This is a genomic window from Methylobacterium sp. CM6247 (genome assembly GCF_054817925.1).
The window spans coordinates 1-45,667 of sequence record NZ_JBTXKX010000006.1 but is presented as its reverse complement, the minus strand read 5'-3'; the positions used below and the strand labels follow the sequence as shown (position 1 = coordinate 45,667).

The following is a 45,667-nucleotide window of genomic DNA, read 5'->3' as shown; positions in this document are numbered from 1 at the left end:
TCGACCCTGACCGTCTGTTTGCCATCGCTACGGTATCGTTTCAACGCCTCAATCTGAGTCGTGAAGGTTCGGGCCAGTTTATTGAACGCTCGCTCGGCACCCTCCTGTTGAGGAAAGTTATCTACGTGTGCCAAGCGCCGCGCGAATGTCATGGTCGCCAGGTGCACCGCGGCCATCTGCACGGCGAGCATAGCCTCGACTTCATCCCGCGGTTCGATCCCATCGACGACCGAAAGCACGAAATTGATCCCCGCCTCATCGGGCTCCCGCCCCTGGCTCGCAACATTGGTGATTTGGCTCAGCAAGCCATTCATGAACGGAAGGCTGGCCGTGCCGAGCGCGTTCAGAAGGTTGACCGTTCCCGTGCCGAGATCGGGATGGTCCGGACCAGTGGAGATGCCAGCCTTCCCTTTGGCGACGCGGATGCGAGCAGGTGGCCTTTGAGCGCCGCGAGCAACGTATCGAGTAAGAGCGGCTTTTTCAGCGGGAGTCGGTTTGTACGGCTCTGTCACTGCAGGTGGTCGAGAGGAGGCGAGAGCAACCTTCCTTCGAGGTGACGGCATGAGATGATCTCCTATCCGTATCTGTAAATTGGCGTCCCTGATGTGATGGTGGGCTGGGTGGGAGGCATAGCTTCGCCTGCGATCGACGAAACTTGTAACCTGACGTGCCGGAGCCTGCCGTACTGGTTACATAGATCGATGGACGAAACCCTGTCGGGGAGGCCGGGGTCAGGCGGTCGGCCTTTACTCGCCGCTTCACCTCCTGCGAGGTCTGACGCGGAGCGAACCAGTCAGCACATCGACCTGCTGACCGGTTGTCTGTGGGTTCATTCCCACTCCTGCGGCTTCACTCAGCCGCTTGTTGCCGGTGCCGTCCGGCGTATCGCGGGGACCCGGAACTGACCTGGCTAGTCACCCGGCCCACGGCTCCATAAGGGAGCGGGCTATGGTATCGATTTAGGAATATCAAGAAGGCTGATGGTTCATACAAGCCTAAAAACCGATATCAGGTACGATTTCAGGAGGATAAGTTTTTTAGCCTAGTCGAGCCATCGGAATGGTTGGAGCAGCTGCCGTTCCCGAATTGGAAATGAGAGAACGTCTCCCTCAGGGGACATGCCAACTCTGAGGCAATGTGCCGACGGGGCGATGGCTTCCGGAGAAATGGTCGATCGTTCGCCTCGAACGTTCCGCGGCGCGTTAAGCGAAGGCCGCGGTGAAGAGATCGAGCTGCTTTGACTCCATCGCACGCCGAGCCCGACGGCTTCCACCTTTAAGCTTACGCACTGTCAGGTCGGGAAGCGGGACATTCGCTCTGCCATGAAGGATGGCGCCAACGATCTGGCATCCATCCCCATGGTGAAACACGTACAGGGTATGAGGTCCTGAGCGCAGAATTTCCTGTACCAGCGGCGTGTCTGAGGGAAGGGATTTCAGGGCACGGAGAAGATCGGGCAACCCCGCGACCTCGATCTCCATAGCCCGAAACTCCATACCCCGCGCACCCCAAACCTGTCGCACGACAGCCACGCTGGTGTTCGCAAACGGTGCATCCAGAAACTTGGCTGCTTCCTCCAGAACGAAGCCAGCCATCGTGTCCCGGGCTTCGATATGCGAGGCGCTGAGGAGTGACGCTGCAAGCTGACGCTTCGTAACCGGCATTGCAGACTCAACCGCTCTCAGGCCCCAACATAACGTCAAGCTCGCACAAGCTAGCCCTGTAAGCGAGCCGGGGTTCCAGCAGGGGGCTTTGGCGTCTTAGCAGTAGGTCCCGCGAAACAAGTCACCCATGGCCTTCCTGCGGAACAGAGTCTGCCAGCGTTTCCGCTGATGCTCGAACCGATTAGAGATCATGTGGCAGTTCTGGCAGAATGCTGCTGGCCTCCCGACCGCGCGCAAGCCACGATGGGATGTTCGTCCTAGAAAGCAGTGATCCTGGAGATCGATCTCTATACGGGTGGTCACGCAGGCGAGAGCGTTTACGACCCCTTCGTAGAGGTGGGAGCAACTATGATCGGGGACGAGGAGACTGGCGGCGTCTGCGACGCGATCGAGCTCAAATCCGTCTTCATGGCGATCAGACGTTGAGAGCAGGCGACGGGTCGGAAGGCAGAGCACGTTCCACGTGGCATAGCGCGGTCCAGTAGCGCGCCAAGCTCATAACCTGGAGGTTCTCGGATCGAAAAAGCATTAATGTCATGGGTGAGAGCCGAGCGCCCCGCCTCACACCCGATGAACGTCGTAGGCCCTCTGAGTTGGCGGTTGCTTCAGTTGCTGAGCGAGAACAGCTGTGTTGGCAGCAACACCGTTTGCCTCCAGATCAGCCCTGACCCGCTCAATCAACTCATTGTCCTTAGCTCCATGGATCACCGAAGACATCAACTCGTCAGCGTAAGCGACTGCGCTTTGGTGATCGACGCCGAGCGCTTGAGCCGCATAGTTCGCAAGGGATTGAACTCCCTGAGCATGAACTCGGAACCGCGCTTCTTCACTGCGAACAAAAAGCATTTCAGCTGCGCGTTCACGTTCCTCGAAGAACCGTGTCATCTGCCACTTCCTTCCTCATCGAATATCGCCTCGCCTTGCGAATGCTAGTTCTTAGACAACGTTACGCCTCAGAGACCTCCTTGGCGTTCACTAATATCAAGTTCTCCCGCTACGGCCGGCCATCGGCGGGGACCCTGGCATCCCAACGCCTATACGGGTGGTCGGGGGTCGCAATGTTCCTAGCGCCAGGGTTCAAAAACCCGGTAACAGGGTAACAGGTAACAGCCGGGATGAGCGACGCGAGCGGACCAAAGTTCCTCATCCAAGCCGACTTCGCCCGGCGGCGCGGGGTGTCCAAAAAATCCGTAAATGGATGGAAACAGAAGGGCTTACTGGTAGTTTCTGATGTAGGTTTGATCGACGTCGAGGCGTCGGAATGGAACCCGGGTCAGCGCCCGGCGAGCTATCGGAGAGGTGTTACCCACCGTCCTATCCGAGCCGTTACCGGTAACACCCCGGTGCATGAGCCCACGGCGCCAGCCACGCCCAAACTGGTCACCTGGCAGAAGCACGGCTCGGCGATGCCGAGGCCCGCGGCCCTGCCGGAGGGTGACAATGATGGTGAGGATGTCGGCCCGCTCGACCCAATCATTTCTAACGTGCAATGCGCTGTTCGTGAGACTGCCGGCTTCCGACACGGAGAGCCACAGCAACCCTATGATGTTGCAAAGTAGCCTGGTGGCGCGTGGGACCGGTGGAACCGCACTTCCAGTCGAACATAGACACCCAGCTCGTTCCGCGCCGATATACACGACAGGGCGCACGAGACGTCTGTGGGAGGATGTCGATGCGGACGCTAGCGCTGCTTGGGGCTTGCGCACTGTTTGGGCTCGCAGTGACGGCGCTTGCCGAGCCTGCTCCCGTCATTCCTGATGTGCCTGCCGCCTTCAAACCGGCCCAGCGCGAGGGCTACTTCTTCGTCGGCGGTCGCTATGAGACCGTCGACGGGAAAGAGCTCGCCACTGGGCAGATGTTTGTCCAGTTCCACGCCCCGGCCAAGGTCGCTCAGCCCTATCCTGTTCTACTGGTGCATGGCACAGCCCAAACCGGGGTTAATTTCCTCGGTACTCCCGATGGCCGGCGCGGATGGGTGGATCACTTCGTCGAGCGCGGCTTTGCCGTTTACGTCGTCGATCAGGTCGGCCGGGGCCGTTCGGGCGACAACCCGGAGGTTTACGGTCCCTACGCTCGACTCGCGCCGAGCGACTTGGAAAGCATCTTCACCGGTCAGGAGCGGTTCGAACTCTTCCCGCAGGCCAAGCTCCATACCCAATGGCCCGGCGGCCCCGGCGTGAAGGGTAATGCCGCCTTTGACCAGTTCTACCTCTCACAGGTGCCGTACATCGCGAATGGGCGGAAGAGCGAGGAACTAGTCAACCCGGCTCTCATCACGCTGTTGGAGAAGATCGGTCCCTCGGTCGTTCTAACTCACTCGCAGGCGGGAGTGTTCGGCTGGGCCGTTTCTGACCAACGGCCGGATCTTGTTAAGGCGCACGTCGCCGTTGAGCCGAATGGGCCGACCTTTTTCGACATCAAGTTCAAGGGCGGCTCTGATTGGTACGAACGGGTTGGCGAGACTCGCGCTCGGCCCTACGGCATCACTCGTGTGCCACTTCACTTCGAGCCGCCCGCGAACTCCCCGGCCGACTTGACAGTCGTGCAAGCTGATCAGCCAGTTCGACCCGACCAGATCCGCTGCTGGCTTCAAGCCGAGCCGGCGCGGCAACTCCCGAACCTAGCGAAGGTGCCAGCTGTCATCGTTACCGGGGAAGCATCGTTCCGGGCGACAATGGACGACTGCACGAGTGCCTTTCTGGCCCAAGCCGGCGCGAAGCCCGATCGTCTCGCACTCGCCGAACATGGCATTCATGGCAACGGGCATATGATGATGCTGGAGGCAAACAACGGGGCGGTCGCCGACGCGATCATCGACTGGATCGTGGCTAAGACGCGCTGATGCCCCCGCGAGGCGTGGTATGGAGTGCGCATGAACCCTTTAAACCCGCTCCGCGAACGCTAACACGTTCGTGCACCATGCCGAGACGATCCTAGCAGCTACCGATTAGGGACAGCGACACGGGGAAGTCAGCACCCAAGCCACTACCGCAACAGGGCCGACTTGCGGTTGATATGATCAACCCCATCGGGGCTGGAATGCCCCGCCCTCTTACAGCTCAAAGCTTCCTTGCGCTGCTATCGAAGCGGGTGTGACATCCTCTAACCGGCCAAGGCCTGCATCTCGGCTACGCCATCGCGCAGCACGTAGCCGCGTCCCCAGACGGTCTCGATGTAGTTCTTGCCGGACGAGGCGTTCGCGAGCTTCTTGCGCAGCTTGCAGATGAAGACGTCGATGATCTTGAGCTCGGGCTCGTCCATGCCACCGTAGAGGTGGTTGAGGAACATCTCTTTGGTGAGGGTCGTGCCCTTCCGCAGCGAGAGGAGCTCCAGGATCTGGTACTCCTTGCCGGTGAGGTTCACTCGGTTGCCAGCAATGGCCACCATCTTCTCGTCGAGGTTCACGGTCAGGTCGCCGGTGGTGATGACCGACTGGGCATGGCCCTTCGAGCGGCGGACGATCGCATGGATGCGGGCGACCAGCTCGTCCTTGTGGAAGGGCTTGGTGAGGTAATCGTCGGCTCCGAAGCCGAGGCCCTTCACCTTGTCCTCGATGCTGGCCATGCCGGAGAGGATCAGGATCGGCGTCTTGACCTTCGCCACACGCAGATGGCGGAGCACCTCGTAGCCCGACATGTCGGGGAGGGTGAGGTCGAGAAGGATGATGTCGTAGTCGTAGAGCTTGCCGAGGTCGATACCTTCCTCGCCGAGATCCGTCGTGTAGGTGTTGAAGCTCTCCGACTTGAGCATCAGTTCGATGCTCGCTGCGATCGAAGCGTCGTCCTCAATCAGCAGCACACGCATGGGAAAGCCCTCAAAAGATTGAGACTTCCTAACCGGACGTCGGCAACAAACCGTTAAGGTGCGGGAGAAAGACTCGCTTCTCTATGCAGGCACGGCTCGGCTGCGCACCAGGCTGCGCACGGCTCGGAACGGAAGCGTCACAACCGTGAGGCAGGCGCCCAGCGCCAGGACCACGATGACCGACAGGATCGCCGTCAGGATTTTGATCATAGACGTGCTCACTCCGGCGTGCGACGACATGGGCCCCGCACCGCAGCCACGATCCTCCTGAAGTTCGGCGAGAGTGTGTGCGAGCCAACCCAAGCCATCGCGATGCGCGCGTCCGCCCTACTGGCCAGCCACATCCACTCATCGGCATGACCAGGATTGATGCCCATACGAAAACGCCCCAGGAGAGGCTCCTAGGGCGTCTGTTGGCCGAGCGGCCGGCTGGATCGGACTGGGGATGCTCAGTCAGAGGATATAAGGCGAAGCGCCTTAGTAAGATCCGAACTTGTAGTTCAGGCCGGCGCGGACGACGGCGAACTCGCTCTCGCGAGCCGTGACCGAACGGCTGAGCGTAAGAACGTTGGTGGCTGGGTTGAACACCGAGCGATTGCCGGCCCGGCCTTCGTTCTCGAGGTTCACGTACAGGCCTTCGACCTTCAGCGTCACAGCCGACGACCTGAAGAAGTTGAAGAACGAGTCGGTGGGCATCGCGTACTCGATACCACCACCAGCGGTGTAGCCGGTGCGGAAGTCGTCGCCACCCGTGCCACCGTCGCCGTAGGCAAAGCCGCCGGTGCCGTAGAACAGGACACGATCGAACGCGTAGCCGAGACGACCGCGGACGGTACCGAAGAAGTTCATCTCGTTGCCCGGGACGCGGACACCGACGGGGCTGTTGAGAGCGCCGGCGACGGGGCTGATGGTGCCGGTCACGGTGCGGCTCTTGTTGCCGAAGTCGGTGTACTGGGCGTCCGCCTCAAGACCGACGACCACGCCCGAACCCGGGGTGAACTGGTAGTTGTAGCCGACCTGACCACCGCCGACGAAGCCTTCGAGGTCGTTGCCGCCATTGGTGGACACGACCACCGGGGTACGGGTGAAGGAGTTCAGCACCGAACCACCCGGCAGGGCGTAGCGGTCGCTGTTGCTGCCGGCGTCGAAGCCGTAGCCGGCGTTGATACCGAAATAGGCGCCCGTCCAGGTGAACACCGGCACGGGAACGAAGATCGGGGGAGCGGCGCGACGCGGAAGGTCGGCGGCCGAAGCGGCGCCAGCCAGGAGAGCGGTGGCCGCGGTGGCGAGGAGAAGCTTCTTGAACATGGGAGTCGTTGGCCCGTGCGATGAATTTGAACGACACAGAGCCTCGAAAGCGTCAGCAGCGATAGTGCGATCTTGCAACACTGCGGATTTACAGCGTATCAGCCGAGTGCCGATTCGCTATGTTGCGAAGATAAATACGCATTGGCTCTCATTTAGAATGTTATCATACTTAATCATTACTTAATATAGCGGGTAGCCACTGTGACTGTAAAATCCGCGACAGACGTTGATCGTACCGTCGGCCTACGCATCGCAACGCTGCGAAAGGAGAAGGGATTGTCGCAGACTGAGCTAGGCCAGCACGTCGGCGTCACGTTTCAGCAGATCCAGAAGTACGAAAAAGGAGCGAACCGCATCAGCAGCGGCCGGCTGCAGCAGATTGCTCAGTTCCTCGAAGTGCCGATGTCTACCCTGTTCGGCGATCATGAAGCCGAGGAGCACAGCGATGCCTTCGGCTTCCTCCGCGAGGCCGGCGCTGTCGATCTGCTTCGTGCCTATGCCGCGATCGAGAGCGATCAACTGCGCCGCGACGTGCTGCAGCTCGTTCGTACAGTGGTGGGCTTAAGGGCGGGGCAAACCCAAGGCGCGGAAGAAACTATCCAGATTAATTTGACAGGTGATGGGCTAAACTCTCACTCCTGATCGCCCTTGGCTTTCTCCTGCCCAATCTCTCTGTCGGGCATTTCCCAGCCCCGTTTCCAGGTGGCATGCTCCTCGGTGTCTGGGGGGTAAGGATTGGCGCTGCTTGGGTCGCCACGATCACGGGCGTGACGCCCTTCCTGGCTAACGGCTGAAGGCGATCGCTGAGGAAAAGACACGGTTGACGTCCTCGTCCGCCCCTACAGAACATCGTCCTGATTGGGCACTGGCTTATCAGGCTGTGCTTCGGTTTCGGCGGCTTTCGGATGCTCGTCCGGCTTTGGCGGCTTGAGTGCTGTGGATCCAGCTTCGGGCGTCGCATCGACCTGAGACCGTTTCTGCTTATCGCCTGCCATTGTCCCTCTCCCGAGCTGGGTGTGCCCGCCTGACTGTTCGGCCAGCAGGAAATAAACCGGCGCTGAACGAGGTTTGATCCCGCCCTCCGGCAGCCAGCCGAAAGCTGATTCACATAAGGGGATGAGCCGAATGGCATCGTCCGTCTTGTCGAACGCCCGCATGCCGTCACCGCATGGCCTTCGCCACCCGCGACGGCCCTCGTGAGCCGCTGGCGTGAAGGCGACCCTGCCGTTCCGGCAGCTTTCTTAGGGTGGTGCTGGCCTCAGTTTTTCCCGAAATTAGAACCCCTGTATCCGTGGGGTGAATCGCTTTGCACCCTATCCCCTCTGCCTTCGCTCTTCCGGCGCGACGCATCCAGGCTTGCCACTCGCGGCTGATGACGCGGACGAGGTTCGGGCTGTTCTTCCTGCCCTCGTGGCGGCGCTCTTCGATCGTCAGCAACCCGTCGCCCTCGGCGAGACGGATGGCGCCTTGGGCGAGGCGACGGCAGACTCCGGCCCTGGCGGCGATGGCGTCGATGCAGAGACCGCACACGCCCTTGGCGGCTACCTCGTCGGCGACGATGCGTAGGACCGCGAGCTGGCCGGTGGTGAACCGCGAGGCCAAGGCAGGCGGCATGGGGCCGGAGCAGGCCAGCAGGCGGCGCCTATCCCTCGACATGGCCTTATCGGGGCTGGTGACGCTCCTGCGGGGTGGGAATAGGCTCACGCGGCCGGCAGGGATGCCGACAGGCACGATGCCCTCCCGGATGGCGCTACGCCGCCCGTGGAGCCGTTCGGCGAGCGCCTGGGCCTCCTCGTCGGCCAAAGCCCCTACCCCGTGTCCCTGCCAGACCTGGCGCGATAGCTCATCCATCTGCGCAAGCGTCCGCGCGCCGTCGATCGCGGCAGCCATGGTGGCGTGAAACATCGTCCCCAACCCTCTCGGGCCGCGGCAGGCACAAGGCACGACTTCTCGATGCGGGAATTGGCGTTCCCGCTTGACTCCCAAGGGGGTCTTATGGCTTGTGAGGGATTGGAAGCGGCCTCACAGGCCCATCGATTTCGCGGCCCTCCTGTTTGGCGACAGGGGGGCCGTAGTCGTTTCAGGGTCTATCTCGCGGCGGTGATCTCTCCTGATGCCGGCTCACGACTCGCGCGAGCGATACGCGGCCGGACATGGCATGTCGGCCGGGCGGGGCAGTTAAGTCAACGCTAACCCTCATCGGCGACGCCCACGGTCTGTTCGATCCAGGGAAGGCCAGCCGTTTCCAACACCCTGCTCCTGCTCGCCCTGGCGACCGAGAATGCCGAGCTGCGCGCCCAACTCGCGGAGGTCCAGGACCAGTGCGTCGAGTTGGCGGTAGATGCTGGCGAGCTTCACGCTGAGGTGGAGGCGCTGCGGCGGGAATTGGCTGAGATGCGGGCTGGAAGGGATGCGTGGAGGTTCTAGAGCATCGCTACGAGGGCAACACCGCCGATCATCAGCAAGCCGCCGAAGATCCGCCAGATCGTTGCCGGGTGACGCTCGAAGCCTATCCAGCCGAAATGATCGAGCAGGATCGAGGTGACGACACCCGCTGTCACGAGCATTCCCAGGAATGGAGCTGCACCAATCTGCCTAGCCACGATGAACTGTGCCAGGATGATGCCGCCGCCCAGAACGCCGCCGAACCAAGCCCACCACGGTACGACCAGCACTTGTGCGATGGTTGGCCATATCAGCTTTCCCGAGAGTAGGCCCACGACGAGGATGCAGGTTGCTGTGCCCGCCACCACGACAAGGCCAGCGGTCAAGGATCCCTCAAACCCTTTCGATAAGGCCCCATTCTGACCCGCTTGAATGGCGTTAGCGACGCCCGCCAACAGGACAATGCCGTACAGATACCACATGGTGTTCTCAGTCCTGCCTCTGGACTGACCATCTAGGCCGACGCCGGTGGGCTACGGTGTGGCATAAAGGGGTCGACTACGACCGGACTCGGATCAGCAAGAAGAACAGCGAGCCTATGTTCAGCTCAGAGAACGAGGCGAAGGCGGCGAGGTGGCGGGCACCTCGCAACTAACTGGGACTCCTGATGTCATTGACGTGAATTTCACGCCGGGGTCGAGGCGCTGCGGCGGGAGTTGGCGGAACGACATGCTCGATCAGGCTGAAGGATGCATTCCGTCGAGGGTGACTTCGAAGATGCTGCCGCGGGGCTCAGACGGCCGGTACACGATGCGGCCGCTAATTCGCTCCGTCAGCGTGCTGACGATGAACAGCTCGACGATGCCGACGACCTCGTGGACCTCTTCAACGCCATGGAGCGCGCCTCGCCGGGGTCGTCCGTGACCGGGGCCGATGGATCGCGTTAGGCCTCACCAAGGCTGCGGCCGCGTCTCCATCTGATCCACCCGCTTGCGTCGGCCATCGGTCCGCTCGATCCAAATTTCAGCGGCGTCGAGGGCGAGCTCTGGACCGTGGGCATAATCCCATCGCCAGTTCGGATCTGCGGTTGGGCCCCATCTAAGATCGACGCCCTCCCGAAGGATCAGGCGCAGGCGAAATTCCCCCTCATTCTGGCGGGCCAATAAGAGCCTGAGAACCTCAGAGGAGGCGATCCACGCTTCCGATGACCCGAGGTCTGTAAAGATGCAGGGCGCATAGTCGTCGGTAGTGATCTCGCGCCAGGGCGGGAGTTCGTCATTCATGTAAGGTCTATCGATTCACGGCCCGGATCGGCAGGACTCGCTTCGAAGACACCATATTCGGTCAATCTATTTTTTATCCGTTACTAAGTCTATTGAGGGCGTGCCAAAAACTGCTCTATAGGGCACTCACCGAGCCTCAGAGAAAGACGTTATGACCGATCAGACCACTGAATTGCCGACCAGCCATATCGAGCTTACGGCTGACATCGTCGCTGCCTACGTCTCCAACAACTCGGTTCCAGTAGGATCACTGGCCGACTTGCTGAGCAGCGTGCACGCCGCCATCAGCGGCCTTACCAGCGGTGGATCTAGCGCGCCGGAGGTGGACAAGATCGAGAAGGCGACGCCGGCTCAGATCAAAAAGTCGATCACGCCAGACCACCTCATCAGCTTCGAAGACGGCAAACCCTACAAGACGCTGCGCAGGCATCTGACGCTCCGCGGGCTGAGCCCTGAGGCTTACCGTGCGAAGCATGGCCTACACGTCGACTATCCCATGACTTCAGCCAGCTACTCGGCGCAGCGCTCGGAGCTTGCTCGGTCCCTTGGCCTCGGACAGGTGCGCAAGGATACGGGAAAGGCGAAGCCCGCCGCACCGGAAAAGACAGTCGTTGAAGAGGCCGCTGCGGCTCCTAAGAAGCCCAACAAGGCTGGTCGGCCGCGCAAGGCTGCTGCGGCCTGAGCGCCGAGATTAGCGATGTAGGTCGGCGATCTACATCGCTTTAACGAACATGCCTTCACCAAGGCAATGATTGGTCCTCAGAAGCTGCCCCTCAGCGGCTCTGGTGCATCGCTTCCCGCTTCGGGAACCGTCCGGTTGGGCCGGAGCATGTCGTCTACCATGATCAGGAGGTTCGACAATTCGAGCTTCCCCTCCTCCAGCACTCTGCCCTCGCTTAACCTGCGCTGGATCGTACTTTTGATGCTCGACAAAGCCTCACGGTAGCCCTCGGCGCGTTCGGTGCTCATGGTCGGGTTCCTGGCGGCGACCGCGAGGAAATAGGGCAGGCCCTTGGGGCGCCTACCGCTTCGCCGCCCAGATCGGCACTGCACCCTTCGGACGTCCCGGCACGTTTCGAAAGTACCGCGTCCGCTCGAACCGAATGAAATCCGCGTGGGCTTCAGACACGAGGTCACCGCTCAGAACCATGGCTCCGCAGAAGTCGGAACGGATCACGCCGAGATCGGGATGCACGCCAAAAAGCTGCAGCGTCGTCCAGCCCAGCCGGCCAGCTTCGTCGGCGTGCTTGTCGAGGAAGTCCAGGGACGCAGCGTGAACGGCTTGCCAGCTCTGCGCGGTCAGGCCGGGGCATGGGACGACGCTCGGCTTCATGGCCAGGAAGGATTCGCGCCAAGCCTGGGGGCTGCCGGGTTCGATCTTGAAGGCTGGGGATGCTGACATGAGGCCCGGCGACTGTGATGGGCCGGACGGGATAGGTGACAGGGACCGGCCGCGCCAGGACATGTGGGTCACACGCGGCACTGAGGCTCGGGCCAAGCACCTGCCTCACAGTCCGACTTTGTTAAGGTTCGATTGAGCCACAAATTCTTAACAATCAAATCCAAGAACAATTTCAGGACTCGTTAGTGTTTCATCGAGCAGAACGTTCACGACGCGATGCCAAGCGGATAGAATCTATGCGTATAATGCATAGTGATTACTTTCTATAATGAGCATCATAAAGGGGAGTATTTTATTGTGGTACATCAGCTCGTCTATTATAGCCGCAACATTGTAGAAGGTGGCGACCGTGCTATGCTCACAAACTTACGCGAAATTGTTTCTACGTCTCAACGGAACAATAGCAGGGACGGTATCACAGGATTCCTGATATTTGATAAGACTTGGTTCGTACAGATATTAGAGGGCGAAAAGCTCAAGGTAACGGACACCTACAATCGGATTGCGCGAGATAGTCGACACAGCTCCGCAACGATTATGAATGTGCGCGACGTTGAAGCGCGACTTTTCCCGAATTGGACGATGGGTGGGGCGATGCGTACGCCTGAGGCGCAAGAGGTCTATCTGCAGCACGGGATTGGCGGCGCTATTGAGCCCACTCGCCTCAAGAGCACGCAGGTCATTGATCTTGCTCTCGATCTGCAGGCCTTCGAACTGAGCAAACGTCAGGGACAGCGCCTCACCGCTTGATAGCAGCTGCCCCGCCGCTCCGATCTGATCACGGAGCCGGCGGGGAAAATCGTCCATTTCACTGAGCCGGTACACAACTTGGCTCGACGGGGAGAATGGCCTGGGCCCGTTAGCGAAAAAAGAGCGTGCCGGGCGGCATGCAGCCCGCAATGGGACGATGCTCGATCAGAGCGGGTTTCTATTTGGGCGGCAAAAAATCTAACTACCGCCAATCCCGGTTATAACTTTCCCAGTTCCGTTACAGTCAGGACATGGGTCTGAGCCAGTTTTTCCGGCGCCGCTGCACCTTTGGCATAAATTTTCGCCCGTTCCAGGCGTGCCGGGTGAAGCTTCGTCCCCGGGTTTAGTCTGGTTACTGTCGACCATAGCGCTCTCCATGGAGTGCAGAAAAACAGGTTCTGGTGACGTGATCCGTGAGATAGCCTCATGGCACTCAAACTATGAAACTGATTGCAAGACCATGAAGGCGCTCTGCCCTTACCCTGCGCCGTAACCACCCTTCTTGTTGGTTGGGTGGTTGCTCGGGGAATGGTCATCATATCCCCCTGTCGAAGGCCCCCTGTCCGCGGAAGGCTCTACCGAGAGTGGCCCCGTTGGACCAGCGTCGGCAAGACCGGCCGGCTCCTTGGCCTTGTCAATAGGACGAGCCGGTGGCGGGGTTCTGGGGTCGCTTGGTGCAACGTCGTCATGTGAGGCCAAGGCATTTCTCCTTCAGTTCGAAGCTTGCAGGGTTCAAGACGTCGACCACTCCCACTTGACCTCCTCCGCAGGGCGGTCGAGGCGAACCGTGTTGCCCTCGACAGCTCGGACGAAATCCATGGGAATGAAGTGGTGGAGCCCTTCAGCCGCCGGGTCCTTCTTCGTCAGCTTGATCTCACCGTGGTCGACATGATCGACGGTACCCACATGGACGCCATCCGATCCGACCACGTCAGCGTGTTCCTTGATCTGAGACACATCGACCATCGGTTTCACTCCCTGTTCCGACCTCAACGGGAGGGGGGTCGAGGCGTTCCTCTGTAACCGGCGCTAGGCCGCTACGGCCGGCAGCGGCTCGATGCGATCCAGTTCCGGGCCGATCTCTGAAAGCAGGGTCTCGCTCTCGAAATCGGCCTGAAGGTTGAGCCAGAACTGGTGCGATGTACCGAAGTACCGAGCCAGCCGGAGGGCGGTGTCGGTGCTGATGCCGATCTCCTCCTTGGCGATGCGCTCGATGCGAGAGCGAGGAAGGCCGAGTGCCTTAGCGACTGCGCCTGCGCTCAGCCTGAGTGGCACCATGAACTCCTCCCGTAGGACTTCCCCAGGATGGAGCGGCGGAAGGCGCTCGACATCCCCTCCGGCCTCGAAGGCCTGACGAAGGGTCGTGATGCTGATCATGTCGGACATGGCAGAGCCCCCCTTGGCTAGTGGTAGTCACAGAACTCGACCCGTTCCGGTCCTGCGTCAGTCCAAACGAAGACGATGCGGAACTGGTCGTTGACGGCGATTGCGTGCTGCCCGGCGCGATCTCCGATCAGGGCGTGGAGCTTGTTCGCGGGCGGTGACTTCAGGTCCTTCAGGTCGACGGCGTTGTGCAAAGCGCGGAGCTTGCGTCGGGCAACCTTGAAGAGGTCGGCCGGGAAGCCTTTCGGGCAGCGGCCCTGAAACACCGCCTCCGTCATCCGGTCATGGAAGCTGCGGATCATCGCACCGCCCGTGTTGCACCCGTTGATACATGTATCGCCCACTGCAACATCTAGGTCAAGCGGGATGTACCATTCAGTGCAACAGCTCTAGGACGTGCCTTACGGCGGGGCGGGGCAATGAGCCCGCCTAATCGCCCCATGTCATTCTCGCACGGAACCGGATGCAAGCCCCTCCCCGGTTCTCGAAAATGGGCTTTTAGAGCGCACGAGTCTGAGCGCGTTTCCCTTCGGCCGCCCCCATTCCCATTAAAAAACTCGGTCCCTTTTATAGGGCGCACAAGTTCAGGTCGGCAGAGTGACGATCGCCTGGGTGAACTCGTTGCCTGTCACGGCATTCAGCAGGAACAGCGTGCTGACACCGGCAAAGGCGTTGCGCAGCGCTTCGATGTCGAGGAGGTCGCCCTTTGCAACCTTGACACCTTCCGGCTTGACACCTTCCGAGAAGCTGGCCTTGGCGGGATCGCGGGTCAGAATACGGACGCTGGCGCCGCGCCGGGTGAGCTGTTCGACAGCGAGAGCAAGGACCCACTCAGAAACATGCCGTAGGTGATCGCGATGGCGGCGATCTCCCGGTGTTCGTGCAGGAGGGTATCGCCGTCGATCGCCGAGGCCCGGCCGGTGATCGGCTCGGCCGCAGAGGCCGGAGCCAAAGCCAGGATGAAGGCGAGACCGTAGACGGGGCAGCGTATCGTCTTCTCCGGTTTTTGTGGCACTAATCGGCGATGTTGCAGCTTCCATGGCGCCGCGTGTAACAGCGACGGCTCGGAGCCTTTCGAACGATTCCGGCCATGACAGAGATTTCCCCCGCGACGTACCCATACAGCTTGGAGGTCCAACCTGCACCAGGATCCGAAGGGCAGCACCTCTGGATCATCCGGCGCAACGGGAAGGTCTACCAGCGGGCAGACCGGCGCTATCCATCTGAGGAGAAAGCCACCAAGGATGGGCTTGCTGTGATTGAGCGGCTCCTGGGCCCTGGCGGTGATAGGTTCTAATCGCAGCGCAATCCGAATAGCGGCAATCGATCTGCCGTGATCAATCGTCAGCCCGCGCGGCGGTGCTCAGCCTGCGCCCGCCACCTGTTGCGGTCGCGCTCGACTACGGCGAGCCGGGCACGTAGCCGGTCTATCTCGACCTGAAGCTCGCCGGCATCCACGGCCAGCTCAATGCACTGATCCTGTGCCTCTGCGAGCTGGGCCCGCAGCTCGACGTTTTCGATAGCGATACCGAGAGCATCGGCGGTTTGCTCGTCGCTCACTTAGGAGCGCTCGCGCTTTGCACGCGCGGGATCGAACACGTCCATCACGGGAAGTGGCTCCGAACGAACGAGGGTCAATCTGGCCTGGCGCTCCGGTAGGTCCCGGGCGACAGATTGGGACCCTGGCTTGAGGTGCAGAAAGCTCGGGTTTCCGGTTGCAGCCTCAGCCACATGGTCGATTGCGTCTAAGAGTTCGGCGAGGCTTCGTACCGCCGTTGGCTTGAGGCAGACGCGCCGTGACGCCGTCTGCCCGGCGATGAGCTGGGCTTCGGTCAGCGCATCGAAGTCACGGTGTCCCCGGCGTCTCTGGCTCATGGTTGACTCGGATCGCTGAGTGCTCCGGCTACCGCAGCCATTGCTGCCGCAGTTAGCACTCCGATGAAAGTTGCCGTGATCATACGTGAGGCCCTTTCCCTGTTTCGGTTATCGCAGGCGCCTTCCGTCCTCTGGAACGGCCGAAAGGTCGACGCTGTAGCCTTTGGCCGCCAACGCTTCGAGGACGAGGTACTTGACCGTCACGCGACGGTTCAGCGCTTCCTGGCGCAATGCGGTCCACACCTCATCCGGCACCTCAAATTTGAGGGCCGCTCCCTTAGAAGGGGCAATGGGGGATTTGGGTGCTTGGGCAATTGCTGGTACTGGCGCGAGAGAAGAAGCTGGCAGAGCCGGCAGATCTTCTGGAGCGTTCGAAGCCCGGGTGAAACCCAAGTCGCTTGTTGCAGCGGCGAGCTGTTGCGCGTCCTCAGGGCTAGTGCGCGGGCGCGGCCGAGGCGAAGGCATGAAAGCAGGTTTGTTCATCACGCGGCCCGCTGCTGGTCAGCCAGAGTAGTGAGCAACTCGTCCAGGACGCACCGCACCTCGTTCAATGCCTTCTGGTCGCCATCGGGGCCAGCAGGAGTTGCTCCAGTGAAATGGATGGACTGGTAGGCTGCGCGTTGGATGATCTCAGTGCATAGCACCGGAATGCTCGCACCCTGAATTTCCTGCCGGGCATGTTGAGCCACACGGCTTTGAAGCGGGGACATCTGCGTGAGGACCACACGAGCCGGGATCGGCCGGCGAAGCATGCGCTCCGCGCGCTGGACGACCTCATAGGTTCGGAAGACCTCTTGAAGGTCCATGCCAGAGACCTTGGTTGGGATCAGCACAAGGTCGCTCTCGGCAATAGCGTAGGTCACCGCCTGCGAGGCTGCGCCTTCAAGGTCGACCAGCACGACGGAGTAGTGTGAGGCCGCCTCTGAAATGCGATCAAGGATCGCCTTCTCGGTCACACCAGAGATCACATCAACGGTGCAATCCTCTGCGGCCCTTTCACGCCAGGACGCTACATGTCCGTTCGGGTCGGCATCAATGATCGCCACAGAGCCGCCCTGCCGCGCAAACGCATCAGCAAGGCAGATGACGAGCGTCGTCTTCCCGACGCCCCCCTTGGTGGAGCAAACGCTCACAACAGCCATTGCCCTAGTCCCCATCAACGCGAGTGCCCGTGCACCCGATTGAGCTAGAGCCCGAATAGTCAAGAAATCGTAAACCCGACTGCGTTCTTGGGCAAAAACCCCTTTGCACTGTTGGGCTAACGCTCAGAAGGGTGTTCGGGAGGTATCTACGTGAGGTCCCAGCCCATGCCGACGCGATCCCGCACGGTTGGCCGAGAGCGGGAGGCCTCCCACGCGTCCCGCTGCGGTGAGCGCGGCCGGTGATGGCTTGCGAGCTTTCTTCAGGGGCTTCGGAGGGATCGGGAGTAAAGCTGGCAAGCCGGACGCCTCGAAGATGTCGCCGGTCATTAGGGCACCTCCATACGAAGCCGAGGCCAGGCGCAAAGCACCACCCTGAGGCTTACCGTGCGAAGCATGGTCTGCCTTCCGACGACCCGATGACCTCCGCTAGCTACTCGGCGCAGCCCTCGGAGCTTGCCCGGTCCCTTGGCCTTGGGCAGGTGCGCAAGGATACGGGAAAGGCGAAGCCCGCCGCGCCGGAAAAGACAGTCGTTGAAGAGGCCGCTGCGGCTCCTGAGAAGCCCAAGAAGGCCGGTCGGCCTCGGTAAGACTCCCGCAGCAGCTTAATGGGCTTCCATGGACGGCCGCTAGGCCATCCTGAGCCCAACCAGGGCAAATAAGGGGAGACGACCTCAGCCCCGCCGCCCTCATGCGCAAGCGACATTCATGGTTGTGGTAGGGGAACGTGCAAACACGCCACATTGTTGGTCACCTGGACAACGATCCAGGAGGAAACATGACGCTAATTCGTTCGCTTACCGCTGCCACGGCCATACTGACGCTCACGGCCGCCACCACGATCGCAGCTCCCTGCGCCGTCGGGACGACATCCAACAGCCAGGACAAGCAAGCTGCCGCTGAAAAGAGCTCGAAGGTTGACGGCGGCTCCGATGCCAAAGTGACCCCTGGCGCGAAGGCTGAGTCGCCCGGCACGGTCGGCGCCATGAACAATGTCGGCTCGAATACCCAGCCGGCTGCCGGGGAGAAGAAGCCGGCCGAGGGCCAGGTGGTGAAGCCCGGCAGCGACAACTGCTGATAGTTGGTCCGGTCCAGCCCCTTGCCGGAGGAAGCCCCGCGACGCCAATAGCCGCGGGGCTATTTGCGAGACAAGGTTGAAGAGCAGGTGCTATTTCGCGCCAAAACCACCGTTCTTATTGGTAGGGTGGCTGCTTGGGGAATGATCGTCATGTCTTCCGGTCGAAGGCCCCTTATCCGAGATAGGCTCCACGGCCTTTTCGACGGGGCGAGCTAGTGGCGGGGTGTTCGGTTCAATCTTGAGGGCTGGGGACTGTGGCTTGTCACTGAGCGCTATCCACCCCTTAAGGTCAGATACGTTGGCTGCTCGATATCCGTGATCCAGCCAGGTTCACGCCTCTCTGCGTAGCACGGTGTACGTTGCCGTAGCTTCCGTCGCGGTACCCTTGACGGGACTGCCTATGGATCGCCTTTCCAAGCTCGCCAGCAACATGGTGTAACGTAGCCTGATGGCAGGTTGCTGCGATCCGTATCCCAAGTTCCCGGGTATGGGTTCGAGCGTAGAGGAAGGCAGCCAATCGAGCCCGTGTATGTTCGGGGATTCCCGCCACCAAGTCAGGGATGGCGTCGGCGTGAGCGCGGTAGATCCTCCCAAGCTTGTCCTCGGAAATGGGGCAACCGTGGTCGAAATCCTTAATACCGATGGAACGAGCCTGGAACACGATGACACCTGCCGATTGAGCAAAAGGCATCAATGGAAGGCCATGGTTAACGATTGGTGATCGGCCTTAACACCATGTAAGGAGTCATTAACAAACGCTCGGCCTGCACACCTCCACAGGTCGCGGATCCACCGATCCCGTTGTTTCTGGGTCACGGCTTAGCGAGGCATGGTCAGCCGGCTGTGGGGCGGTCTTCGGGATCTTCATAAGCTGAACTGCGCAGATGCAGCATAGAGCTAGTGATGCCAGCCAGAGAACGCCTCTCGCGGCTCTTACAGTGCGCTTTGACATGGTTCTCAGGATGAACCTGGATCGTTAGCGGATCCCTAACGCCATAGCTGCCCCGCCGCCCCGATCTGCTCACGAGGTGGCGGGGTGGATCGTCCATTCTCACGCTGAGCCGGTACGCAACTTGGCTAGACCGGAGGATGGGCGGAGGCGGTTAACTAACCGTAGCTTAAGTTTTTAATTCGCATCAACGGACTACGCCGCTAGACTTGCTCGGATCATCGGCCGGATTAGTGTAGTTCAATCCAAACGGTCCCGTTCCGCTTACTTGAATCACAACTGGTTCTTCGGTTGACCATAATGAATGAGCCATATCCGCCGGCAAGGACACGACCCCCCCTGTTCCCAACATCTTTCCACGTCCCTTATCTATTGTGCTTCCCATATCGTGGACGAGAGATCCCGATAAGATTGTCACCGTTTCTGCGGTTGAGTGGGTATGCGGAGCAATAGTCGTATTAGCCGGGATCTTCAGCCGCAACAAGAACGGTCCCGACTTAGCTGGATCACCGTCGAGTAAACTAATTTCGATACCCTTTGGCAGGTCATTGGGAGCCGGCTGCCACTTGATATCTGCAGCGTTTGAGATCGCTATCATGCCGTGCGTATCGGGCGCGATAGACGTGGAAACTTCGGACTGAGGAAGATTGTTTTTTACAAGGTACTTGATGCCTCGATCAAACGAAACATCGTTGTCTCCTCGAATATCCACGCTGTATGCCTGTTCAGGCTTGTCGCTTTTGAGGTCTTTTACATAAACGTTGATATTCAGTATGAGGTTTGAGACCTTCTGAATCTCACCAGTGATAGCAACATCGGCTCCAAGTTTCTTAGCATATTCTTCAGCGCACCCGTTACAGTGCCGTAAGTCCGACCCCTTGGTGACTTCTTCCTTCACAGGATCGGTTGATACGATGATGTAACGGCCGCTGTCTTTTAGAAGAGTGCGCAATAGATCACTTAAGGGTCGAAGACGTGCCCTATCGGCTTCGGTTGGACCTTGGATGCCGAGATTGGCAAGCTGGAAATCGAAAACTGCTGCCTTTGGAGGCTCAGCGTACGCGGCTGTCGCACTCAGTAGCGCTCCTGCCAGGGATGATAGTGTCTGGAAGCCAGCCTTCATAGTCGTTCCATCCTAAGTTTGTTGGAGGTGGAACGTGTCACGTCAGGAATGGTCCCGCGATCATGACAGCCGGAGAAAATTTCAAACTCGATATGCAGAGACGCCTGCCTCTCTCGAACTATGAGGTGTATCTCGACTTCCTGCCGATGATGCCGCCGTACTCCCAGTTCGCCCCTCTCCTGCGTGCCCTCATGTCGGGCGTCGAAGTGGCTGCGGCCCAGGTCATCGTCTTTGGCGGAATGGCCCTCGTCGGTCTCGCCACCCTCGCCTGAACCGAAATCCTTTTTTCCGCTTTCACTGCAAGCCTGCAAGCCGTAGTTCATGCAATGCGCAATCCCCTCGCCCGCTTCGTCCACCGCGTTCCTGCCAAGCCTACCCTGCGCGAGCGCCCGACCGCCTCAAAGGCGAAGGCCCGGCTGGTCCTCGGTGTGAGCCGAGTCCGGATGAAGCCTGTCCCTTGGTCGCGCCGACATCGCCCGGTTCCTCGGCCGGGCTCGCCGCTGGCGCTGCAACCTCCTGAAGCGGGCTGGCCATTAGGCGGGCCGGGGCAACGTTATCACTGCCGCTGTGCTAGTTGCGGTCTACGTGGTGGCGCTGTGATGGTTGCCGCTCGCCGCTCCGAGGCCCTGCCCTCGATCCCGGCCATCCTTCTTGCGCTTCAACCTCTGGCGGCTGCGCCGGGTGACAGCCGGTCTCAGATGGGCTCGGGTTCGCGGGGACGTAGAGGCCGCCCCCACCTGGCTGACGCGAGGGCTCAAAGCCTGCGCGGATCTGGAAGCATCACAGGCCGTGTGCAAGGCACGTCGCCGCGTTCGCTGAAGCCCTGCATCGCTGCAATCTGCAAGCCCGACCCTCCTGCTCTTAAGGGTGCCGGGCTTCCGCGTTGCAGTGACCGAGGGATGTTCCAGCCCGGAACGTCGCTCACTTTTTGATCGGCTGCCGGCGCTCAGCTACGGGCGGCTTGCTGTGCTTCACGAGTATGTCGTTGAATGCCTCGACCATCAGTGTCTCAAGCGGCTTGTCAAGATCCTGGGCGAGGCGGGTCATCTCCAGCCAGCCGGCGCGGTTGACGCGAACCTGCATCGTCTTGAGGTCGTTCGGGATCGTAGGTGCCGGAGCCACGTCACGCGAGGCGGCAGCCGGTACCTCAGCCTGGGGTTCGGCTGGACGGGACTTCTGCTCGACTATGGATGAGAGGGCGGGACGCTTCGGAGGTGCCATGGATCGCGGCTTTCAGGGTTAGCGGTGTGAAGGGATGCGGGATTGCCGGAGGACTTACCAACTTGGCGACTGCCCTACGTCCGGTGCGGGAACTCGCGGGCGAGGGAGGAGACGGCAGACCACATGGTGCCAATCTCGGCGGCGGCTCGGCTCTCCGGATCGTACTCGTTGACGCTCTGGCCGCTAATGAGGGCGTGAGACAGGCTGGCGCGCTGGGACACCTGGCCGGGCAGGACCGGGGCGCCCATTCCGATAAGGATGGCGCGAGCCTCGGCGACGATCGTGGTCTCCGTCTCTCCCCGGGTAATCGGCGGGGCGGCGTTGATAATGCAGGCGATGGGGGCTTTGAGGCTCCGTGCCATCGCCAGCGTCGCGGCGACTGCATCGAGGTCGAAGGGACCTGGCCGGACGGGAACGACGGTCACGGTGGCGCGGGACATCATCGAGGCGGTGAGCGCGGCGTTGTGGGGTGGGCTGTCGATCACGGCCCACTCGATCCCGTCTGCCTCAGCTGCGTCCAGGGTGGCGGCGATGGTGTTGCCGTCTGCCTTCGCCAGCAAGGGGGTCTCGGCTTCGCGGCGCTTGTACCAGAACGACAGGGAGCCCTGCGGGTCCGCGTCGATGAGGAGCGTGGGGCCGGCGAACTGTGCGAGCGCGCCGAAGTGAGCGGCGAGGGTGGACTTGCCCGAACCGCCCTTCTGCGTCGCCACGAGGATCACATGCATTCCGGGGTTCCTACGTCGAGGCTTCGCGGCATCCTTCATTGCCGTAGTTAAGGCAACACTGACGAACGGAAAAGCGCGTTTCCGTCGATACGAAAATCCGGGATGCAGGTTTGCAGGCAAACCGTATTTCCGGCTTGCACAGGACTTTGGTTCGACTAACTTCCGATAACGGTTCTTCTCGGAAGTTTTGAGCGAAGCATAATGCATAGACTTTGGGGGATAGCGCTCACCGGTCTCCTGCTTGGCTTTGCCCCTGCACAGGCCAAGGTCGAGTTCCGCTGGTTCACAGCGAGCGGGATGCAGGGCACCGTCGTCGCGGGGGCGCAGAACGAAGGCGGATCTTACTTCAGGATCATGTGCGTCACGGGCACTGACCCACAGAAGCCAGTGCTTCAGTACGACCCTAAGCGTGGTGGATTGGCTAGACCTGAAGCCATCCAGGTCATCGTTGGCGAGGAGGCATTCCATTTCCAAGTTGATGCGCAGGGTCTCGCCGAACTCGATGCCCGCGGCAATCGTACCGAGTTTGCGCGGCTTACGAATAAGTTGGCGGGCAGTCGAGAGGCAGCCTTCCTGGTTGAGGTGCCGCGCACCAATGTTTCCGAGCGGTTCTCTCTGAAGGACGGATGGAAAGCGCCCGGTTCTCCTGGCAAAACTTTGATTGCGGGCTGCGATTTATGACCCTGCCTCGGGTTATTCCTCAAACAAGCATTCCTGGGACCGAGTTGCCGGTCATCGTGTCGCCGATCGTCCAGGCGTACCAGCGCGCCTCGAAGGCCGACGCCACCGTGCGGGCCTATCGCGGTGACGCCGCTGCGTTCGGGGCGTGGTGCTCGCAGTAGGGTTTTCAGTCGATGCCGGCATCGGCCCACGCCATTGCCGAGTTCCTGGTGCATGAGGCCGAGGCGGGGAGGGCGGTGTCGACCATTGGCCGGCGCCTTGCCGCGATTAGATAAGCCCCTAAGCTCGCCGGGCTCGCGGACCTGACAAACGACGAGGGCATCCACGCGGCAGTGAAAGGAATACGGCGTCGGGTCGGAGTGAGGCCGACGCAGAAGTCTCCGGCTACGGCCGAGGTCATCACCGCTATAATGCAGCACGTCCCGCCTGGGCTGGCCGGCAAGCGGGATAAGGCGCTGCTGGCTCTGGGCTTCGCTGGCGCGTTTCGCCGGTCGGAGCTCGCCGCACTCGATGTCGCCGATCTGCGCGAGGATGCAGAGGGCCTACGGGTCATGGTGCGTCGGTCGAAGACGGATCAGGAAGGTAAGGGAGTCGAGAAGGCGATTCCGCACGGGCGGTTCATCCGGCCGGTTGCCCTGGTACGCGACTGGCTCGATGCGGCCGGGATCATGGAAGGTCCAGTATTCCGGCCAGTCTCACGGTCGGGGAGGGTGCGGGGGGCCCTACGCCTCACGGATCAGAGCATCGGGGATCCGGTGGAGCACTACGCCGAGCTGGCCAGCTTCGACCCGGCGTTGTTCGGCGGGCACTCACTACATGCTGGCTTCATCACGACGGCAGCCGACCGCGGCGCCGACATGACCCGCATCATGGATGTGTCTGGCCACCGCGACCCAAGAACGGTGGTTGGCTACATTCGCCGGGCGAGCGCCTTCAAGGGGCATGCGGGGAGGGGGTTCTTGTAAGCTCAAACGAAAACGGCCGGGGTTTCCCCCGGCCGCTCATTGTCGTGACGGCTGATCCGCTTAGCGGAGAAGCTGCAGGATGCCCTGCTGCGCCGTGTTGGCGAGCGAGAGGGCCGAGATGCCGATCGACTGGCGGGTCGACAGAGCCTGGGAGTTGGCGGCTTCCTCGTTAAGGTCCGCGTTCGTCAGGTTGGCCGAGCCAGTGTCGAGGATGTTGATCAGGTTCTTCGAGAAATCCTGACGGTTCTGTACAACCGTTAAGTTAGAGCCGAACGTCGACGCCTGCGTTCTAAGTGTCGCTGAAGCGTTGGTAAGCTGCGTCAAAGCCGCCTTGATGTCGTCATCACTGGAGAAACCACCAGTAACATCCGTTATACCCAGCCCCTTGGCATCAAACTTCACACCCTTGATGTCAAGAGAACTTGTGTCCTTCTCGTTGAAGGACAAATGAAGTGTATTTTCTTTCTCATCCGATCCAGAGCGATAAAGCAGGTTGACACCGTTATAGCTGGAGTCCTGGGCTTGCTGGCTAATCTGCGTCAGAAGTTCATTAAACTGCTTAGCAAGAGCACCTCGAGCATTGGTGCCATTAGCTGAAGTCGAGCTCGTACCTGTAGCGGAAACGCCAGTGCTTGGCACACCATTGGAAGCTGTTCCGAAACCGATGTCTACTGAACCTGTAGACTTTACGGTAACCTTCTGATCGGCACCACTAGCGGTCGTACGAATTGAAATCTGACCGGTAGTATCGTTAAAGCTTGCCACCAACTTTCCCTTCAAACCAACGTCGGCCTGAATCTGCTCGTTGATTTGATCGACGAAGTCATCTCCCTTGACGCCGGTTGCTCCAGTGAAGCTCAAGGCTTTCACCGCACCATCACCAAGCTGAACCGTCAGACCGGCGCTAGTACCGACCACGCCCGCATTGGCATCGCTAAGGGCAGAAACCGCCGTACCCGTCGCCTTCGCTTTTGCCGATCCATCGGTAGCATCAATACCATAGGAAGTTGCGGCCGTGATATAAGTTGATGACGATGCCTTGAAGCCAATGTCAGTGTCGCCATCAGTTCCCTCGATGGTCAACTTGGCATCGGCCCCGGTAGCGGTTGACGTGAAAGACAGTTTTCCGTCTTCCGTAAGCGCTGCCTTCGCTTGTGCACCGCCGCCACTCGCAGCCGTAAGCTGGGAGTTGATCTGCGTCAGAATATCGCCAGCGGAAACCTTCTTTAGATCGTCAACACTGCTGCCAAAAGCTGCTGCATCAAGGGTAACAGTTGTCGTCTGGTCGTTTCCGTCAGTGATCGTGAAGACGGAGCTGTGAGTTCCGGAAAAATCATGAGTCCCGTCTTCTGCTGCGCCAGTACCACCTTCGCCGATGCCCAGAGACGAGGTAAGAGATACGGCGGTGGTGAACGTAGCTGCAGCAGCACTACCACCAACGGCTGTCGATTTGGTTGCGAGCGCCTGATTGGCGGTCGATTTAGCCGAGTCGACCAGCTTCTGGATCGAGGTAATGCCCTGGTTGGCAGCCTGGATCGTCTGGACGCCGTTCGAGATGCCGTCAAGCAGGCCGCCAAGATCGGATGAACGGTTGCTGAGCGCCTGCGAGGTGAAGAAATTCACGGGGCTGTCGAGGGCCGAGTTGACCTTCTTACCCGTGGAAAGGCGGTTCTGCGTGCTGGAGAGAAGATCAGCGGTACCTTGCAGCGAGAGCAGGTTCTGACGGGTCGCAGCGGTAAGGGTGATGCCGGAAGACATTGATTTTGATCCTTTGGATCTGAGAACCCTCTAATTTCGAAGGCACGTCACCAGAGGACTGGACTTCCTAACCTGGGATTAAACCAATGCGCCAAGTTTTACGGCGGGCTCGCTTTCCGATGGTATGGTTAATTAATAATTAACTCAAATAATATAGATAACTATTGCGACCGCTTGACGAAAGAACCTTCATCGAAGGGCTCAAAAGGAGTCGGACAATGGCATTAAAGCTGACGATCAGACCCGGTGAAACTGTGTATATTAACGGAGCCGAGATCTGCAATTCAGGCTCTGCCACAAGCTTAGTCATAAAAAACCATTGTCGTATTCTTCGTGAAAGCGAAATGATAACCGAGGGAGACGTCAACTCTTCATGCTCCAGGCTTACTTTCGTTTTACAACAGGTCGTTCTCAAAGAAAACCCGTTCGATGAGCTTAACGAGCTGTCGAAGCTCGCCGTTCAGATCTTGCAGAAGATGCCCTCGTTCGCTCCTCAGATCTTGGAAATTCAAAGTTTATTGAGCGAGAAGAAAGCCCATATGGCTTTCAAGAAGGGCAAAGCCCTAATGATTCTTGAAGCCTCTGAGTTTGGAACAGCTGCGTCCCATGGGCTTACGGTAGCGCAGCGTTAGCACTACTTTGGCAGACTGATTTCAGGGAGGCCGGTGGAGTACGGCATCACAGTGCGGGCATCGCCGCGGTGGTGGCTGGCTGAGGTGATCCAGGATGGCTTGGCGGATCGCCGGCATCGAGGGCTGGGGCGGTGGGCAGGCGATTTTTTTTCCGCCCCGCCGCGGCGAGGCGTCGGGACTGAAGGAAGGCGTAGGCGATCATCGTCATCAGCGCGTGTCGGTGCAGCCCGGTCCACGAGCGGCCCTCGAAGTGGTCCAGGCCGAGCTCCTCCTTCATCTGCTGATGCGCCTGCTCGCAGATCCAGCGTGCCTTGATCGTGGCGGCGAGCTGCTTGAGGGTCGCATCGGCCGGCAGGTTCGAGAGATAGAACTTGCGCTCGCCCGAGCCACGCTCTTCACGCGCCAGCCAGACAGCTTCCCCGGGCAGGTGCTGGTTGCCTTGTGTGCCGATCCGCTGCGTCGGCCCATCGGCCATCCGGACGCGCAGCCCACAGAAGCGAGCTCGCAGCCGCCCTTTGGTGCCGTGTCGCCACGTCACGGATCGGCCGGTCATATCTGCCAGGATCGTCTCGGCCGAGACCGAGACCTGATCCGGCACGTGATGCTGGCGGGGTCGCCCCCGCCCCGCGACGGGGAAGATCATCGCCACGTCGGCCGGGTAGACCTTGCTGCGTCCCGAGATCCCGACGGCCCATCTCAAGCCGCGCTCGCTCAGGGCCTGCCGGAACGGGGCGGAGCAGCCGTAACCCGCATCCGCCAGCACGCAGCCGAAGCGCACGCCACCCGCTCGGACCCGGTCGATCTCCGCAACCGCGATCTCCAGCTTGGTGCGAGCCGCGCGCCGGTCCTCGGGCACGCCGGCCCGGGCCATCCGGTCCGGGTCCCCCGTCCAGATCTCGGGCAGGAACAGTCGCAGTCCCACAGCCACGGGCACCTCGCCACGCGCCAGCGTAAGCGAGACCAGCGTCTGGCAGTTGGCGGTCTTGCCCAGCGTCGTGGCGTATTGCGGCGCGACCCCGACAGAGCGATTCCCCTTCTTCGGCAAGGCGGTGTCGTCGACGACGAGGATCGCATCCGAACCGCCGACCAGGCGATCGGCCTCGCGCAGAAGCGCCTGCTGCAGCGGCGCTTCATCCCAGATCCCGGCCGCGATAAAGTGGTGCAACCGATCGTAGGGGACCCCATCAGCCCGCGCCGCCATCGGCTGGACGCTCTTGCGGTCGCCCAAGCCGATCAGCCCCGCCACGTAGAGAGGGCACATCGCCCGACGCGCCGGATGCGACAGGCCCGCCAGGAACGGCTGCAGCCACTTCTCCAGATCGTCACGCCACCTGCCAGCACCTAACATCGCGATCACCCACGAACATCGCCGTGGCATGCGAATCCGCAAGAATCCTACATCGTTCCCTCAGTCTGCCAAAGTAGTGTTAGGAACCACATACAAAAACCTCAGGATCGGTTCCTCATTCGCACGCACAGTGCCCGGCAGCATTCATTTCCATCAAGCTGGCGGCGCATTAGATCGCCTGGATGATGGGTCGGCATGTACTGCTGTTTCTACCGCCGAAACCGACCCAGCCGTGGCAGAAGTGCCGACAAAGCAATCACTCCGCCTGTCGCGGCCAGCAGAAAGGCGTCCCGCTGTCGGCTGGTGAAGAACTCGGTTCGCGTCGAAACGACCCGGTCCGTCGCGCGTCCATCGATTGCGGCGGGCCCCGGCACTGGCGCATCAAGATTGCCGATCCTTTCGGGGATCGGTTCGCCGAGTTGGGCGTCGCGCATTTCGCTCGCTTTCTTATCCGCGTAGCTCGGGGCCACGGCCTGGGCGAAGGTCATCATTAGCGTGCTGCGCCCAACCCAGACCTCGCGGGACGGGTGCTCGATCGCGTGGATGATTGCGTCGGCGCAAAGGCGAGGATCGAAGACGGGGTCCGGGGCGACCTGCTGACGCCTGGTGTGGTTCCGTGACCAGCCGAATTGCGGGGTGTTCACTGCGGGCAGATAAACGACGGACAGAGAGACTGCGACGCGATCGGCGATCAGCTCGGAACGCAAGGCGTCGGTGAAGCCGCTAACAGCGAATTTGGCGCCGCAATAGGCGGCTTGGAGCGGGGCCGCACGGATGGCGAGGCCAGAAGAGACCTGGATGATCGCACCCCGGCCACGCGGTTTCATGTGGCGCAACGCGGCGAGGGTACCGTGGACCTGACTGAGATAGGTCGTGGCGGTGACGCGGGTGTACTCAGCGGCGGTAATCTGGTCGGCCGGGGCCACCACGGTCGACATGGCATTGTTGACCCATGCTGCGATGGGCCCAAGATCCCGCTCAACCTGATCAGCAGCAGCATCGACCGCGGCCGCGTCCGCGACATCAGCACGAATCGTCAGTACCCTGCCGCCGTAGCGTTGCAGAAGGTCGGCGGCTCCCTCTAATCGTTCGGGGTCGCGGGCCACGATCGCAACCGACCACCCCTTGCGGGCTAGAGCTTCCGCGGTGGCCAGACCGATGCCGGCACTGCCTCCTGTCACGACTGCTACCCGCGCCATGCCCGTCTCTCCCATATCACTGTCCACGGGGGAACGCGCTGGAGCGAGCTTGCCGGATGTGCCGTAAGGTAGCAGGACGGAGCTGTACGATAGGCGCGAAGCCTTGTGCCATCGACGAGTTAATAGGATGCCGATCCGGCGCGAGCATCGCTTCTTCTACCCCATCGACTGGCCCCAGCTCTCGGCGGTGATCCGCTTCCGTACCTTTGACGCAGCTGGGATGAACGACGCGGAGGCGAAGGCCAACATTGGGGGCGTCTACGAACAGGGATTGGCGGGGATCGCGAAGCACTTTCGTTAAACTAAGAGCTACGACACTCCATCCGTCGTCTTCCGTGCGGCCCGCGCCATGCGGATCAACTCACGAGCCGTCAGTCCTCGCGGTGGCAGGGGCGGGGGCTCTTTGGGGCTTATTACGAGGTTAGGGCGACCTCTGGCGAGGCCACTCTGATGGAGAGCGGAGCCATAGCTTCGCCAAAAGCGCTGTTGTCGGATCGCCTTCGTGGCATTGTTCTGAGCTTCAATCGCTGTCGTCATTCCGGTCTGTTCACCGCCTCGCATCTCATGGGGATAACGAAGCGTAGCCGTTCGCGACATTCTTGAAATGTGTGATCGCCGCGCTAGCGAACCTCGGCTTACAGAAAATATGTCGGGATACTGATTCAATCACGTTTATCTGGCAATAGAAAATCAGTCATATTTTCCCGACAGAAACGGGGCTGTTTCTACGTGCATCCCAGACGCATCCATAGCTCGTCGGGAAAACGGTCGGATAGCTGACACTGTTAAGCTATGCTCTGGGCGCACGTACAACCTTGGGGAGGCACGTCGGTGGAGACCCTGACCCGCCAAACTGGTCCACGCTGAGCGCGATTTTTCGGGCATCCTGAACCCTGAAGGAGGGTGGATGCCAGCCCTCGCAAATGCTTCACGAATGAACAGATCGCCTTCGCCCTGCGGCAGGCGGAGAATGGTGCAACGGTGGACGAGGTCTACGCATGCGGCTCAAGGGGCTGGCCGCCGCGCGGGTTCGCTACGGCTACCGGCGGCTGCATATCCTGCTTCGGGGAGAGGGCGGGGAGGTGAACCACAAGCGCACCTACCGGATCTACTGTGACGAAGGGCTGTCGATCCGGTCCAAGCTGCCAAAGCGTAAGCGCGCTTGGCGCTATCGCCAGGGGCGACCGGCAATCGGCGGACCCAACGAAGTTTGGGCGATGGACTTCATGTCCGATCGCCTCTTCGACGGACGTCTGTTCCGGATCTTGGCCGTCGTTGATTGCCACACGCGAGAGGCTCTCCACTCATGCCGAGAGCCAACTTCCGCGCTTTCCAAGTGACCGAAGCGCTGGATGCCTTGGTCAGGCTTCGAGGTCGACCGAAAAGCCTACGGGTGGACAACGGACCTGATTTCGCTGGCTGCATGCTCGATCAGTGCGTCTACCTGAACGGAGTCGAGATCGACTTCTCACGACTAGGAAGACCGACCGACAATGGCAACAATCGAGTCGTTCAACGACCGCCTGCGGACGGAATGCCTGAACGTCTCGTGGTTCCTGTCGCTGGCTGATGCCCGCGAGCGCATCGAGGAATGGAGGTGCCACTACAACTGAACCAGCCTAACTCCCGGTCGAACTGGCCAAATCTATCCTCATCCGCCCGGCTCACGCCGAGGCGGGTTTTTCGTTTGTGAGCCAATCACCCTCGGAGCGCAAACCCATAAACGGCGAGCAGCACCAGGGCAGCAAGAAGCCAGGGGATCTCGTAGATGACCCCTACAAGCAGCAAGCCGATGTAACCGAACGCGGTCGAGATCATGATCGCTGCGACATACGGGTTCGCGGCTCGGCGCCTTTCTAAGGTTTCCCGCATCTTATTATTATAGCCCGGCCTGGTTGGTCCCTAACCAGACAGTTCGTCAAAACTCGCAAGATAATACCAATGCAACCTTGCATCGGCACGAAACCGCCCATACAAACCGAAGCGGGATAACGATCTGGGGAATTTAATGCTATCCATAATGCAGAGAGCAATAGATCGTCTAATGAATACTGCATCAGATATTATTTTTGCTGGATGGCCGGGGCGAAAACTGCGTAAAATAGATGGAGATATTGCGAGGCTGGAGCGCATGATCGATAAAGAGACAATGATGAGCAGCCCTAAGCAGACTTTCATTGAAGAACTTACGATAAAACTCAATAAGCGTAGGTCGGATCGTACAAAATTGATAGATAAAAAATAGCGGCCTTATGGAGCAAATTCACCAAACCGCTACCCGTAGAACAAGAGGCGCTTAATCAAGTGGGGCTTGGTCCGCTTTGTCAACAATTGGCTCATCATCCGCGCCGGCCTCGGCACTCGCCACCATCGGCCTCGCTCTTGAAGGGCGCGCCTTAGCTGTAGCTACGCTACCAGTGCAGCCCAAGCAGATCGAGCCAATGGCCCGCTTACTGCTACGAGCGATGCGCCGATCAAATGCGTCTTGTTGAGCCTGCGCGCCGGCTCGCGATGTTTCCAAGCCGCCGTCAGGGCTCTTCAATCCTTCGACTTCGATGGGATCCAGTGTCGTGGACATTGTCGGCTGAGGATGGGCAGCACGCGGGGATGCGTGAGTAGCAACCCCTCCAACTGCTACGATTACGACTGCCAACAGCACGCTGCGCACTTTTTATCCATCTCCTGATCGCGCGCCTACATCACAGATGATCGCAGCCAAACGAGGGCAGTGGGCTTCGGACAGTAATTCGAACGCAGGCAGCCAATTTTGTATGGCGTTAGCTAATCCGCGCCTCGCCCTAGGGCTTGGTGAATTTGCTCCATAAGGTCACTCAGAAGCTGCCACTCAGCGGCTCCGGCGCATCGTTGTCGTGTTCCTCGGGAGGCGTCCCGCCCTTCAGCATATCGTCCAACATCGACAGCAGATTGAAGAGTTCGAGCTTGCCGTCGTTCGTGATGTCGAGCTCATAGGTCCGCCGCGGGATCGTCGCTCTCATGTCAGCCAAAGCCTCAATGTATCCCTCGGCGCGTTCGGTGCTCATGCTGGTCCCTCGTGTGGCGACCACGGCGAGATAGGCCGGACGTGCAGGGATGGGAGTGCGACGGGGGAAGCTGCCCCGCCGCCTCGATCTGATCACGAGGTCGGCGGGGAGGATCGTCCATCTCACGCTGAGCGGTACGCACACGAAGTGCAGGTCCCAGTCGAGGTCGCCTCGGGCATCGGCTTGCGCCTGCAGGCGCCGCAGCACCCGGTCGAACACGCCGGCCTGCCGCCAGCGATAGAACCGGCTCGACACGGTCCCGGCAGCACCATAGCGGGCCGGTAGATCAGCCCAGGGCGCACCCGTGCGCCGGATCCAAAGCATACCGTCCAGGACCTGACGGTGATCCTCCGCTGGCTGGCCCGTGCGCGGCTTCTGCGGAGGCAGCAACGGGGCGATCTGCTCCCACTGCGCATCAGTCAGTTCGTAGCGTCGCATCCCGACAACATGGGGACCGTCACCCAGCCTGTGAACCCTTTGCAGAGACGCCCTAGCCGACCGGATCGGCTCCACACCCGCCTCCTGCGATCCTCGCGACACCGACAAGTACGGACGCTCCGTCACGGTCTGTCGGAGACAGCCTGGATGATCACAGCCGCTTGTAGTGTCGGCCCTTGAAATCAGCCATGGCGAGCTACTTAAGCTTCACGGCAAGGGCGAACAGGATCATGGGTGGCCTCCGGTTCCGAAGGCACAATGCCGATTATATGGACAAGGTTGGGTAAATGGCGGAATGATCGCATCTCTGTCACGTGCCGTAGAAACAGCAACGCCCGCGGGCCGTGCGGCTGCGGGCGTGCGTCTCGGGGTAGTAGGTTACTGCAACGGATTGCCCGTAGGGAAATAGGATTTACCCCTAACGTCCTTTGAATTCAACCTTTATTTGCTCAATTATATTACCAACATTATAAGATATTGATGATTTGATATAATCTGGTGTTACTATAACAATAACGGTAAAAAGAAATATAAACACTGTCAATACATATCCGAATTTGGGAAATATATCCAGATATCCTAACAAGAACGGAACCGAACTAACAGCCAACGCCACCACTAAGTTTCCGCTTAAATAAAAAACGCAAATAAAACATAGCAAAGAGAATACTATAGGTTTTCCAAATCGATTAAAATCAAAATGCATAGATTATTCCTTAATGTTATTAGCAAGGTCTATAAGCCGAGCCGGCATTATGAGTTCGCATATATAAGATATGCTAGATATGCAATATACACCAACCCCCTCCGTACTCAATATGACACTCGGTTCAATGTGACCAGATTCCCTCGCTCACATCTGGTTCCGGCCAAGAAGCTTGATTCCGGCTAACCCTATGCTCTTGAAACCTACGCAAAAGGCTGGTCGTCACTTCATGATGACGGGACGCTTACTGTCCTGCCTATGGGGTATGGCAACCCGGCCGCACTGGCCACGCGCGGTAGGCCATTTTAGTCGTGGTGGCTACTCATGCAGGATGTGACTGCGCAAAGGCTTTGGCTTCGCCGGCACGTGAACCGTCCGTGAGCATAATAGGCTGCTCGAGGGCGGCTTTGGATTTTAGGTGGGCAACAAACCCTGAAAGCCGAGTGGATACGGTCTTCATATTCGTAAATTTTTACTCACGAAGAGCCCTAGGGCTCCAGGGTACATTCAGTATGCCTATTAAAAATGGCGCAGAGCGAATGGTGAATTGTCCACCACCTGCTCTGCGCCTATCGTTTTATCTTGCTTTCTCTTCAGCTTCTTTCGTCTGAGCTGAAGTCAATCGTTCGTATTAGTCGCTACGACTAGAGCAGGAAGTCGTTTGTGTGAAGGGCGTCGACCACGTTCCTGAGAACGATCTGGAAGTCGGCCTTTCCGTTTCCATCCACGTCACCCTCGACGATGGTCGTGCCACCGGATTGGGTTGCGTGAAGCTGTCCCGCCTCCTTGGTGAAAGCGCCAGCGCCGATGAACGAGAACGACTGGTTACCAGAGACTTGCGAGTTGGCATCGATCGCAAACAGATCAATGTGGTCCCCAACCTTGAAGTCCAGGATGATGTCGCGTGTCGCGGCTCCAGTAGCAGTATCGTTTAGCGTCTGGAAGGTGAAGGTATCGTTTCCAGCACCTCCCGTCAGCACATCTCGAGCAAGGCCGCCGATCAGCACGTCTTTTCCAGCGCCTCCAACGATTGTGTTGGCAAGTTCGTTTCCAGTCAGGGTGAGGCCCTTGGAGCCTATGACTGACAAGGTCTCTATCTCCTGGCCAGCGCCCAGAGCGTAGTTGACTCTGGTGTAGACTGTGTCGTTACCGGCACCTGTCGCCTCGATTACCTGATCGTTTCTGTTGTCAACATAGTAACTATCGTTGCCAAGACCACCGAACAACGCATCCGCTCCTGCCTTACCGTCAAGGACATCTCCACCATTAGTTCCAAGGATCCGGTTGGCAAACTGGTTTCCAGTGAGCGTCAGACCTGTCGAACCCGAGCCTTGCAGAGTTTCGATCTCCTGTCCGGCCTTCAGGGTATAACTGACAGATGCATGGACCGTGTCGTTACCTTCACCAAGGGCTTCGATCACCACATCGTTCACGTTATCGACATAATAGTCATCGTCGCCAAGATTGCCGAACAGCGAGTCTGCCCCAGAGTTACCGTTGAGGACGTCATTCCCGGATGTTCCAACGATCCTGTTGGCAAACTCATTGCCTACCAGTTCAAGACCGACCGTTCCTAAGCCACGCAGCACCTCGATCTCTTGGCCTGCCATGAGGGCATAACTTACGCTGGCCCGTACCGTATCGGTGCCTTCATTAAGCGCCTCAATGACTTGGTCGCCAAAGTTATTCACCAGGTAAGTATCATTACCGCCCAGCCCAGCGAAGGTTTCGGCCCCCGCAGTACCACTGAAAGTCTCGCCTCTTTGCGTTCCAGTATATCCATCCACCTTCAGAGTACCGGCAGGATTTACAACAAATCCATTAACGTCGAACGTGTTGCCATTTAGATCGGTAATCACAGCTCCATTGGCAGAAACACTTTCTATACCAAGATCACTGGCAACCTGATCGACTAGTACTGTGTAATCAAAAACAAGAATTGTCGAAGTTGACGCAACCTGGTTGTAGCTCGCGGTAGCTCCGTTGCTGAGGTTTAATACCAAACCAGCAATGCCGGCTACGCGTACTGCCTCCGATATATCGAAAGCGAAGGACACTGTTTGGCCAGTAACCAACGTTCCTGAGCCATCTGTGATACCAGGCCCAGATACAGCCACAGAAGCCACTGTGGGTATCTTGGTATCGACGGTGTAGTGGGCGCTGGTCGCCACGGTGCCGGTGTTGCCGGCCAAGTCGATGTAGTCCGTGGACAGGCTGACGACGTTGATGGCGTCCTCCGAGTTCACAGCTGGGGTCAGTGTCGCGGTGTAAGTTACCTCTCCCGTGATCGGATCGACGCTGGCGATGCTCAGCTCGGTCAGCTCGCCGTTGCCGCTGGTCAGATCCTTGAGTTCGAAGCCAGCGACCGCCTCCGAGAAGGTGATCGTGACCAGGGTCGTTTCACCAGCGATCAGCGCGCTGTCGCTCAACGTGATCGTCGCAGTCGGCACCTTGGTATCAATGGTGAAGGGCGTACCTTGCGTGCTCGACTTGATGTTTCCTGCAACATCGGTCGAGGTGGTGGTCAGCGTGTAGGTGCCGTCGCTCAGCGGAACCAAGCTCGTATCACCAAAGCTCAGTGTGTAGTTGCCGTTGCTGTTGGCGACCGTCGTCCCAATGAGATCACCATCCAGGAACACGTCAACCGTTGCACCAGCCTCTGCCAAACCGGAGAAGTCCGGCGTCGTGTCGTTGGTGATCCCGTCATTGGTAGCGCCGCTGTTGGAACCCGTCGCCAGTCCGACGCTGGCTCCAACTGTTGCACGATCAACCGTCACGTCGAAGCTCTTTGTGGTCTCATTACCAACTGAGTCTGCCACCGAAGCTATGAATGTGTACTTTGTACCCGCCAGACCCTCAGCAGAAAGTACACCACTAGTGTTCGTTACAAAGCTTCCATCCGCTCCAACTTTACCGCTTAAATTAGCAACAGGGATGTTACCATTCATCACGACAACACTGACGCTCGCACCGATATCTACATTACTGACTGATCCTCTTACGGAAAGAGTGCTATCGCGCGTAATGTAATCAATGGAACTTTGTCCCAGATCAGACGAAATCGATAGTAGGCCAAAGATTGGGTTGACGGTGTCGACCGAGACCGGATCGGAGGTGACAGCTTCGCCGGCATTGCCAGCCAGATCGGTGAACCCTGCAAGGCTGACCGTGGCGTCGTCCGTGCTGTCCTGATCCGCGGTGAATACGATCGTGGCCGAGCGCCCGTCAGCAGCGACGACCAGCGTCGACGCATTCACGCTACCGCCGGTAGCGGTGAACGTGAGCGAAGCCGGATCGACCTCCTCCGAGAAGGTAAGGCTCACCGTCGAGGTACGGTTGGCATCGTTGAAGCTGTCGTCGACGATCGCGACCGTCGCCGTCGGGTTGACGGTGTCGACCGAGATCGGATCGGAGGTGACAGCTTCGCCGGCATTGCCAGCCAGATCGGTGAACCCTGCAAGGCTGACCGTGGCGTCGTCCGTGCTGTCCTGATCCGCGGTGAATACGATCGTGGCCGAGCGCCCGTCAGCAGCGACGACCAGCGTCGACGCATTCACGCTACCGCCGGTAGCGGTGAACGTGAGCGAAGCCGGATCGACCTCCTCCGAGAAGGTAAGGCTCACCGTCGAGGTAAGGTTGGCATCGTTGAAGCTGTCGTCGACGATCGCGACCGTCGCCGTCGGGGTGACGGTGTCGACCGAGATCGGATCGGAGGTGACAGCTTCGCCGGCATTGCCAGCCAGATCGGTGAACCCTGCAAGGCTGACCGTGGCGTCGTCCGTGCTGTCCTGATCCGCGGTGAATACGATCGTGGCCGAGCGCCCGTCAGCAGCGACGACCAGCGTCGACGCATTCACGCTACCGCCGGTAGCGGTGAACGTGAGCGAAGCCGGATCGACCTCCTCCGAGAAGGTGAGGCTCACCGTCGAGGTAAGGTTGGCGTCGTTGAAGCTGTCGTCGACGATCGCGACCGTCGCCGTCGGGTTGACGGTGTCGACCGAGATCGGATCGGAGGTGACAGCTTCGCCGGCATTGCCAGCCAGATCGGTGAACCCTGCAAGGCTGACCGTGGCGTCGTCCGTGCTGTCCTGATCCGCGGTGAATACGATCGTGGCCGAGCGCCCGTCAGCAGCGACGACCAGCGTCGACGCATTCACGCTACCGCCGGTAGCGGTGAACGTGAGCGAAGCCGGATCGACCTCCTCCGAGAAGGTGAGGCTCACCGTCGAGGTACGGTTGGCATCGTTGAAGCTGTCGTCGACGATCGCGACCGTCGCCGTCGGGTTGACGGTGTCGACCGAGATCGGATCGGAGGTGACAGCTTCGCCGGCATTGCCAGCCAGATCGGTGAACCCTGCAAGGCTGACCGTGGCGTCGTCCGTGCTGTCCTGATCCGCGGTGAATACGATCGTGGCCGAGCGCCCGTCAGCAGCGACGACCAGCGTCGACGCATTCACGCTACCGCCGGTAGCGGTGAACGTGAGCGAAGCCGGATCGACCTCCTCCGAGAAGGTGAGGCTCACCGTCGAGGTAAGGTTGGCGTCGTTGAAGCTGTCGTCGACGATCGCGACCGTCGCCGTCGGGTTGACGGTGTCGACCGAGATCGGATCGGAGGTGACAGCTTCGCCGGCATTGCCAGCCAGATCGGTGAACCCTGCAAGGCTGACCGTGGCGTCGTCCGTGCTGTCCTGATCCGCGGTGAATACGATCGTGGCCGAGCGCCCGTCAGCAGCGACGACCAGCGTCGACGCATTCACGCTACCGCCGGTAGCGGTGAACGTGAGCGAAGCCGGATCGACCTCCTCCGAGAAGGTAAGGCTCACCGTCGAGGTAAGGTTGGCGTCGTTGAAGCTGTCGTCGACGATCGCGACCGTCGCCGTCGGGGTGACGGTGTCGACCGAGATCGGATCGGAGGTGACAGCTTCGCCGGCATTGCCAGCCAGATCGGTGAACCCTGCAAGGCTGACCGTGGCGTCGTCCGTGCTGTCCTGATCCGCGGTGAATACGATCGTGGCCGAGCGCCCGTCAGCAGCGACGACCAGCGTCGACGCATTCACGCTACCGCCGGTAGCGGTGAACGTGAGCGAAGCCGGATCGACCTCCTCCGAGAAGGTGAGGCTCACCGTCGAGGTAAGGTTGGCATCGTTGAAGCTGTCGTCGACGATCGCGACCGTCGCCGTCGGGTTGACGGTGTCGACCGAGATCGGATCGGAGGTGACAGCTTCGCCGGCATTGCCAGCCAGATCGGTGAACCCTGCAAGGCTGACCGTGGCGTCGTCCGTGCTGTCCTGATCCGCGGTGAATACGATCGTGGCCGAGCGCCCGTCAGCAGCGACGACCAGCGTCGACGCATTCACGCTACCGCCGGTAGCGGTGAACGTGAGCGAAGCCGGATCGACCTCCTCCGAGAAGGTAAGGCTCACCGTCGAGGTAAGGTTGGCATCGTTGAAGCTGTCGTCGACGATCGCGACCGTCGCCGTCGGGTTGACGGTGTCGACCGAGATCGGATCGGAGGTGACAGCTTCGCCGGCATTGCCAGCCAGATCGGTGAACCCTGCAAGGCTGACCGTGGCGTCGTCCGTGCTGTCCTGATCCGCGGTGAATACGATCGTGGCCGAGCGCCCGTCAGCAGCGACGACCAGCGTCGACGCATTCACGCTACCGCCGGTAGCGGTGAACGTGAGCGAAGCCGGATCGACCTCCTCCGAGAAGGTGAGGCTCACCGTCGAGGTAAGGTTGGCGTCGTTGAAGCTGTCGTCGACGATCGCGACCGTCGCCGTCGGGTTGACGGTGTCGACCGAGAAGCTCGTGGAAGCTGTGCTCAGCTTCACGTTACCCGCGACATCCGTAGCAGCGGCCGTAAGCGTGTAGCTGCCATTTGTCAGAGCGGTGCCGTTCAGATCTGTGTCAGCAAACGCCAAAGTGTAAGTGTTGTTTGAATCCGCAACCGCCGTGCCGATTTCACTTCCGTTCAAGAAGATCTGGACAGTGGCACCAGCTTCGGCTGTTCCTGTGAAGGCAGGCGTAGTGGTTTTGGTGATTTGGTCACTTGCACTAACGCCAGTATCGGAGGCGCCCGCGAGACCAACCGTCGGGGCTGGCGTAGTGGTGTCTACCCGCACAGGCTTGAGATCGCTCACGCTGGTGTTACCAACGGCATCCGTAGCAGTGGCACGGAAGATATAGGTGCCGTCCGCCAGGGCGGGGCTGCTCTCCGTGGTGAAGGCGCCATTGGTAACCGTGGCAGCCAGGGTCAGTGGAGTCCCCCCTACAAGTACGGGATTACCGTTCGCGTTGAGCACTGCCACGGAGACGGTAGAGCCCACCTCGACTATGCCGCTGACTGACAGGGTAGGGTCACGTGTGATTTCGTCTGAATTGCTCGCACCGGTATCTGTTGAGATCGCCAACAGAGAAACTGTCGGGTTGACGGTGTCGACCGAGACCGGATCGGAGGTGACAGCTTCGCCGGCATTGCCAGCCAGATCGGTGAACCCTGCAAGGCTGACCGTGGCGTCGTCCGTGCTGTCCTGATCCGCGGTGAATACGATCGTGGCCGAGCGCCCGTCAGCAGCGACGACCAGCGTCGACGCATTCACGCTACCGCCGGTAGCGGTGAACGTGAGCGAAGCCGGATCGACCTCCTCCGAGAAGGTGAGGCTCACCGTCGAGGTAAGGTTGGCATCGTTGAAGCTGTCGTCGACGATCGCGACCGTCGCCGTCGGGGTGACGGTGTCGACCGAGATCGGATCGGAGGTGACAGCTTCGCCGGCATTGCCAGCCAGATCGGTGAACCCTGCAAGGCTGACCGTGGCGTCGTCCGTGCTGTCCTGATCCGCGGTGAATACGATCGTGGCCGAGCGCCCGTCAGCAGCGACGACCAGCGTCGACGCATTCACGCTACCGCCGGTAGCGGTGAACGTGAGCGAAGCCGGATCGACCTCCTCCGAGAAGGTGAGGCTCACCGTCGAGGTAAGGTTGGCGTCGTTGAAGCTGTCGTCGACGATCGCGACCGTCGCCGTCGGGTTGACGGTGTCGACCGAGATCGGATCGGAGGTGACAGCTTCGCCGGCATTGCCAGCCAGATCGGTGAACCCTGCAAGGCTGACCGTGGCGTCGTCCGTGCTGTCCTGATCCGCGGTGAATACGATCGTGGCCGAGCGCCCGTCAGCAGCGACGACCAGCGTCGACGCATTCACGCTACCGCCGGTAGCGGTGAACGTGAGCGAAGCCGGATCGACCTCCTCCGAGAAGGTGAGGCTCACCGTCGAGGTACGGTTGGCATCGTTGAAGCTGTCGTCGACGATCGCGACCGTCGCCGTCGGGTTGACGGTGTCGACCGAGATCGGATCGGAGGTGACAGCTTCGCCGGCATTGCCAGCCAGATCGGTGAACCCTGCAAGGCTGACCGTGGCGTCGTCCGTGCTGTCCTGATCCGCGGTGAATACGATCGTGGCCGAGCGCCCGTCAGCAGCGACGACCAGCGTCGACGCATTCACGCTACCGCCGGTAGCGGTGAACGTGAGCGAAGCCGGATCGACCTCCTCCGAGAAGGTGAGGCTCACCGTCGAGGTAAGGTTGGCGTCGTTGAAGCTGTCGTCGACGATCGCGACCGTCGCCGTCGGGTTGACGGTGTCGACCGAGACCGGATCGGAGGTGACAGCTTCGCCGGCATTGCCAGCCAGATCGGTGAACCCTGCAAGGCTGACCGTGGCGTCGTCCGTGCTGTCCTGATCCGCGGTGAATACGATCGTGGCCGAGCGCCCGTCAGCAGCGACGACCAGCGTCGACGCATTCACGCTACCGCCGGTAGCGGTGAACGTGAGCGAAGCCGGATCGACCTCCTCCGAGAAGGTAAGGCTCACCGTCGAGGTACGGTTGGCGTCGTTGAAGCTGTCGTCGACGATCGCGACCGTCGCCGTCGGGGTGACGGTGTCGACCGAGAAGCTCGTGGAAGCTGTGCTCAGCTTCACGTTACCCGCGACATCCGTAGCAATGGCCGTAAGCGTGTAGCTGCCATTTGTCAGAGCGGTGCCGTTCAGATCTGTGTCAGCAAACGCCAAAGTGTAAGTGTTGTTTGAATCCGCAACCGCCGTGCCGATTTCACTTCCGTTCAAGAAGATCTGGACAGTGGCACCAGCTTCGGCTGTTCCTGTGAAGGCAGGCGTAGTGGTTTTGGTGATTTGGTCACTTGCACTAACGCCAGTATCGGAGGCGCCCGCGAGACCAACCGTCGGGGCTGGCGTAGTGGTGTCTACCCGCACAGGCTTGAGATCGCTCACGCTGGTGTTACCAACGGCATCCGTAGCAGTGGCACGGAAGATATAGGTGCCGTCCGCCAGGGCGGGGCTGCTCTCCGTGGTGAAGGCGCCATTGGTAACCGTGGCAGCCAGGGTCAGTGGAGTCCCCCCTACAAGTACGGGATTACCGTTCGCGTTGAGCACTGCCACGGAGACGGTAGAGCCCACCTCGACTATGCCGCTGACTGACAGGGTAGGGTCACGTGTGATTTCGTCTGAATTGCTCGCACCAGTATCTGTTGAGATCGCCAACAGAGAAACTGTCGGGTTGACGGTGTCGACCGAGACCGGATCGGAGGTGACAGCTTCGCCGGCATTGCCAGCCAGATCGGTGAACCCTGCAAGGCTGACCGTGGCGTCGTCCGTGCTGTCCTGATCCGCGGTGAATACGATCGTGGCCGAGCGCCCGTCAGCAGCGACGACCAGCGTCGACGCATTCACGCTACCGCCGGTAGCGGTGAACGTGAGCGAAGCCGGATCGACCTCCTCCGAGAAGGTAAGGCTCACCGTCGAGGTAAGGTTGGCGTCGTTGAAGCTGTCGTCGACGATCGCGACCGTCGCCGTCGGGTTGACGGTGTCGACCGAGATCGGATCGGAGGTGACAGCTTCGCCGGCATTGCCAGCCAGATCGGTGAACCCTGCAAGGCTGACCGTGGCGTCGTCCGTGCTGTCCTGATCCGCGGTGAATACGATCGTGGCCGAGCGCCCGTCAGCAGCGACGACCAGCGTCGACGCATTCACGCTACCGCCGGTAGCGGTGAACGTGAGCGAAGCCGGATCGACCTCCTCCGAGAAGGTGAGGCTCACCGTCGAGGTAAGGTTGGCATCGTTGAAGCTGTCGTCGACGATCGCGACCGTCGCCGTCGGGTTGACGGTGTCGACCGAGATCGGATCGGAGGTGACAGCTTCGCCGGCATTGCCAGCCAGATCGGTGAACCCTGCAAGGCTGACCGTGGCGTCGTCCGTGCTGTCCTGATCCGCGGTGAATACGATCGTGGCCGAGCGCCCGTCAGCAGCGACGACCAGCGTCGACGCATTCACGCTACCGCCGGTAGCGGTGAACGTGAGCGAAGCCGGATCGACCTCCTCCGAGAAGGTAAGGCTCACCGTCGAGGTAAGGTTGGCATCGTTGAAGCTGTCGTCGACGATCGCGACCGTCGCCGTCGGGTTGACGGTGTCGACCGAAGCGCGCTCAGTATTGGAGGCGGCTTCAATAAAGCCATCTGCGGCCCCAGCAGCTACCGAAATCGAGACCGCAATGTTGGAGTCCGGCGCGACAGTGAAAGTACCACTGTATGTTATATCATCGCTGGTAGTCAGATCGCTAAGTATGCCGCCCTCAACCGTAACATCGTCTTTATCGAAAGAAGATGAGGCTGCACTCAGGATGAACGTTACCTCGGATATCGGGCTGGTGTTGCTGAATTCCGTCGAAGCCAGATCAACGATCACAGTAGCCATGACACTTCCCCCGAAAATTTAACTCAGTTATGCTCTAAGTTATTAGCTTTAAGCACATCGATTTAAAGTGATGACGATCAGAAATACAATTTGTGTGCCTAAGAAGACAAGCATTTACTAATGCTAAATTGTTTTGCTGACCTACCATCAAAAACTGATTGGAAGCGGTTAGTACCTGAATGTACCTCTAGATACATCCCTCATATGAGGGATAATGCAGAAATTTTAATATTTTTTTTCCTATCCCTCGTATGAGGTATGGTGATAACTAAAATATACATGTTATGATTCAAAAAACTCCTTTTGATGCACAGGATGAGTTTTATCAAAATTAAATCACGCATACATACAGGTTATTGAGCTATGGACCCTCAAGTTTACTTTAAACCCACTCTTCTTGGGGATCCAGAATGCGAAGAGTATGCATGCCTTGGAATGTTTTCTGGAAGGATAGTAGCTATTTTAATACGCTCATCTGAATTTGATAAAGACCCGGAATATACTGAATGGTATTTAGATAAAGGCTTTGGCCTGTGCGATCAACAAGGCTTGATGTTTTCTTCTTTAGAAGCTGCTAAATCATGGATCACAGCCCAGATGGAAGTGAATCAAACTTAAAACCAACTGTTACTCGCTTTTATAATTTAAGCGTTCTATAGATATTGTCATTTATTTATGTCGCTAGAAAGCCCTCTACTTCGTATATTAGAACGCATTGGCTGTGGAGCTATTACTATTGATAAAGCAGGGCATGTTACTGACTCAAATAAGCTTGCAAAAATAATTCTTAGTGATTTTAGTGGCAGTAGCATTACTAATGAAATTGAGCTGCGAGACGGCGTCAAAGAATTGATGGCGAGAAGTAGTCATAGATTTAGAATTGACTCTGAATCTTGGGTTATTATTCCCCGTAAAGACAGTAAACCAATTGCTCTTTATTGTATTCCTACCGGAAAGCATAGAGACGCGTATATAAGTGCTGTTCTAGTCTTACTAGACATGGAAAAATCTCCGGAACCTAATGCTGAAGTCTTGCAAAAGACATTTAATCTTACTTCAGCAGAAGCAAAAATATCGCTACTAATAATTGACGGGAAAACGCCTATTGAAATAGCAAACATAAGAAATATTTCTTTGTGGACAGTTCGAACACATTTAGCCTCAATCTATGGTAAAACAAAAACTAGACGCCAATCTGAGCTTGTATCACTACTCCTGAAAGTATCTATATTGCCATAAATATGAATTATCTGGCAAAACTTGGCTTAAACGCTCGGAATCCCGCTTCCATACACGCCGCTCATCGCTGGGCTCGCCTGCCTGCCCCTGACGGCCACGGTGGTCGGTATCAGCCAATTCGTGCCGCGATTGATCGAGTGGTTCGGAACCCGTGCTTTGCTCGTCACAGCGAGCCTGTTGGTCTCGGCGAGCTTGCTCGGATTCGCCCTGCTGGGTGATGCCGGGGCTTACTTCCTGGCCGTCCTGATCCCGCTCCTCGTCCACGCCATCGGCATCGCTCTCGTGTTCGCGCCAGGCAGCGCATAGCTTGGCGGTGTCAGCTATCCGTTCGTTTTCCCGACGAACGATGGATGCGCTTGGGACACGGGCCAAAACGGCCCCGTTCCTGTCGGGAAAATATGACTGGTTTTCTATTGCGGATTAAACGTGCTTGAATCACTATCCCGACATGCTCGTCGGATATGCCCGTGTCTCAACCCTCGATCAAAACCTGGACCTCCAGCGTGATGCGCTGACAAAGGCCGGGTGCGAACGGCTATTCGAGGAGAAGAAGTCGGGTAAAGCCGGTACGAAGCGGCCTGAGTTCGATGCGGCCCTCGCCTACCTACGCCCGACCGACGTGTTGGTGGTATGGAAACTCGATCGGCTCGGTCGCTCGCTGGTCGAGATGATGCGCACGATCGACAGCCTCCGCACGAAGGAGATCCACTTTCGCAGCCTTACCGAGCAGTTTGATAGCGACACCGCTCATGGTCGCTTCGCCTTGCAGATGCACGGCGCCATGGCTGAGTACTTTCTCGACCTGAACCGTGAGCGCACGATGGAAGGGCTGAAGGCGGCCCTGGCCCGCGGCCGGAAGGGTGGCCGACCGAAGAAGCTCACCGATGCCGATCTCGAAGTCGGGCGCGCCCTGCTGCAATCCGGTACGATCTCGATCGCGGCGATCGCCCAGCGCCTCGGGGTCAGCCGGGATACCTTCTACAGCTACTTCCCCCAAGCCCGGGCACGCAGCCAAGCTGCCGCCGCAGCCAGGGAGACCTGATCGCGATGCCGATCCGGCGTGAGCACCGCTTCTACTACCCGATCGACTGGCCGCAGCTCTCCGCCGTGATCCGCTTCCGACGGGCAGGAGGTGCCTGTGAGGGATGCGGACGGCCGCACGGGCAGACGATCTACCATTTGGGCGACGGACGCTGGTGGGATGCCTCGACCGGCTGTTGGCGTGACGGAAGGGGGCACACTCTCCAAAGCCTCCCGAGCTTCGAGGACCTTGGACGCCTGCGCCCGACCAGGGTGGTGCTCGCGACCGCGCATCGCGACCACGACACCGGCAACAACACGGACAAGAACCTCGCGGCCTTCTGTCAACGGTGCCACATGAACCATGACCGGCCGGAGCACCAACGTCGTCGATGGCGAACCCTTTTCCGGCGCAAGGCCTCCGGCGACCTGTTCCGAGGCTCGTATTAGCCAACGCCTTCGGCAGCCTGCCGCATCAGACGAAGCCACTCGCTGAGTTCGCGACGAGTTTCTACTGCTTCGGCTGTGTAGCGCCCGTGTCGATACATACCATTGCGCGGACCCTTCGGTGCACCGGGAGAAGCGCCACCGTGCATGCGGCAGCGGCCATTCGGCATTGCGGGGGAACAGCAGGGACTTCCGCTGCGTGTCCTCGCTCCGCACCTCGGCGAAAGGTGCATCGGCCCGTGCATGGGGTTGCCCTCAGATTTTATCAGGAGCCCCTCCCCCAGGCGATCGAACGCTAACCGCACCGACCACTGCCTGCCCGCCGGCCTCGACCGTGACGCGC

General features: G+C 59.6%; 43 protein-coding genes and 4 pseudogenes. 18 read left to right on the top strand and 29 right to left on the bottom strand.

Going from position 1 to position 45,667, the window contains the following annotated elements; genetic code table 11:
• The 3 genes from ACYQOP_RS27220 to ACYQOP_RS27210 form a co-directional block, all read right to left on the bottom strand.
• The coding region (locus tag ACYQOP_RS27220) for a hypothetical protein (RefSeq protein ID WP_461225733.1) at nt 1-512 on the bottom strand (512 nt) is incomplete at its 3' end.
• A 690-nt stretch (nt 513-1,202) separates the two neighbouring features.
• Nucleotides 1,203-1,664 carry a hypothetical protein gene (locus ACYQOP_RS27215; RefSeq protein ID WP_461225731.1) on the bottom strand — a complete coding sequence of 154 codons (462 nt, stop codon included), beginning with the start codon at nt 1,662-1,664 and terminating at the stop codon, nt 1,203-1,205.
• A gap of 561 nt (nt 1,665-2,225) precedes the next feature.
• Nucleotides 2,226-2,549: an ATPase inhibitor subunit zeta gene (locus ACYQOP_RS27210; protein ID WP_461225729.1), complete on the bottom strand. Its 324-nt coding sequence runs from the start codon at nt 2,547-2,549 to the stop codon at nt 2,226-2,228.
• Between the two features lie 787 nt (nt 2,550-3,336).
• Between ACYQOP_RS27210 and ACYQOP_RS27205 the strand changes: the two genes are divergently transcribed.
• A complete protein-coding gene (locus ACYQOP_RS27205; RefSeq protein ID WP_461225727.1) occupies nt 3,337-4,506 on the top strand; it encodes an alpha/beta hydrolase in 1,170 nt (389 codons plus the stop codon).
• Nucleotides 4,507-4,766: 260 nt separating this feature from the next.
• Here ACYQOP_RS27205 and ctrA read toward each other — a convergent pair whose 3' ends face one another.
• The 3 genes from ctrA to ACYQOP_RS27190 form a co-directional block, all read right to left on the bottom strand.
• Nucleotides 4,767-5,468, bottom strand: a complete 702-nt coding sequence (gene ctrA, locus ACYQOP_RS27200) for a response regulator transcription factor CtrA (protein ID WP_461225725.1) — start codon at nt 5,466-5,468, stop codon at nt 4,767-4,769.
• Nucleotides 5,469-5,549: 81 nt separating this feature from the next.
• Complete coding sequence (locus ACYQOP_RS27195; protein ID WP_461225723.1) at nt 5,550-5,678, bottom strand: hypothetical protein; 129 nt, start codon at nt 5,676-5,678, stop codon at nt 5,550-5,552.
• A 267-nt stretch (nt 5,679-5,945) separates the two neighbouring features.
• Nucleotides 5,946-6,776, bottom strand: coding sequence for an outer membrane protein (locus ACYQOP_RS27190; RefSeq protein ID WP_461225721.1), 831 nt, complete (start codon nt 6,774-6,776; stop codon nt 5,946-5,948).
• Nucleotides 6,777-6,977: 201 nt separating this feature from the next.
• Here ACYQOP_RS27190 and ACYQOP_RS27185 point away from each other — a divergent pair, with 201 nt between their 5' ends.
• Nucleotides 6,978-7,418 (top strand): helix-turn-helix domain-containing protein, encoded by a 441-nt coding sequence (locus tag ACYQOP_RS27185; protein ID WP_461225719.1) that lies wholly within the window; start codon nt 6,978-6,980, stop codon nt 7,416-7,418.
• 197 nt (nt 7,419-7,615) lie between these two features.
• Here ACYQOP_RS27185 and ACYQOP_RS27180 read toward each other — a convergent pair whose 3' ends face one another.
• The 4 genes from ACYQOP_RS27180 to ACYQOP_RS27165 form a co-directional block, all read right to left on the bottom strand.
• Nucleotides 7,616-7,933, bottom strand: a complete 318-nt coding sequence (locus ACYQOP_RS27180; protein WP_461225717.1) for a hypothetical protein — start codon at nt 7,931-7,933, stop codon at nt 7,616-7,618.
• A gap of 4 nt (nt 7,934-7,937) precedes the next feature.
• Nucleotides 7,938-8,681, bottom strand: a complete 744-nt coding sequence (locus ACYQOP_RS27175; protein WP_461225715.1) for a hypothetical protein — start codon at nt 8,679-8,681, stop codon at nt 7,938-7,940.
• 518 nt (nt 8,682-9,199) lie between these two features.
• Nucleotides 9,200-9,643, bottom strand: coding sequence for a DMT family transporter (locus ACYQOP_RS27170; protein ID WP_461225713.1), 444 nt, complete (start codon nt 9,641-9,643; stop codon nt 9,200-9,202).
• Between the two features lie 468 nt (nt 9,644-10,111).
• Nucleotides 10,112-10,444, bottom strand: coding sequence for a hypothetical protein (locus ACYQOP_RS27165; protein ID WP_461225712.1), 333 nt, complete (start codon nt 10,442-10,444; stop codon nt 10,112-10,114).
• Between the two features lie 151 nt (nt 10,445-10,595).
• Between ACYQOP_RS27165 and ACYQOP_RS27160 the strand changes: the two genes are divergently transcribed.
• Nucleotides 10,596-11,126: a Ros/MucR family transcriptional regulator gene (locus tag ACYQOP_RS27160; protein ID WP_461225710.1), complete on the top strand. Its 531-nt coding sequence runs from the start codon at nt 10,596-10,598 to the stop codon at nt 11,124-11,126.
• 77 nt (nt 11,127-11,203) lie between these two features.
• On the opposite strand, the gene ACYQOP_RS27155 is transcribed toward ACYQOP_RS27160, so the two are convergent.
• Entirely contained in the window at nt 11,204-11,413 is a 210-nt protein-coding gene (locus tag ACYQOP_RS27155) for a hypothetical protein (RefSeq protein WP_461225709.1), read from the bottom strand.
• Between the two features lie 52 nt (nt 11,414-11,465).
• Nucleotides 11,466-11,846, bottom strand: a complete 381-nt coding sequence (locus ACYQOP_RS27150) for a hypothetical protein (protein WP_461225707.1) — start codon at nt 11,844-11,846, stop codon at nt 11,466-11,468.
• A gap of 252 nt (nt 11,847-12,098) precedes the next feature.
• Here ACYQOP_RS27150 and ACYQOP_RS27145 point away from each other — a divergent pair, with 252 nt between their 5' ends.
• Nucleotides 12,099-12,596, top strand: coding sequence for a BLUF domain-containing protein (locus tag ACYQOP_RS27145; protein ID WP_461225705.1), 498 nt, complete (start codon nt 12,099-12,101; stop codon nt 12,594-12,596).
• A 732-nt stretch (nt 12,597-13,328) separates the two neighbouring features.
• On the opposite strand, the gene ACYQOP_RS27140 is transcribed toward ACYQOP_RS27145, so the two are convergent.
• From ACYQOP_RS27140 to ACYQOP_RS27105, 8 genes and pseudogenes are all read right to left on the bottom strand, one after another.
• Nucleotides 13,329-13,562: a DUF2171 domain-containing protein gene (locus ACYQOP_RS27140; protein WP_461225703.1), complete on the bottom strand. Its 234-nt coding sequence runs from the start codon at nt 13,560-13,562 to the stop codon at nt 13,329-13,331.
• Between the two features lie 63 nt (nt 13,563-13,625).
• A complete protein-coding gene (locus tag ACYQOP_RS27135) occupies nt 13,626-13,973 on the bottom strand; it encodes a HigA family addiction module antitoxin (RefSeq protein WP_461225743.1) in 348 nt (115 codons plus the stop codon).
• A gap of 26 nt (nt 13,974-13,999) precedes the next feature.
• Entirely contained in the window at nt 14,000-14,281 is a 282-nt protein-coding gene (locus ACYQOP_RS27130) for a type II toxin-antitoxin system RelE/ParE family toxin (protein WP_461225701.1), read from the bottom strand.
• Nucleotides 14,282-14,572: 291 nt separating this feature from the next.
• Nucleotides 14,573-14,791 (bottom strand): annotated as a pseudogene (locus ACYQOP_RS27125) (NmrA family NAD(P)-binding protein); the annotation flags it as partial.
• On the bottom strand, nt 14,749-14,994 hold the full coding sequence (locus ACYQOP_RS27120) for a hypothetical protein (RefSeq protein ID WP_461225747.1): 246 nt from the start codon (nt 14,992-14,994) through the stop codon (nt 14,749-14,751). The pseudogene ACYQOP_RS27125 and the gene ACYQOP_RS27120, both read right to left, overlap by 43 nt.
• A 329-nt stretch (nt 14,995-15,323) precedes the next feature.
• Entirely contained in the window at nt 15,324-15,539 is a 216-nt protein-coding gene (locus ACYQOP_RS27115; RefSeq protein ID WP_461225699.1) for a hypothetical protein, read from the bottom strand.
• A complete protein-coding gene (locus ACYQOP_RS27110; RefSeq protein ID WP_461225697.1) occupies nt 15,540-15,854 on the bottom strand; it encodes a hypothetical protein in 315 nt (104 codons plus the stop codon).
• Between the two features lie 482 nt (nt 15,855-16,336).
• A complete protein-coding gene (locus tag ACYQOP_RS27105) occupies nt 16,337-16,996 on the bottom strand; it encodes a nucleotide-binding protein (protein ID WP_461225695.1) in 660 nt (219 codons plus the stop codon).
• Between the two features lie 242 nt (nt 16,997-17,238).
• On the opposite strand from ACYQOP_RS27105, the gene ACYQOP_RS27100 reads away from it, so the two are divergent.
• Nucleotides 17,239-17,583, top strand: coding sequence for a MucR family transcriptional regulator (locus ACYQOP_RS27100; protein WP_461225741.1), 345 nt, complete (start codon nt 17,239-17,241; stop codon nt 17,581-17,583).
• Between the two features lie 188 nt (nt 17,584-17,771).
• Nucleotides 17,772-18,071, top strand: a complete 300-nt coding sequence (locus ACYQOP_RS27095) for a hypothetical protein (protein WP_461225693.1) — start codon at nt 17,772-17,774, stop codon at nt 18,069-18,071.
• 1,589 nt (nt 18,072-19,660) lie between these two features.
• Here ACYQOP_RS27095 and ACYQOP_RS27090 read toward each other — a convergent pair.
• Nucleotides 19,661-20,143, bottom strand: a pseudogene (locus ACYQOP_RS27090) (DUF3280 domain-containing protein); the annotation flags it as partial.
• Between the two features lie 62 nt (nt 20,144-20,205).
• Here ACYQOP_RS27090 and ACYQOP_RS27085 point away from each other — a divergent pair.
• A complete protein-coding gene (locus ACYQOP_RS27085; RefSeq protein WP_461225691.1) occupies nt 20,206-20,415 on the top strand; it encodes a hypothetical protein in 210 nt (69 codons plus the stop codon).
• A gap of 649 nt (nt 20,416-21,064) precedes the next feature.
• On the opposite strand, the gene ACYQOP_RS27080 is transcribed toward ACYQOP_RS27085, so the two are convergent.
• Together ACYQOP_RS27080 and ACYQOP_RS27075 are read right to left on the bottom strand one after the other, a co-directional pair.
• Nucleotides 21,065-21,226: a hypothetical protein gene (locus ACYQOP_RS27080; RefSeq protein ID WP_461225689.1), complete on the bottom strand. Its 162-nt coding sequence runs from the start codon at nt 21,224-21,226 to the stop codon at nt 21,065-21,067.
• A 212-nt stretch (nt 21,227-21,438) separates the two neighbouring features.
• Complete coding sequence (locus tag ACYQOP_RS27075; RefSeq protein ID WP_461225687.1) at nt 21,439-22,089, bottom strand: nucleotide-binding protein; 651 nt, start codon at nt 22,087-22,089, stop codon at nt 21,439-21,441.
• 201 nt (nt 22,090-22,290) lie between these two features.
• On the opposite strand from ACYQOP_RS27075, the gene ACYQOP_RS27070 reads away from it, so the two are divergent.
• Both ACYQOP_RS27070 and ACYQOP_RS27065 read left to right on the top strand, forming a co-directional pair.
• The gene (locus ACYQOP_RS27070; protein WP_461225685.1) at nt 22,291-22,770 is read left to right on the top strand and encodes a hypothetical protein; all 480 of its coding nucleotides are present in this window, start codon (nt 22,291-22,293) and stop codon (nt 22,768-22,770) included.
• Between the two features lie 332 nt (nt 22,771-23,102).
• Nucleotides 23,103-23,735: a site-specific integrase gene (locus ACYQOP_RS27065; protein WP_461225683.1), complete on the top strand. Its 633-nt coding sequence runs from the start codon at nt 23,103-23,105 to the stop codon at nt 23,733-23,735.
• A 60-nt stretch (nt 23,736-23,795) separates the two neighbouring features.
• Here the strand turns inward: ACYQOP_RS27065 and ACYQOP_RS27060 are convergent, their stop codons facing one another.
• On the bottom strand, nt 23,796-25,493 hold the full coding sequence (locus tag ACYQOP_RS27060) for a flagellin N-terminal helical domain-containing protein (RefSeq protein WP_461225681.1): 1,698 nt from the start codon (nt 25,491-25,493) through the stop codon (nt 23,796-23,798).
• A gap of 218 nt (nt 25,494-25,711) precedes the next feature.
• Between ACYQOP_RS27060 and ACYQOP_RS27055 the strand changes: the two genes are divergently transcribed.
• Nucleotides 25,712-26,125 carry a flagellar biosynthesis repressor FlbT gene (locus tag ACYQOP_RS27055; protein WP_461225679.1) on the top strand — a complete coding sequence of 138 codons (414 nt, stop codon included), beginning with the start codon at nt 25,712-25,714 and terminating at the stop codon, nt 26,123-26,125.
• Between the two features lie 46 nt (nt 26,126-26,171).
• On the opposite strand, the gene ACYQOP_RS27050 is transcribed toward ACYQOP_RS27055, so the two are convergent.
• Both ACYQOP_RS27050 and ACYQOP_RS27045 read right to left on the bottom strand, forming a co-directional pair.
• A complete protein-coding gene (locus ACYQOP_RS27050) occupies nt 26,172-27,473 on the bottom strand; it encodes an IS701 family transposase (RefSeq protein WP_461225739.1) in 1,302 nt (433 codons plus the stop codon).
• Between the two features lie 209 nt (nt 27,474-27,682).
• Complete coding sequence (locus ACYQOP_RS27045; RefSeq protein WP_461225677.1) at nt 27,683-28,672, bottom strand: SDR family oxidoreductase; 990 nt, start codon at nt 28,670-28,672, stop codon at nt 27,683-27,685.
• A gap of 127 nt (nt 28,673-28,799) precedes the next feature.
• On the opposite strand from ACYQOP_RS27045, the gene ACYQOP_RS27040 reads away from it, so the two are divergent.
• The 3 genes and pseudogenes from ACYQOP_RS27040 to ACYQOP_RS27030 all read left to right on the top strand — a co-directional run bounded on the left by ACYQOP_RS27040 (nt 28,800) and on the right by ACYQOP_RS27030 (nt 30,917).
• The gene (locus tag ACYQOP_RS27040) at nt 28,800-28,973 is read left to right on the top strand and encodes a hypothetical protein (RefSeq protein WP_461225745.1); all 174 of its coding nucleotides are present in this window, start codon (nt 28,800-28,802) and stop codon (nt 28,971-28,973) included.
• A gap of 691 nt (nt 28,974-29,664) precedes the next feature.
• Nucleotides 29,665-30,282 (top strand): annotated as a pseudogene (locus ACYQOP_RS27035) (IS3 family transposase); the annotation flags it as partial.
• A 434-nt stretch (nt 30,283-30,716) separates the two neighbouring features.
• Nucleotides 30,717-30,917 carry a hypothetical protein gene (locus ACYQOP_RS27030; RefSeq protein WP_461225675.1) on the top strand — a complete coding sequence of 67 codons (201 nt, stop codon included), beginning with the start codon at nt 30,717-30,719 and terminating at the stop codon, nt 30,915-30,917.
• A 937-nt stretch (nt 30,918-31,854) separates the two neighbouring features.
• Here the strand turns inward: ACYQOP_RS27030 and ACYQOP_RS27025 are convergent.
• Both ACYQOP_RS27025 and ACYQOP_RS27020 read right to left on the bottom strand, forming a co-directional pair.
• Nucleotides 31,855-32,151 (bottom strand): annotated as a pseudogene (locus ACYQOP_RS27025) (IS5 family transposase); the annotation flags it as partial.
• Between the two features lie 1,350 nt (nt 32,152-33,501).
• The gene (locus ACYQOP_RS27020) at nt 33,502-42,618 is read right to left on the bottom strand and encodes an Ig-like domain-containing protein (RefSeq protein ID WP_461225673.1); all 9,117 of its coding nucleotides are present in this window, start codon (nt 42,616-42,618) and stop codon (nt 33,502-33,504) included.
• A 363-nt stretch (nt 42,619-42,981) separates the two neighbouring features.
• On the opposite strand from ACYQOP_RS27020, the gene ACYQOP_RS27015 reads away from it, so the two are divergent.
• The 5 genes from ACYQOP_RS27015 (at nt 42,982) to ACYQOP_RS26995 (ending at nt 45,327) form a co-directional block, all read left to right on the top strand.
• Nucleotides 42,982-43,236 (top strand): hypothetical protein, encoded by a 255-nt coding sequence (locus ACYQOP_RS27015; protein ID WP_461225671.1) that lies wholly within the window; start codon nt 42,982-42,984, stop codon nt 43,234-43,236.
• 57 nt (nt 43,237-43,293) lie between these two features.
• Complete coding sequence (locus ACYQOP_RS27010) at nt 43,294-43,857, top strand: helix-turn-helix transcriptional regulator (RefSeq protein WP_461225669.1); 564 nt, start codon at nt 43,294-43,296, stop codon at nt 43,855-43,857.
• Nucleotides 43,858-43,956: 99 nt separating this feature from the next.
• Nucleotides 43,957-44,163, top strand: coding sequence for a hypothetical protein (locus ACYQOP_RS27005; RefSeq protein WP_461225667.1), 207 nt, complete (start codon nt 43,957-43,959; stop codon nt 44,161-44,163).
• A 142-nt stretch (nt 44,164-44,305) separates the two neighbouring features.
• The gene (locus tag ACYQOP_RS27000; RefSeq protein ID WP_461225737.1) at nt 44,306-44,899 is read left to right on the top strand and encodes a recombinase family protein; all 594 of its coding nucleotides are present in this window, start codon (nt 44,306-44,308) and stop codon (nt 44,897-44,899) included.
• Nucleotides 44,900-44,904: 5 nt separating this feature from the next.
• Nucleotides 44,905-45,327: a hypothetical protein gene (locus ACYQOP_RS26995; protein WP_461225665.1), complete on the top strand. Its 423-nt coding sequence runs from the start codon at nt 44,905-44,907 to the stop codon at nt 45,325-45,327.
• On the opposite strand, the gene ACYQOP_RS26990 is transcribed toward ACYQOP_RS26995, so the two are convergent.
• A complete protein-coding gene (locus ACYQOP_RS26990) occupies nt 45,324-45,557 on the bottom strand; it encodes an HGGxSTG domain-containing protein (RefSeq protein WP_461225735.1) in 234 nt (77 codons plus the stop codon). The two genes, ACYQOP_RS26995 and ACYQOP_RS26990, sit on opposite strands and share 4 nt — an antisense overlap.
• Nucleotides 45,558-45,667: the final 110 nt, after the last annotated feature.

Coding starts and splice junctions, on each gene's coding strand:
- ACYQOP_RS27215 (WP_461225731.1), bottom strand. CDS start 1,664: ATGCCGGTTACGAAGCGTCAGCTTGCAGCGTCACTCCTCAGCGCCTCG.
- ACYQOP_RS27210 (WP_461225729.1), bottom strand. CDS start 2,549: ATGACACGGTTCTTCGAGGAACGTGAACGCGCAGCTGAAATGCTTTTT.
- ACYQOP_RS27205 (WP_461225727.1), top strand. CDS start 3,337: ATGCGGACGCTAGCGCTGCTTGGGGCTTGCGCACTGTTTGGGCTCGCA.
- ctrA (WP_461225725.1), bottom strand. CDS start 5,468: ATGCGTGTGCTGCTGATTGAGGACGACGCTTCGATCGCAGCGAGCATC.
- ACYQOP_RS27195 (WP_461225723.1), bottom strand. CDS start 5,678: ATGATCAAAATCCTGACGGCGATCCTGTCGGTCATCGTGGTCCTGGCG.
- ACYQOP_RS27190 (WP_461225721.1), bottom strand. CDS start 6,776: ATGTTCAAGAAGCTTCTCCTCGCCACCGCGGCCACCGCTCTCCTGGCT.
- ACYQOP_RS27180 (WP_461225717.1), bottom strand. CDS start 7,933: ATGCGGGCGTTCGACAAGACGGACGATGCCATTCGGCTCATCCCCTTA.
- ACYQOP_RS27175 (WP_461225715.1), bottom strand. CDS start 8,681: ATGTTTCACGCCACCATGGCTGCCGCGATCGACGGCGCGCGGACGCTT.
- ACYQOP_RS27170 (WP_461225713.1), bottom strand. CDS start 9,643: ATGTGGTATCTGTACGGCATTGTCCTGTTGGCGGGCGTCGCTAACGCC.
- ACYQOP_RS27165 (WP_461225712.1), bottom strand. CDS start 10,444: ATGAATGACGAACTCCCGCCCTGGCGCGAGATCACTACCGACGACTAT.
- ACYQOP_RS27160 (WP_461225710.1), top strand. CDS start 10,596: ATGACCGATCAGACCACTGAATTGCCGACCAGCCATATCGAGCTTACG.
- ACYQOP_RS27155 (WP_461225709.1), bottom strand. CDS start 11,413: ATGAGCACCGAACGCGCCGAGGGCTACCGTGAGGCTTTGTCGAGCATC.
- ACYQOP_RS27150 (WP_461225707.1), bottom strand. CDS start 11,846: ATGTCAGCATCCCCAGCCTTCAAGATCGAACCCGGCAGCCCCCAGGCT.
- ACYQOP_RS27140 (WP_461225703.1), bottom strand. CDS start 13,562: ATGGTCGATGTGTCTCAGATCAAGGAACACGCTGACGTGGTCGGATCG.
- ACYQOP_RS27135 (WP_461225743.1), bottom strand. CDS start 13,973: ATGATCAGCATCACGACCCTTCGTCAGGCCTTCGAGGCCGGAGGGGAT.
- ACYQOP_RS27130 (WP_461225701.1), bottom strand. CDS start 14,281: ATGATCCGCAGCTTCCATGACCGGATGACGGAGGCGGTGTTTCAGGGC.
- ACYQOP_RS27110 (WP_461225697.1), bottom strand. CDS start 15,854: ATGAGCCAGAGACGCCGGGGACACCGTGACTTCGATGCGCTGACCGAA.
- ACYQOP_RS27105 (WP_461225695.1), bottom strand. CDS start 16,996: ATGGCTGTTGTGAGCGTTTGCTCCACCAAGGGGGGCGTCGGGAAGACG.
- ACYQOP_RS27100 (WP_461225741.1), top strand. CDS start 17,239: ATGGCTTGCGAGCTTTCTTCAGGGGCTTCGGAGGGATCGGGAGTAAAG.
- ACYQOP_RS27095 (WP_461225693.1), top strand. CDS start 17,772: ATGACGCTAATTCGTTCGCTTACCGCTGCCACGGCCATACTGACGCTC.
- ACYQOP_RS27085 (WP_461225691.1), top strand. CDS start 20,206: ATGACAGCCGGAGAAAATTTCAAACTCGATATGCAGAGACGCCTGCCT.
- ACYQOP_RS27080 (WP_461225689.1), bottom strand. CDS start 21,226: ATGCAGGTTCGCGTCAACCGCGCCGGCTGGCTGGAGATGACCCGCCTC.
- ACYQOP_RS27075 (WP_461225687.1), bottom strand. CDS start 22,089: ATGCATGTGATCCTCGTGGCGACGCAGAAGGGCGGTTCGGGCAAGTCC.
- ACYQOP_RS27070 (WP_461225685.1), top strand. CDS start 22,291: ATGCATAGACTTTGGGGGATAGCGCTCACCGGTCTCCTGCTTGGCTTT.
- ACYQOP_RS27060 (WP_461225681.1), bottom strand. CDS start 25,493: ATGTCTTCCGGCATCACCCTTACCGCTGCGACCCGTCAGAACCTGCTC.
- ACYQOP_RS27055 (WP_461225679.1), top strand. CDS start 25,712: ATGGCATTAAAGCTGACGATCAGACCCGGTGAAACTGTGTATATTAAC.
- ACYQOP_RS27050 (WP_461225739.1), bottom strand. CDS start 27,473: ATGTTAGGTGCTGGCAGGTGGCGTGACGATCTGGAGAAGTGGCTGCAG.
- ACYQOP_RS27045 (WP_461225677.1), bottom strand. CDS start 28,672: ATGGCGCGGGTAGCAGTCGTGACAGGAGGCAGTGCCGGCATCGGTCTG.
- ACYQOP_RS27040 (WP_461225745.1), top strand. CDS start 28,800: ATGCCGATCCGGCGCGAGCATCGCTTCTTCTACCCCATCGACTGGCCC.
- ACYQOP_RS27030 (WP_461225675.1), top strand. CDS start 30,717: ATGAATACTGCATCAGATATTATTTTTGCTGGATGGCCGGGGCGAAAA.
- ACYQOP_RS27020 (WP_461225673.1), bottom strand. CDS start 42,618: ATGGCTACTGTGATCGTTGATCTGGCTTCGACGGAATTCAGCAACACC.
- ACYQOP_RS27015 (WP_461225671.1), top strand. CDS start 42,982: ATGGACCCTCAAGTTTACTTTAAACCCACTCTTCTTGGGGATCCAGAA.
- ACYQOP_RS27010 (WP_461225669.1), top strand. CDS start 43,294: ATGTCGCTAGAAAGCCCTCTACTTCGTATATTAGAACGCATTGGCTGT.
- ACYQOP_RS27000 (WP_461225737.1), top strand. CDS start 44,306: ATGCTCGTCGGATATGCCCGTGTCTCAACCCTCGATCAAAACCTGGAC.
- ACYQOP_RS26995 (WP_461225665.1), top strand. CDS start 44,905: ATGCCGATCCGGCGTGAGCACCGCTTCTACTACCCGATCGACTGGCCG.
- ACYQOP_RS26990 (WP_461225735.1), bottom strand. CDS start 45,557: ATGCACCTTTCGCCGAGGTGCGGAGCGAGGACACGCAGCGGAAGTCCC.